A 56891-nucleotide genomic window follows, 5' to 3' on the forward strand; every position below is an offset into this window, starting at 1 on the left:
CCCACGTTGATTACGGCCACGACGCCGGCCTCCTGCAGACGGCCCAGGACACCGTTCAGGTCGGCGGCAAAGGCCGGATCGTTGAGGTGGGCGTGGGAATCAATGAGTTCCGGCATTTACCGCACCTGGGCGCCGTCCTGAACAGCCCGCTCCGGTGTGATGAGGCTTAAGGTATCGCCGGCGACAGCCGCCAGCACCATCCCCTGGGAGACAATGCCCTTAATTTTGGCCGGCTTCAGGTTGGCTACAATAACCACCTTTTTGCCCACCAGTTCTTCCGGCCGGTAGTAGCGGGCGATGCCCGCCACGATAGTCCGCCGTTCGTCACCAACTTTAACTTCCAGCTTCAGGAGCCTGTCGGCGTTGGCCACCTTTTCTGCGGCCAGCACCTCAGCTACCCGCAGCTTGAGCCGGGCGAATTCCTCGATGGTTATCTCTTCGGCCACGGGTTTAACAGCTGTGTCTTCTTTAACTGCGGGCGACGTCGCCGGCTTCTCCTGTAGTGTCACCTGGTCTTCTCCTTCCTGTTCGTCAAGTTCAATGCGAGGGAAGAGGGCCGGGCCTCGTTTCACCCGGGTGCCGGCGGGAATCCCTCCCCAGGTGGCCAGGCTTTCCCACGTATGGGCCGCAGGGACATGCGCAAGGCCCAGCTGCTCCCACACCCGGGCCGGTACGCCGGGCATAAAGGGCCCCACCATGATGGTAGCCTGGCGCATGGCCTCGGCCAGGTTGTAAAGGACCGTCTGCAGGCGCGGTTTCTTTAAGGGGTCTTTCGCCAGGGCCCAGGGAGCCGTCTCCTCAATGTATTTATTGGCCCGGTTAACCAGGCGCCAGATGGCGGTGAGGGCCCGCGCGAATTCAAAATTGTTCAGGGCCGCGTCCACCTCATCCGGCACAGCCCTGGCTATGGCCTTTAACTCCTCATCCAGGGGCTCCGGGCTGCAGGGCGCGGCAATCACCCCGCCGTTAAATTTTTCAATCATGGCCGTCGTGCGGCTCAACAGGTTGCCAAAGTCGTTGGCCAGATCGGTATTGATGCGGGCAATTAAGGCCTCTTCACTGTAGTAACCGTCGGCGCCGTAGGGCATTTCCCGCAAGAGGAAATAACGGATGGCGTCGGCGCCGTAGCGATCGATGAGCACCATGGGATCGACAACATTGCCCCTGGACTTGGACATCTTGCCGCCGTCCACCAGGAGCCAGCCGTGGCCAAAGACCTGGCGCGGCGGGTCAATACCGGCGGCCATGAGGATAATGGGCCAGATAATGGTATGGAAGCGGACGATATCCTTACCCACCAGGTGCACGGCAGCCGGCCAGTATTTACGGAAGAGGCGATCATCTTCCGTGCCGTAGCCCAGGGCGGAAATGTAGTTGGTGAGGGCATCAAACCAGACATAAATAACATGCCTGGGGTCCATGGGCACCGGTATACCCCAGTCAAAGGTGGTCCGGGATATACACAGGTCCTCAAGGCCGCCTTCAATAAAGCTGATCATCTCGTTGCGCCGGGAAACGGGCAGGATGAAGTCAGGATGTTCTTTTATATATTGCAACAGGCGATCGGCATATTTACTCATCCGGAAGAAATAGCTTTCTTCCTTTACCAGTTCCACCGGCCGGCCGCAGTCGGGGCAGTTGCCGTCCTTGAGCTGCCGTTCTGTCCAGAAGGTTTCACAGGGGGTACAGTACCAGCCCTCGTAGGTGGACTTATAGATATCCCCCTGGTCGTAAATTTTTTGCAGCAGCTGCTGGACCACCCGCGTATGGCGCGGTTCGGTGGTGCGAATAAAGTCGTTATAAGAAATATTAAGACGGCGCCAGAGTTCCTGGAAAGTGGCCACTATCCCGTCAACGTACGCTTTGGGCGGCAGGCCTGCTTCCCGGGCCTTGCGCTGGATCTTCTGGCCGTGCTCGTCGGAACCGGTGAGAAAATAAACATCATAACCACGCAGGCGCTTGTAGCGGGCCAGGGTATCGGCCATGGTGGTCGTCAGGGCATGACCAATATGCAGTTTATCGCTGGGATAATAAATAGGGGTGGTAACGTAGAAAACCTTGTCCCCCATCCTGGTCGTCCCCTTTCGGCAAATTCAGGAGTATTATATTAAAAAAAAGAGCAAGTTGTCAAGTTTTGGCTATAATGGCGCGAGAAGGCTAATTTTTTGTCCGAAATATGGTTGACTTTTACTGGAAACGCTGGTACCATATAGACAGGTTGTCGAAACATGTTGAAATGGGGAGGGGAGAGCCATGATTAAATCTACGGGTGTGGTACGTAAAGTGGACGAGCTCGGCCGGGTAGTCATTCCCATTGAGCTGCGGCGTACCCTGGGCATCGATGAAAAAGACGCCCTGGAGATTTACGTCGACCACGAGAAAATTATCCTGAAAAAGTATGAGCCCGGCTGTGTTTTCTGTGGTAATGCCGAGGACATCGTCAATTTCCACGGCAAAAACGTCTGCCGGTCATGCCTGGAAGCCATGAGCCAGCAGGCCAGGGCTGTCTAAATCAGGTAAAAGCAAGTATGGAAAAGGGGCGCCTTCAGGCGCCTTTTATTTTGTCAGGGGAGCCTGGCAGCCTTTTTTACGGGCCTGCAGGCAGGCGCGATAAATTTCCCGCCGGGGCTGGCCGTAGCGCCTGGCTACCCTGGCCATAGCCTCTTTACGGTCGCAACCGGCAGCTTCCAGCTCCGCCACCTCCGCTGCCGCCCGGGCCGGATCATAAGCCGGCAAGGGGGGCGGGTCGGCCCCGGCCACTACCAGGGTAATCTCTCCCCGGGGCGGGTTGGCCTGGAAATGCGCTACTGCTTCCGACAGCAACCCCCGCCAGATGGTCTCAAATTTTTTTGTCAGCTCCCGGCCAACGGCAACCCGGCGTTCTCCCAAGGTTGCCGTTAAATCCGCCAGGGTAGCCACCAGGCGATGCGGGGCCTCATAAAAAATCAAGGTCCGTTCCTCGGCCGCCAGGGCTGCCAGCCTTTCCCGGCGCTCCTTCCCGGCCCGGGGCAAAAAACCCTCAAAGACGAAACGGCCGGCCGGTAAACCGGAGGCCACCAGGGCCGTAAGGGCGGCGTTGGCGCCGGGAATGGGTACTACTGTGATGCCGGCGGCTATCGCTCGCCGCACCAGCTCTTCTCCCGGGTCGCTGATGCCCGGTAGGCCGGCATCGGAAACAACAGCAACCTCCTTGCCTTCCTGGAGCATCTTTAATAAATAAGGAGTTTTACTGGCCTGGTTGTGGCGGTGATAACTGGTCAGGGGCGTGTGCAGATCATAATGGGCCAGGAGTTCCCGGGTGCGGCGTGTATCCTCAGCAGCGATTAAATCGACCTCCTGCAGGACCTTTAGAGCCCGCAGGGTAATGTCTTCCAGATTGCCAATGGGGGTTGCTACCAGGTAAAGGCTAGCCATGGGGATGTAATCCCTTCTTCTCTAAGAAACTCAAGCAGAAAAGGCAGCCATCACTATCCCGCACCCGGGCAAAATGGGGCGGGCAAACGTGGAAACCCTCCTCATAAAAGCGTAATAGCTGCTGGTAACCTCCTTCCCCGGCCTGTTCTGCAAACATGATAGTCCTGAGGCGCTGGTTTTCTTCCTCCAGGGCCCGCGCTAAAGCCCGGAGGCGCCGGACTTCCTTTAAAACCTCACCCAGGTGCCCTTCCAGTTCCGCCAGGGCTACAGCCAGTGTGCCGCCTTGAGAATCCGCAAAATTACTGCTCATGCTCTTCTCTCCCGATATTTTTCAGGGGAAATTCCATAGTACCATGCTCGGGTATTTCGACCATGACGGTTTCCTTAAGGATATTGTGCCCTGTTACCCGGCCCGAACCTGCCGGTGTCTTGACCATGGTGCCACACGGAGGGAAGTGGCGTCGTGCCTCTTCATAAACGTTATTCTCGTAACGCAGGCAACACATAAGCCGGCCGCACAGGCCTGAAATCTTGGTGGGATTTAAAGACAGGTTTTGTTCTTTGGCCATACGGATGGAAACCGGGTCAAACTCACCCAGAAAAGTGGCACAGCAGATAGGCCGGCCGCAGCAACCCAGCCCACCCAGCGTCTTGGCTTCATCCCGGACACCAATCTGGCGTAATTCTATGCGGGTGCGAAAGATAGCCGCCAGGTTTTTGACCAGCTCGCGAAAGTCGACCCGCCCTTCGGCCGTAAAGTAGAAAATGATTTTGCTCACGTCAAAGGTAAATTCGACGTCAATTAATTTCATGGGCAAACCGTGCTCGGCAATTTTTTGCCGGCAGATGACGAAGGCTTCCTTCTCTTTCTGGCGGTTGATATTCACCTGTTCGGTATCGGCCGCCGTTGCCCGGCGGATAACCGGCCGCAACGGCTGCACTACCTGGTCTTCATCAACCTGGCGCGGCGGGATGACCACTTCACCATATTCCAGGCCCCGGGTAGTCTCCACGATTACATGGTCGCCCCTGTTAAGCTCCAGTTCGCCAGGGTCAAAGTAATATATTTTACCGGCCTTTTTAAACCGAACGCCAATAACAGTAACTATAATGTTTCACCTCCCTGCATTTGCGTCTATTTAATAATGGTGGAAGCTAAGCATCACGAAAGTTCCCGCTCTATACAGGGGTATCGGCCAGCTCCCGGTGCAGGTTAAACATCAATACTTCCAGGGCCAGGCGGCGGTTGCCGTTGCGTTCAATAGCCGCCTGCGCAGCCTGGATGAGCCGGAAACAACGCCATAGTTTCCGCGGTGACAGCGGTACCGGTAAAAAGCATCCTGGCTGCAGTAATAGTGTTGCCGCTCCTGTTAACTGCCAGACCAGCTGGTCCCGGCAGGCCAGGGCCATGGCCTGGAGAACGCCCTGGAGATCGTTTTCCTTTTCCAGCTCGGGCAGGATTTCTTGCAACATTGCCGCCAAACCGGCCCTCGTCAGGCGGTTCCAGTAAGTGACACCGGCAGGCGAAACCCCGCTTTCCCAGCCCAGGTGCAGTTCCTGGCAGCGGGAACGGATGGTGGGCAGCAATAAGTCCGGCTGGGCAGCCAGTAAAATAAGATAAGCTCCTTCCGGGGGCTCTTCCAGGGTCTTCAGCAAACAGTTGGCTGCTGCTTCGGTCATAGCATCGGCCCCGGCCAGGACGGCCACCCTGGCCCCTCCCTGGAAGGCCCGAAAAGCCAACTGCCTTTCCAGTTCCCGGATCTGGTCAATTTTTAGCGTGGTACCCTGGGGCTTGAAGAGATAAAAATCCGGGTGGTTACCGCCGGCCATTTGCCGGCAGGAACGACAGCGGCCGCAGGGTTCCCCCTCGCGGGGTTCCCGGCAGTTCAGGGCCGCAGCCAGGTACCTGGCCAGTTCTATCCGCGCAGCCTCACTACCGCCTGCCAGGAGATAGGCATGGGCGAGTTTACCCTTTTGCAGGGCCTGCTGCAGCTGCCGGCGGGCCGCCATTAAAGCTTTCGGCTTCACACCTGCCATCTGCTCTCCTGCTGCCATTCAGCCTCCCCTCGCTTCCAGCCAGGGCTCTACTACCTTTTCAATCTGCGACCACACAGCATCCGGGGAACCGGTACCATCAATGAGGCGAACGCGCTGCGGCTCCAGGCGCCTCAATTCCAGGTAACCCCGGCGTACCCGCCGGTGAAAGGCGAGGTCTTCCCCCTCCAGGCGGTCGGCAGTTCCTTTCCCCCGGAGCCGCGCCAAACCCAACTCTACCGGTACATCGATTAAAAGGGTAAGATCCGGTAAGAGGCCCCCGGTAGCCATTTTGTTTACCTGGCGCACCATCTCTATCCCCAGCTTGCGGCCGTAACCCTGGTAGGCGATGCTGGAATCTGTAAAGCGGTCGCAGAGGACTATTTTCCCTGCTGTCAGGGCCGGCCGGATGCGCTCGGCTACATGCTGGGCCCTGGCGGCAGCATAGAGCAGGATTTCGGCCCGGGCATCAACAGGACCGTAGCGCGGTTCCAGGAGCAGCTGCCTGATGGCTTCAGCCAGGAGCGTCCCGCCGGGTTCCCGGGTACATTCGACAGCATAGCCCCGCCGGCGTAAGAAACGCTCCAGGCGTTCCATCTGGGTAGTCTTGCCGGCACCGTCCGGACCCTCCAGGGTAATGAACAGGCCGCCAGGCACGTAACGTCACCTGCACTTTTTCCTAAAGAATAAACATTTCTCACTCATCTACTACCAGCACCTTACCCTCCGCCCCCCGCAAGCATACCAGCCTGGCAATTACTTCCCCGGTCAGGACCTCTCCCGGTACGACCAGGGCCAGGCCGGGGGGGCAGGGGGCGATCAGCTCGGCGCAAATCCGGCCTTCCGCCTCCTTTAAGGGTATTTCCCGCCGGGGGGCCAGCCAGGCTTCCCGGGGCGTCAGCACCTGCCGGGGCGGAACAGTCCAGGGGCCGGGACTTGCTCCCGCTTTACCATTTGCTTCCGGCGGCACCCGGCCGGCCACCCGCGGCAGGGCCAGCAGAGCTTTCAGGAGAGAATTGATTTTGGCCCCGCCATCGCCGGGGGTGATGATTAACAGGATATAGTCCGGCCCGGCCAGCTCTATTTCCTGACCGGCGCGTCGTAAAAAGGCAGCTATTTCCGGCCCGCTGACACCGAAAGGGGCCACCGGCAACAACAAGCGGGTGACATCCAGGCCGGAAGCCGCAGGTCCCGTCACATCTGCAGGGGCCAGGCAGGGTATGCCGGCCGCTGCCAGTTTTTCCCGCAGCCGCAACGCCCTGGCCACAGTCCGGCCCCAGTCCCGCCGGCCCCGCTCTTCCGCCCGGAGCCGGGCCACATCCAGGGAAGCCAGCAGTAAATAGGAAGGGCTGGTGGTCTGTAAAAGGTTTAAAGCCGCTGCTATTGCATCACCTGTCCCGGCTTCCCGCAGGTGCAACATGGCCGCCTGGGTAAGGGCCCCCATGGTCTTGTGGGTGCTCTGAACCACATAATCCCCCCCCAGGGCCAGGGGTGAGGGCGGCAGCATCGGGTCAAGGCCGAAGTGGGCTCCATGGGCGGCATCTACCAGGACGACCAGGCCATGGTCATGGGCCAGGGCTATCAGTTCCCGGCTATGGGGAACGATCCCCTCATAGGTTGGGTGAACCAGGAGCAGGAGCCTGGCCCGGGGATTGGCCTTAAGTGTTCTGGCTAAAACCGCCGGGGTCACCCCCAGAGGGATGCCGGGTGAGGCCAGCCATTCCGTTTCCATATAAACCGGCCTGGCCCCGCTCAAGATCAAACCGTTAAAAACGGAACGGTGGGCATAACGGGGTAGTATAACCTCATCCCCGGGCCGGCAGACAGCCAGGATGACGGCCATAAGGCCGCTGCTGGCCCCATTCACCAGAAAAAAGGTCCGCGCCGCCCCATAAAAGGCGGCGGCCTTCTCCTGGGCCGCCCGGATCGCCCCGCCGGGACAGGCCAGATTGTCCAAACCCGGCACCTCGGTAAGGTCCAGCCCCAGGGTTTCCTCCCCCAGGGCCTGCCGCCAGGAGGGCCAGGTATAGGCTCCGTCCTTATGACCGGGTGTATGCCAGGAATTAAGTCGCTGGCGCCGGTAATTTAAAAGCGCCTCCCAGAGAGGCGCTTGCCCTTGGGTCTTCACGATGTTATTGTAACACACATCCCGGGCCTACAAAATATTTTTTCGCCCCCTCATCGCCCGGGGTGCTGTACGCCGGCGTGGTCAATATAGTAATCCCCCTTGATGATCAGATCCCCTACCGGCACCACCTGGTAGCCATCGGCCTTGAGCTTTTCCAGGAGGGGGCTCAGAACATCGGCCGTATAGCGACCGTTATTGTGAAAAAGAACAATGGAGCCCGGTTTAATGTTTTTTAACACCCGGTTCAAAATGGCCCCGGCCGTCATGTGTTCCTGCCAGTCCAGGGAATCCACATCCCACTGGATGACCCGGTACCCCAGCCGCTCCGCGGTACGGATGACCGTGTCGTTATAATCGCCAAAGGGAGGCCGGAAGAGTTCTGCCTTATAGCCAGTTATTTCCCGCACCATCCGGCTATTTTCCTGCAGCTCTTTTTCCATTTCCGCCTCACTTAAGGCGGTAAAATGAGGATGGGTGGCCGAGTGCAGGCCGATTTCATGACCGGCAGCAGCGATCTGTTTGGCAACTTCGGGGTATTTCTTGAGCCAGATATTGGTTAAAAAAAAGGTCGTTTTAACATTATGCTGTTTTAAGGTGGTTAACAATTTGGGTGTGTACTCTGCACCCCAGGTGGCATCAAAGGAAAGGGCTACCTTTTTTTCTGTGGTGTAAACGCTGTATATAGGCAATAATTTCCTGGTCCGCCCAACCATAGATGCCAGGGGCTGGTAATCGGCCAGCCTGGCACCCAGGTATAAACCCAGGAAAAACAACAGCGCCGGGATCAGGATGTTGACCAACCGGCGCCGGCGCCATAACAGGATCATCTCCTCACCCCCTGAGATGATCCTATTCAGCCCTGCATTGCTATATGAAATGAAAAGGGGGATAAGATAAGCCCCCTGCCGATCAGACAGGGGACTCAAGCTGCCAGTTCCCTTAAACAGCCCTGGCACCGCTCTTTACAGACCGGTTCTGGTAGGCCTGGTCCAGAAGCTGCATGACGTGGATGGCCCGGGCAGGTAAATGGTGGACGTCCAGGCCGTGGGCCAGCTGCATCAGGCAGGCCGGGCAGGAAGTTGCCAGGTACTGGGCACCGGTTTTCTTAAAGTTCTCCATCTTACGGGCCAGGATTCGCTGCGATAAGTCATAATGGGTAACGTTATAGGAGCCGGCACCGCCGCAGCACCAGTCGGACTCATTCATCTCCACAAATTTGACTCCCGGGATGCTCTTTAAAATCTGGCGCGGCTCATTCTTGATTTTCAGCCCCCGGACGGCATGGCAGGGATCATGATAGGTTACGGTGGCGTTGACCGGTCCCATCTCTTTCTTAAAGCCCACTTCCGCCAGGTACTGGGAGGCTTCCTTTACCTTGGCGGCAAACTCCTGCGCCAGGGGGCCATACTCGGGGTCATCTTTAAGGAGTTCGGCATAATAGTGAAGACCGTGGGCGCAGCTGGCACAATCGGTAACTACCGCTTCCACATTAAAGCGTTTAAAGGAATCCAGGTTTTCTTTGGCCAGTTTGATATGCATTTCTGTCTCGCCGTAAGCTTCGTGGGGAATACCGCAGCAGTTGGAAACCGGTACCACAACCTCGATATCATTTTCCTGGAAAACACGCAGGGTAGATTCGGCGACCTGGGGAAAGAAGTTGTTCATCATGCAACCGGCAAAATAGGCCACTTTATGGCGGGGTTTCAGGGGCTTCTTTAAAACTTCCGGTAAGCGCTCCCTCAAAGTACGGGCCGGGATGTCGGGCAGCAGCCCTTCAGCCTTGCCCAGGGACCCCAGCAAACCAAGGAAGCCGGTATGGCGGGCGAGCCACCTGGCGCCGCTGCGCTGGTAAAAGCGCAGGGCTTTCGCCCCCAGGGTCAGGCGCCTCTGCCTGGCCAGAACGCCGCGCAGGGCCATGCGAATGGGGAAGGGATTGCCGTTGGCACGGGTAATTTCCGCCCGGGCAGCCTTAACCAGGGTATCGGTAATAACGGAGGAGGGGCAGGTGACAACGCAGGCGCCGCAGAGAAGGCAGGAGTAAATATGGTGGTTTATCTCCGGCTCTTTGGTTAAATCAAAGTGTCCTTCCATGGACTGGCGCATCAAACGGTTGCGCCCCCGGGCCAGGGAAAACTCCTCGCCGGTTACCTTATAGGTAGGGCATACCTCTTCGCAAAAGCCGCACCGGTTACAACGTACGATATCTTCTTCATACTGCCGAAAAGTCTTGACCATGACCTGTTCCTCCTCGTCTCAGGATACCGCCCTGCTGTTATCAATAACATACGCCAGGACCTTGCTGTTGGGGGCCATAATCCGCTGCGGGTCGAAGGCCGCCTTAAGCCGGGACAGTAACTCCATCACGGCCTTCCCCCGCGCCTCAACCCAGCGCCGCGTTAAAGTCAGGTCATCGATATTATCTACAACCAGCAGCCCGCCCAGGTCCCCGGCTAGTGTTGCCAGGCGATTAATAGTTTCCTGTACACCGGCATAGGCACCTGGAGCCTCGTCGAGGAAAATATGGACGTGACCGTTGCCGAAATGGGCTGCCAGGGCTGCTCCTTTGCGGCTCTGTTTCAGCTCGTCGCGGGCCCGGGTTAAAAATTCCTCCATGGCAGTAAAAGGTACGGCTACGCTGGCCAGGATGGCCCCGGACGCACCGGCAAAGACAGGGAATAGCTGCCGGCGGGCCTGCCAGGCGGCAGCAGCCGCCTCCCCTTCCAGGATGGTGGCAGCCGGAAATTGTTTTTTTACATAATCAACCTGGGTGTCTACTTGTTCTCTAAAGCCATTATAGGCCACCAGCACGCCGGGTCCCTTACCATCAGCCTTCCACCCGGCCCGGGCCAGTACCGCCATGGCGGCGCCGTCCAGTAATTCCAGAGCCACAGGTAAGGTATCATTCCTGATGATGCGGGCCGCTGCTATGGCTTCTTTCAGTTGTTTAAAGGGCAAGAAAACCGTCGTTTCCTTTTCCGGCACGGGCCTTAATTTCAACATGGCCTTGGTGATAATGCCCAGGGCTCCCCAGGAGCCGGCCAGAAAGCGGGTGTTATCATAATCCTGGACGTTTTTAACGGTTTTCCCGCCGGTGTGGATAATTTCTCCGGTAGGTAAAACAACTTCCAGGCCTAAAATATGAAATTTAACATCGCCATAACCGAGCTTGCTGGGGCCTGACGCACCGGCGGCTATGCACCCGCCAACGGTGCAGGTATCCGGTTCTACCGGCTCGACGGGCCAGTATAAGTTATGGGTCCGCAACGTTTTTTGCAGCTCGCCCAGGGGGATACCAGCTTCCACATAGGCGGTCATGTTCTCATAATCATATTCAATAATTTTATTCATCCGGGTAAGGTTGATTAACAACCCTCCCGCCAGCGGCAACAGGCCTCGGCAGGCCATGGTACCAGCTCCCCAGGGGACCACAGGTATGCCCTCTTCACCGGCGAGCTTCAAAACCTCAGCTACCTGCTGGCTGCTCTCCGGGTAAACAACAGCGTCCGGCAGGGCCGTCTTGCTGCAGCTGTGCTGGCGCCGGATGTCTGGGTCTATCTGACAATTCCCGGCACCAAGAATCTTCTCCAGCTTATTAATATTTTCTTGCCGCATTTTGCTGTCCTCCTCAGGCCGCCGTATCGGTATCGGGTACAGTCTTACCGGCGTTTAATATCTCGCTGGGATCAAAGGCCAGGCGCACCCGGCGTAAAAACCGGAGTTCCTCCGGGTTGAAGGCCCAGCGTACAAATTCCAGTTTGGCCAGGCCAATGCCATGCTCGCCAGACAGGGTGCCACCCAGATCCAGGGCCTTGCGGAAAAGGGCGGCCCTAACTTTTTCCACCCGCTCCATTTGTTCTTTATTCCGCTCATCGAAAAGAACCAGGGGATGCAGGTTGCCGTCGCCGGCGTGGGCCAGCATACCAATGGCCAGATTATATTCCTGACTTAAACGGTTCACTTCTTTCAGGATCTCCGGTAGTTTGGTGCGGGGTACGGTGGCATCTTCCATATCGTAATTGGGAGCCAGGCGGCCAATGGCACCAATAGCCATACGCCGTGCCGTCCACAGGTCGTCCCGTTCCTTGGCATTCTTGGCCAGCTTTACATCGGTAGCCCCATTCTCCCGGCAGATCTCCATTATCTGCTGCGCCTGGCGGTCCAGGCCGGCATCCCAGCCGTCCACCTCAATTAAGAGTATAGCACCTGCATCTACCGGCAAGCCGATATGCAGCCAGTCTTCAACGGCATTGATGATCTTGTTGTCCATCAGTTCCAGGGTACAGGGGATAATGCCGCGGGCAATGATGGCCGAGACTGAAGTGCCGGCATCTTCAAGGGTTTTATAGGTGGCCAGCATGGTGCGGTTGGCACGGGGTGCAGGCGTCAACTTACAAATGATCTTGGTAGCAATACCCAGGTTGCCCTCCGAACCAATCAGCAGGGCATTGAGGTTTAATTCCTGGGCAATCGGCTCCAGTTTGCCTCCGATTTGCACAATTTCACCGTTCGATAAAACAAGCTCCATGCCGATGATATGGTCCCTGGTGAGGCCATATTTAATCCCGCGCATACCACCCGAGTTCTCTCCCAGGTTGCCTCCCATGGTCGATACTTTCTGGCTGGCCGGGTCGGGCATATAAACCAAACCATAAGGAGCGACGGCCTTTTGCAGTTCCATATTGGTAACGCCCGGTTCCACCACCGCCACCCGGTTTTCGGGATCAATCTCCAGGATGCGGTTCATCCTGGTCATGACAATAACTATTCCGCCGCGCTGCGGTACAGCACCGCCGCTCAAACATGTACCACCCCCGCGAGGGGTTACCGGGATCTTTTTACTGCTGGCCAGTTTCATGATAGCAGCTATCTGCTGGGCATTTTGTACATAGACAACAACTTCGGGCTGGCCGTAAACGAGGGAAGCATCGTACATGTAGGTATTCAAAGATACTTTTGACGTTAAGACATTCTCTCTGCCGACAATTCTCACCAGCTCGTTAAGGGTTGATTGATCGACCATTATTAAACCCCTCTCCCTTCCCCATTAAAAATCATAGCCAGACTCATTATCTATATCCAAACACCGCTCGCCAGCGGTGCGACCAGGATAAAAAAGTATATTTCCGCCAGCACCAGCCTCCTGTCTATTTTGTTAGTAATATCACAAAGCTATAATATTCATTAATTTAACTCTAGCAATAACTTTGGACAGGTGTCAAGAATTGTCTGGTTTATAAAATCCTTTAGATAGACAAAATAAAACGCTGATAAAGCTTTTTTCTCCTTCTTTTATTAATTAGCTGCCTGTCTTATGGTCTAACCAGCAGACAGGGAATATATTATTAAATGCCCACCTGTTCACCCGGCCGGATAGCAGCAGAAGTTGCAAACTGCAGGGCAGAAACCTTATCGGAAGAGCTACCGTACTGCACCCGGCGGACCAGAATGGCCCCGTCTCCTGTAGCGATAACAAAGCCTTCCTCGCCCGGGATTGCTACTATGGTACCCGGGTTGCCGTATGCCCGGTATGGACTGGCTTCCCATATCTTTAGCTTTCCCCCCCGGAAGGTAGTCCAGGCCCCCGGGTTGGGGTTGGAACCGCGGATAAGGTTGTAAATCTTTTGGGTGCTTTGCCGCCAGTCGATTTGCACATCTGCTTCCTTTATTACCGGCTGGAAAGAAGCTTGCCTCTCATCCTGGGGCACCGGGCTCGCCTTCCCCTCCCGGATTAAACGGACAGCCTCGGCTACCATTTGCACGCCTAAGGGGTAGAGTTTCTCAAAGTATAATGATTTTACCGTATCATCAGGGTCAATGGCCACTTTCTGCTGCAGGATAATGGGACCCGTATCAATACCGGCATCAATCTGATGGATGGTAACGCCTGTTTCCGTTTCGCCGTTGATAATGGCCCAGTTCATGGCACTGCCGCCGCGGTATTTAGGTAGCAATGAAGGGTGATAATTAATGCCGCCGTAAGTGGCCAGGTCAATCATGGCCTGGGGGACAATATCGGTTACAAAGGCCAGCACCAGCAGGTCGGGCCTGAGGTTTTTAACCCACGTCAAGGCTTCCGGTTCCTTCAAACGCGCAGGCTGCAAGAGGGGCAGGCCGCGCTGCAGGGCCAGCTCTTTAACCGGATTGGGCCCCTTTTGCCCCGGCCGGTCCGGCACGGTGAGGACGCCGGCAATTTCTTCCCCCTGATCAAGAAGGGCCTGCAGGCAGTCTCTACCAAAGGGCGCCTGGCCAATAAATATAATACGCAAAAAAACATCTCCCCTCCCATATTTTTGCCTACCCCTGACAGGTAGATGGGGGTTATAAATTTTCCCTCAACTTTAATATATCCTTATTCCATCATCCCTGTCAATGCTTTTCCGGCGCAGCCGTCTGGCTGCCAGACCATATACTCTTGCCTCTATCGTGGCCAGGAGACATGAACCTTCTGTTTCTGTTTTGGGCAGATAGTATAGCGTTTTTAAGAATCTAGAGGCGTTTTAGACCTCCCTCAGGGTAATTTATCTATTTTATCACTAATTTTTTTAAGGACATTATAGATGTTTGATAGGATAATAATTATAAATCCAAGCATAAAAAAGGTTACGATCTCTTTAGTGAAGAAAGCTATTATCCCCATTACTATAAGAATAAATGTATTCCAGATGGTACTATTAAGAAATTTATCCAACCAATTTACTCCTTTCCCATGGTCATTTTTTCCACTGCCTAACACAATCTATGCTATAATCATTATGGAAAATCAACAGTAAAAGTACAATAGTTACTCATACCTGGTCCTGTTGCATTAGTTACAAAAGGTTTGGCAACAGCCCCATGATTCGTTTACAATAAATTGTATTTTATGTCATTATTCGCCATAAACCTAAATTTTCCTGTCGTGGGATGGCACTCCGCGGCTAGTTTTATATATTTTTATCCGTCTATATTTCCAAAGCTCAGGCTAGAGAAAAATTGATCGACTTCGCGCAGGTCCATGAGCCCTGTGTCCAGTAAATTGCTTTTCTCATCCTCTTTGTTAAATAATATATTTTCGCAAAACCATCCGTGCTAAAGTGCATTATTTATGTTTGATATTTCGCCAAAGGGAGATAAATTCCGAAGGATTAAGAATAGTTACTGGAGATTCAGGCACCGTAAAGTGTTTCTTGTTACCTGTAACAAGTATGGCTCCTTCAATGGCCATAGCAGCTTCTAGAAAAGGTTCGTCATCAGGATCTGGTAATGGCACCGGCAAGGGTTCAGTTGTCACTAGAATACCTTCTGCTTCGATCAGGGTTATAAGGGCATCAACTTCTGCTTTGGCAAAACCAAATTTGGGACGACAAAGCACTTCGCGGTACTCAGATAGGATACGGGCATCATAAACAACCTTGATTCGACCATTAGCAATGAGCCGGACAATGGTACCGGCATGGCTATGGGCTTTCAAAAGTCCCGAAACCAACACGTTTGTATCGAGGACAATTTTCATTGGCTGCGGCTCCGTCTAACGGCTTTAATTTCAGCTTCAATTTCTGCGTCCTTAATTTTATTCAATCCTTTTTCCCTGGCTCTTGCTTGCATATTTTTTACAGCCAGTACTGCCCGGACACGACGCAAGTTTTGCAAGTACTCTTCCAGATATTTTTCTTCTATATTGGAAAGTACCGCCACTGGCTTACCATTAGAGGTAATTACCAGCTCTCCCTCCTTTTGTAACTGGCGCCATATCTCGCCCGATTTTATCCTTAATTCACGCACGGTCACAAAACGCACCTTTAAGCCCCCCGGAAGTTATGATACACTAATTGTACACGATCAGGCTACATATATCAATAAAGACAATAAAATTAGCCTTGCGGCTTTTGCATAAAATAGGGTTCCGGACCCATCTATAGATCCTTATGATGGTGTTGGAGATATGGAGATATCATGGAGCTTCAGGTCGGCAAAGGCTTTACTGCCATTGGTGCTGGAGTTCCATTTTTCCCTACGGAGACCCCTAAGTTTCTAAAAGAGCGCGGCTGACGGCATCTCTACTGGGATATTTCTAACCTGTAGTTTTATTTACGCCGCTTTCTGGCCAACTTACAAGCCATCAAAATAGATCTACGCCAGCTTCCTGCCCCGCGTCCAATTACTGGACATGCTTTTCCGGAGCAGCTGTCAGGCTAGTATCCCGGCCCTTGCCGTCGCGCCTTTCGATCCAGATGGCGGCATCGGGGCAGACGAGCTGGCATTTTTTACAGGCAATGCAGGGTTTCCCGTGCCCCGGTTCCACCACCGGGGTACCGAAGGCCCCCAGTTGTTTAGCCCAGCCGATGGTGTCTACAGGACACTTCTCGATGCAGAGGCCGCAGCCCTTGCACAAGGCCGGGAACAGATGGAAGATCCCTTTGCCATTCTCGGTGGTAATGGCTTTGAAAGTGACGCTCATAAGTTCTCTCTCCCTATCTCGTACCCCCGGTCCAGGGCACGGTAGTTTAATTCCCTGAGGTCCGGGTCCTGAGCAAACTTGTGGCCAAACTGGCGTTCCAGGGCCTGTTCTACATCCCGGCGCTCTAAAAAGCCCGTTACGCCCACCAGCACTCCCAGGATGATGACGTTAAAGACCCTGGGGTGCATTTCCTCCTGGGCTATGGCCAGGGCCGGGACGGCCAGACGTCTCTGCCTTTCCCCGTAAACCTGCCGCACGTCGTCTTCCAGGCCGGCCTCATAAACCAGTAATGTCTTTTCGCCTACATACTGCCGTACCCGCTCTACGGCCCGGTGGCTTAAAGCTACCACAATATCACCGGTAGTAAACTTGGGCGCGCTCACTGGCTCCCTGCTTACCTGAACAAAGGCCACCGAAACGCCGCCCCGCTGTTCGACGCCAAAATTGGGGATATACAGGGCCTGGAAGCCGGCCTGATAGGCCGCCTCGGTGATAATCTCGGCCACCGACTGCACCCCCTGCCCTCCTTCCCCGGCCAGGGCGATTTTAAGATTGAAATCCACGGGGTGGCACCTCCTGGAGCCGGCCGGCTGCTTTCTCTTCCGGTGTCCTCAGCTCCCCGACAGGGAAATAGGCCGTCATTTCTTTTTCCACAAAGCCCCAGGTCGCGGCGGCATTGGTGTGCCAGTTGGTGGGGCAGGACGACAGGGCCTCGATAAAGGCGATACCCCGGCCTTCCAGCTGGTTCTGCAGGCCTTTCTGAATAAAGTTTTTCAGCTGGACGATATTGGCTATACTCCCGCGGGCGACGTAGGCTCCCGGCGGGGCAATGGCCGCCACCAGTTCCGGGCCCAGGATGGGCCGGCCGGTGAGCCTGGCGTCGCGGCCATAGGGGGTCGTTTCCGTCTTTTGTCCCGGCAGGGTGGTCGGGGCCATCTGGCCGCCGGTCATGGCGTAGACGGTATTGTTGACCACGATAATCGTCACCAGGTCGTTGCGGCTGGCGCTGCTGACCAGGTGCTGGGCGCCGATGGCGTAGGCGCCGCCGTCGCCCATGTAGGAAACGACCACCAGTTCCGGCCGCGCCCGCTTGATGCCCACCAGCACCGGCGTGGTGCGGCCGTGGTGGGTCTGGACGGTGTCCAGGTTGAAAAAGTCCCAGGAAAGCAAGGAGCAGCCGATGTCGCATCCAAAGATGGTCCGTTCCTGGATATTCAGGGCGTCGATAGCCTCCCCCAGGGCCTTGAGGACAATACCGTGGCCGCAGCCGGGGCAAAACTTGTGGGGCTTGGTCTCCGCCCGCCAGACCCGGGGCATTTGCGGTTGGGCGGCGATGGCCATTAGATCAGCTCCTTCGCATGGACAAACTCCACTATTTCTTCCGGCGTAATTCCCATTCCCGGGCGCAGGTAGCCGGTGACCGGCGTTTCCAGGCCGTAAAGGCCGGCCTGGACCTGCCTTTTTAGCTGGCCGTAGGATGATTCCACCACCAGGAGATTGCGGGCCCGGGCTGCCAGGGTCCTCAAGGTTTCCGCCGGGAAGGGCTTTAAGGTTACGGGCCGGAAATAGCCGGCCTTGAAACCTCTTTCCCGCAGGGAAACCGTGGCCGCCCGGGCGGCCCGGGAAACAACCCCGTGGGCAATAATAAGCAACTCGGCGTCATCGACGGCGTAGGTATCCCACTCCACCACCTGCGGCGCTATGGCTTCATACTCTTTTATGTCGGTCATCAGCACCTCATAAAGCTCATCTTCCAGGTTATAGGTATTGCGCAGGTGGGCCGGGTCGCGCTCTTCCCCCGGCAGGCCCGGCAGGCCCACCATGGGGTGGCACGGTTCCATGGTAATGCCCCGGGCTTCAGGGTCGAAGATGGTTACCGGTTCCCGCATTTTGGATTGATACCCGTCCCCCAGGACAAAGGTGGGAAAACGGTATTTCCAGGCGCTGTTAAAGGCTTTAATGGTATAAAGAAACAACTCATCATGGGAAGACGGGGAATAAACAATCCTCAAGCCCTCGCCATTGCCGCCGAAACAGGTCAGATTGAGCTCCTGCTGGGAATAGATGACCGTGGCCGTCGAAGGACCGCCCCGCTGGGTTACCACAACTACCGTGGGCAGGCGCATCATTTCGGCCATGGCCATGGCTTCCTGCATCAGGACGTTGCCCGGCCCGGCCGTAGCCGTAAAGGCCCGCTTCCCTGCCAGGACACCCCCGACAGTAGCAAAACCGGCCGAAATTTCGTCTTCCGTCTGGAGAAAGCCCCGTTCATATTTGGGCGCCATCCGGGTCCAGTAGTGCATGATTTCATTCTGCGGCGTAATGGGATAGCCATACATAATGTCGGCCCCGGCGGCCAGGGCCGCCCAGGCCACCACCTCGTTGCCGGTCATGAAGGCCCGCTGCTCGCCCGTAACTGGCCTGGTTGCCATAAATACACCCCGTTCCTGCGTAAAATAATTTTACCAGAATGCCATGGGCATATAGCGTTTAATTGCCCGGACAGGATTGCCACAAATATCGCGCTCGCCTATAAATGAGGCCAGTTCGAACATTACTGCCGTGGCCACTACCGGGAGGTTTAATTCCCGGGCCGCAGCAGTTACCTTCCTGGCCCCGGCCTGGATGAGGTCTACCGTTGTCTCTTCCCCCAGGTGGGTGTTATTGAGCAGGCCGTCCACCCGGCCTAAAGAGCGTACATGGACGATAATATCCTCAACCGTGGCCGTGGCCGGGCGGGCAGTATTGATCACAGCCAGGACCCGGAGATCGGATGCTGTTCCTGCTCCTTCCAGCAAGTGTAAAGTACCGGCACCGGCTGTGCCATAGCCGGCATCGATGATCACGTCCCCTTCCTGGTGCAGGGCCCAGCGGACAGCCGGGTGCAGGACCGTCCCGGCCTCACCCCAGCCGGTCACCTGCCGCGTCTCCCAGCCCAGTACCTTGATCCCCATGGCTTCCAGCTTGAGTTTCAGGGGGCGCAAAGTATAGCACGGTTCCACGGTATCCAGGTCGGCCAGGGTTACCTGCCGTCCCTGCTCCCGTAAAAAAACAGCCCGGTTAACGGCGTTTTCCGACTTGCCGCTGCCGTATTCCCCCAGGTAAGCCTCAACGATACGCGCTTTTCTTCACCCCGGTAGTTAGTATGCGCTCCTGCAGAAATAGCATACTTGCAGGCATGGCTCCCGCTTTGAAATACTGTCTAAAAAATAAAAAAGCCCGGCTTTAACCGGACTGCTGGTGCCGCGGGCCGCCCCGGGTGTATACCTGCCCTCACGTCCCCAGGACCAGGCGTAAAAAAATCAGCAGGATTAATCCGGGTAGTCCCAGAAAACCGGCGATTAAAACAGTAAGCCAGTTCAGGGGGATGAAAAAGTTAAAATTGGAACCAAAAAAGTTAAAAGCCCAGAGGAGGAGAAGTCCGAAGAAGGAGTTAACAATAATCTTAAAAATCCACTTCAAGGGCTTTAATAAAATGCTGCCCACGAGATAAAATAGAAACAGTAAAAAAATACCTGCCAGAATCAGCTGGACGGTCTCACCACCCATGGCTACCACTCCTTACTAACTTCCACAGGTACATATATTTCCTTTCTGCCGCTTCCAGCCGGTAGATGGCCTGATCCACCAGATCGGGTTCCGTTACCTCGGCAAAAAAGCGCTGGGCTGCCCACCATTCTTCCCTGGCTTCCCTAATAGCTTCGGCCAGCACTTCCAGTTCCGCTTTCAGGCCCCACTCCTGCATGCGGCCACCTCCCAACTGCCATTTGCTTATAAAATATGCAGCTGGGAATAATTTCTTGCCTGCTTTTTATTCCATTTTTATTCCATTTCATGGCGGCCGCTGAAGGCCCGGGCCAGGGTGATTTCATCGGCGTATTCAAGGTCGCTTCCCACCGGCAGGCCGTAGGCCAGGCGGGTTACCCTGACGGCCAGGGGCTTTAACAGCCTGGCGAGATAAAGGGCCGTGGCCTCTCCTTCCACATCGGCATTGGTGGCCAGCACTACTTCTTTGACCTTCCCTCCCTGGAGGCGCCGTAAAAGCTCTTTAACCTTTAGCTGGTCCGGGCCTATCCCGTCCACGGGTGAAATGGCACCCTGTAAAACATGATATAAGCCCCGGTACTGGCGGGTTTTTTCCAGGGCCACAATGTCCCGGGCCTCCTCCACCACGCAGATTATGGTATGATCCCTTTCCGGATCGGTGCACAGAAGGCAGGGATCGCGGTCGGTGAGGTTACCGCATATAGAGCAATAATGGATCTTACGGCGGGCCTCCAGGATGGCTGCGGCCAGGTTTTCCGCCTCTGCCGCCGGGGCGTTGAGAAGGTAGAAGGCCAGGCGCTGGGCTGTTTTGGGTCCCACTCCCGGCAGTTTGCCCAGGGCTGCAATCAGTTTGTTCAGGGGTTCCGGGTAATTCATTTTTTAAAACCCCGGCAGCCGCATGTTTCCCGTAATTTTTCCCATTTCCCTGGCCGCCATTTCCTGGGACTGGCGCAAGGCTTCGTTGACGGCGGCCAGGATCAGGTCCTGGAGCATTTCCACATCATCAGGATCCACGGCAGCCGGGTCAATTTTTATCCCGACAATTTCCTGGCGGCCGTTGGCCGTAGCCACAACGGCACCGCCGCCGGCGGCTGCTTCCACTGTCTTTTCCCCCAGCTCGTCCTGGAGTTTGGCGATCTGGGCCTGCATCTTTTGCATCTGCTTCATCATCTTGTTGATATTGTTCATACCCACTGGCTTAACAGTCCTCCTTTTTAATCCTTGATCTCCACTTTGTCGGGACCGAAATATTCTACCAGCTTATCTAATACTTCCTGGTTCACCCCGTCCACAGGCGGCCTCCCCGCCGTAATAACAAGCTTGAGGGGCCGGCCGAAAACCCTGGCCAGGACTGCTTCCACCTTCTGTCGGTTGGCGGGCTGTTCCAGCATGCCGCGGTGGAAATCCGTTTTGACTTCCAGGGTCAGGCTATCTCCCGTGACAGCCACCGGCTCCCCGGCCCGTAAATAAGCCTGGAGGTGGACGCTTTCCCGGCGGGCCGCTGCCAGGACTTCCGGCCAGCGTTCCTGAACGGTAGATAATTCTAATGGCGGAAAAACGGCAGGCGAAACTCCCTCCTGCTGCCGGGCTGCAGGCCGGGTCCGGGAAGCAGGGTTTTCCCCTTTACCAGGCAAAGTCACGCCTTCTGCTTTTCTCTGGCCGGTCGTCTCCGAAGCATGCCGGCCCCTGCCGGCAAGTCCGGGCTTGCCCGGCGTTTCCCCGGGTTTTATTTCAGGCAGTTGCCCTTTTGCATGCCCGCTGCTATCCAGGGCGGCCAGGCGTTTTTCCAGTTCCTCCAGCCGGTGGGCCAGGTCGTCCAGAGAAGGGCCGGTATCGAGCAGGAAACCGGCCAGGGTCATCTCCAGGAGGACCCGGGGCTGGCTGTTCCAGCGCAGGGCTGCTCCACCCTCCTGCAGCCGTTCCATAAGGTCCAGCAGGCGCCGGGGAGTAAATTTTTGCGCCTGGGCCGCCACCTGTTCCATTTCTTCCGGCAGGAGACCGGTAAACTCTCCGGCCCGGGGATCCATATGCAAAAGAAGGAGATTGCGAGTATGCTCCAGCAGGTCCTCCAGCAGCCGCTGTGGTTCTACTCCCGCTTGCAGGGCTGTGTCTACCAGGCGCAGCATATTTGCCCCATCGCCGGCTGCCAGGGCATCAGTTATGGCCAGGAGGGTATCCAGGCGCGCCGTACCCAGGGTTGCGGCCACCTGTTCGGCCGTAATAATCTCCTGGTCGCCGGTGGATATGATCTGGTCCAGAAGGCTTAAGGCGTCGCGTAACCCCCCGGCAGCCTTGCGGGCTAAAAGGCTTAAGGCCGCCGCCTCGATCTGGACATTATTGGCTGCCGCCACCTGCTGCAGGCGCCCGCTGATGGCTGCCGCCGCCAGGGGACGAAAGTCAAAACGCTGGCAGCGGGAAAGTATAGTCGGTAGCACTTTACGCGGCTCTGTAGTAGCCAGGATAAAAAGGGCATGGGCCGGAGGCTCTTCCAGGGTTTTCAACAGGGCATTAAAGGCCTCCTGCGTCAGCATGTGGACTTCATCGATAATATAAACCTTGTAGCGGCCCTCTACCGGCCCCAGGGGGATCTTTTCAATTAATTCACGAATCTCGTCAATACCCCGGTTGGAGGCAGCGTCGATTTCCAGGACATCCAGGGAGTTACCGGCATTGATGCGCCGGCAATTAGGGCACTCATTGCACGGTTCTCCTTCCAGGGGCGACTGGCAATTGACAGCTTTGGCCAGGATTTTGGCAGTACTGGTTTTCCCGGTGCCCCGGGGTCCGCAGAAAAGATAGGCGTGGACCAGGCGATGGTTGCGCAGGGCATTGAGCAGGGTACGGGTAATATGTTCCTGTCCCACTACCTCGGCAAAGGTTCGCGGGCGCCATTGCCGGTACAGGGCCTGGTACTGGGCCAAGCTCCTCACCTCGGGAGGCTAAAAATAAAATAAATATATAAAAAGGGATTATTCCCCGCTCGAATAATCCCTTCTTGTCTCATTAGGTGACCGTGCACCCACTGTTGAACATGGCCTCCGGGCGTTACCGGCGCAGGTAACTCCAACCAGGCACTCCCGCGGCACCCGAGGGGGTTCACTTACCGCTGCTTCCTCCCGGACCTGACGGGGTTCATGAGTCCTCGTCGCGCAGGACCCGGCTCTCTTCGCCCCTTGCACCGGCCGGACCCCACAGGTCAGGCCCGCCAGTGGGACTTCGACCCCGCTATAGCGGTTTGCGGGCTACAGGGCACCGCTACCTCCCCGTCTAGCACGGTCAAAGCTATAAAATTAAAATGGCGGAGAGAGTGGGATTCGAACCCACGAGACGGGTTTGTGACCCGTCTACTCGCTCTCCAGGCGAGCGCCTTCGACCAACTCAGCCATCTCTCCGCGCAAATTTAGTGCTTATATAAAATTATACAGCGAAGTGCAGCTAAATGCAAGTCGCTTCAGAAGAGCATGTCAAGGCGTTTAAGAAAAAGGGGAGGCCATTTATAACGGCAACACCCCTTAATTAACTTTTACTGGCGGAGAGAGTGGGATTCGAACCCACGAGGCGACCTCTTCAGCCGCCTACTCGATTTCGAGTCGAGCGCCTTCAACCAGCTCAGCCATCTCTCCGCACTTGCTGGAAAAAGCGTTTTAATAACTGCCGGCATTCCTCTTCACGGATGCCGGGGATAACCTCTACCTGGTGGTTAAAATGGGGATTTTCCACCAGATTGACTACAGAATCTACGGCCCCGGCGCGTAAATCCGGGGCACCATAAACCAGTCTCTTTACCCTGGCCTGTACCAGGGCACCAGCACACATGGGACAGGGTTCCACCGTTACGTACAGGGTAGTACCTGTCAAGCGCCAGTTGCCCCGCACCCGGGCCGCTTCCCGCAAGGCGATAATCTCGGCGTGGGCCGTGGGGTCGCCCCAGGTTTCCCGCCGGTTGCCGGCCCGGGCAAGAATTCGCTCCCCTTCTACTATTACGGCACCGATGGGGATTTCCCCCAGGGCAAAGGCCTTTTCTGCCTCGGCCAGGGCTTCCCCCATATAGAAACGGTGGTCCACGCATGACCCCCTCGCTGGTATTCTGGTGCGCCTGGAGGGACTCGAACCCCCGGCACGCGGTTTAGGAAACCGCTGCTCTATCCACCTGAGCTACAGACGCACGAATAAAAAATGGCGCGCCCGGAGGGACTCGAACCCCCAACCACCTGGTTCGTAGCCAGTTACTCTATCCCGTTGAGCTACGGGCGCACAAACTTTTTTACCGACAGAGTTAATTGTACCAGAGATGCAGGAGTAAGTCAAGGGTACACATACATATCTACGCCGGCTCCTGCCACAGGGCCGCGGACCTGGCGGGCCGCCCCAAAGGTAAAGTTAAACCGGCGCCTTCCGGCGCCGGCATCCTGTGGCGGAGAGAGTGGGATTCGAACCCACGGTACAGGTTTTATACCCGTACAATCGCTTAGCAGGCGATCGCCTTCGACCTACTCGGCCATCTCTCCACGCCTTCTTCCTTTTGTTACTGGCGGAGGGGGTGGGATTCGAACCCACGGTGCCCGTAAGAGCATCACTGGTTTTCAAGACCAGCTCCTTAAACCGCTCGGACACCCCTCCCCAGCTCGGCAAGTATAGTATAACATACCCTTGCCGTCGCTGTCAATTTAAAATGCAAATCGAACTTATGTTGGTAATAGTGCATGGAAGCTGAAGCCCCGGCATCCATATGGATGCCGGGGCTTTAGCTTCTTCTGTTCTTATTTATTTACTTACCGCTATTTACTTACCGCCAGTGACTCGCTTGTTGCTTTTTCCTTTCTACGCTGCAGGTAGGTTAATACCGGCCGGTCGACGCCGTAATAGTAGGACGCGCTTCCTGCCAGCAACAAGATGATGGCCACTGTGTAGAGCACCGGGTTGGTGCTCGCGGTACCAGCGAGCATAAAATTGAGGTTCATAAATGCACCGACACACAGGGCAAATACGGTTGCTGCTCCCAAAATCAGGGCAATACCCGTTAAAATCTCACCGGCTACTACCAGCTTGGCAAACCAGGTGTAGTGGCCTCCATCGTATAGGGAACGAATAAACGTTTCGTACCAGCCATACTTAATAGCCGGCGTGCTTCCCGGCAGGGCGCCGATAGCCTTGGCCCAGAAACCTTTCAATGCTTCACCGCTTTGTGTCCATTTGGGATTACTAAGTTTGTGCAGGCCAGCCTCCAGCCACTGCCAACCCAGCCATATACGCAAAAGGGTCCAAACAATGCTTAAACGCCGGTCGCGCAGTAAGGTGAGCATCTTTTCTCTCCCCTTTCGTGATAGTCTTCGCATATTTACTATAACTCTGGGAAGAGAAAGAACCCATAGGTTCGCGACCTTAATTTTCCCCTCGGTTCTAAGCCCTATAACCGCAACTAATCGTCTTCCAGTTTAAGAATGCCCTTTTTGATGGCATACTTAACCAGGTCTACCCGATCGTGGAGCCCCAGTTTTTGCATCAGGTTGGCCCGATGGGCCTGGACGGTTTTGACGCTGATAAACAGGCGCCTGGCAATCTCCGCATTAGTCATACCCTCGGCAGCCAGGCGCAGGACCTCCATCTCCCGGTCGGTCAATTCTGCCTTCCCGGCATCATCCTCCCTGGCTGCCGAAAATCCCTGCTGCAGGCCGTCGATAACCCGCCGGGCAATCTGGGGATCGAGGAAAGCTTCACCTTTGACCGCCAGACGAATGGCCTGGATAAGTTCCTCCACCCCGGCCCGCTTTAAAACATAACCCCTGGCCCCCGCTTCCAGGGCCCGGAAGATTAGCTCGCGATCGTCGTACATGCTTAAAATAACAATCTTGAGGTCCGGCCATTTTCGCAATAAAGCCCGGGTCGCCTCTACTCCGTTCTGGCCGTTGCCCAGCTGGAGGTCCATGACTACTACTTCCGGCCGGACCTTATCCACCAGGTTTAATAACTCAGCGGTACTACCGGTTTCCCCCACCACCTCAATATCCTTTTCCCTGGTCAGGAGGGCCCGCAACCCCTCCCGGACTACGGCATGATCATCTACCAGCACCAAGCGGATGGCCATGGACTCCACCCCCGCTATCGCCCTCGTAGGGCAGCCAGAAAGTCATGGTTGTTCCCCGCCCGGGCGAGCTTTCAATATCCAACCAGCCCCCGGCCAGGGCCGCCCGCTGCCGCAGGTTTTTGAGGCCCTGTCCACCGGTGGGGACCGTCGCATCAAAGCCGGTACCGTTGTCTTTAATCTTTACCCTGAAACCGCCGGCCCCCAGATCTATCCCGATCCAGACCTCGCTGGCCCGGGCATGACGGCGTATATTACTTAAAATCTCAATCATTATATGGTAAAGGTGATCCCGCTGGTCAGTATCAAGGTAAGACTGTCCGTTTCCATGGACATACCAGTTTACTTTTAAATCACTATTCCTGGCCAGGTCTGTCACCAATTTTTTCACCAGGGCCACCGGGTCAGCCGGCAGGTCCCGGCCCAGGTGCAGGCCGGTCAGATATCCCCGCAGATCAGATATTACCTTTTCCGCCTGTTGCGACAGGGTCGCGAGCCTATCCGCAGCTGCCGCCGGGTTGTCCGCCAGCAGGGTGCGGCTGTGTTCCAGACCAAGGGCCAGGCCGTAGATGGATTGGATAACTCCATCATGGAGGTCACGCCGTATTTTTTCCCTTTCTCGCCAGATCATCTCTCGCTCCCTGGCAACCTCCCGGTAGTGCTGTTCCTCGGCATCATAAACATCCAGAAGACGGAAGATAAAAAAGGCAACCAGGATACTGCTTAGGATGCGCAAAGCCGGTGCCGGCAGACCCAGGCGCAGCAATAGGTCTGTATTGAGGAAATTGGCGGGAAAAAAAGACGCCGGCGGCACGATCAACCCCCCGCCGAAGGCATAAAGAAATAAGGCCGTGGCAGCACCCGCCAGGAAAAATTTTAAGGAGTTGCGCCTTAAATGTTGCAGGTCATCCCCCTGGGCCAGAATCGCCAGGCCACTCATTACCGCACCCGGCGCCGCCAACAAATATCGTGCCGCTATTTCAATCAGGATCAACCAGGCATCAGTAGCCGCCCTTTCCCGGGGGAAAGTAAAGGCGGAAAATAGCAGCCACCCTCCGAAACCAGCAAGTGGGAAAAACCTCGTCCAGGCCGGCCACCCCCTGGTATCCCCCAGGAGGTTGATGCCAAAGACCAGCAGAAAGAGGTAGGATAAAGCCAGGAGCAGGGCATGCCCGCCGTTAAAGAGAACCCCCCTGAGAGTCTGCCAGCCTTCAGCAACTGCGGCAGCCGGAATAAAAATGTAGCCCCACTCCACTAGACCATGTAAAAGCCCAAAGACAGCCAGCCATGGTAAACGCCGTCCCAGGTGCAGGCTGCTCCCCCGCCGGGCCTGGAGGAGGATGCTAAAGCCCATGAGGAAGAAAGACAGGCCGTAGAAAAAAAAGAGTAAATTCCAGTACCAGTTTTCCCTGGTTAGGAAGTGGAGGGATGGGTTCATGCCCCTGATCCTTGCTCCGGCCGGATGGCTTCCAGGCCACCCATATAAGGTCTTAACGCTTTGGGGATAAGTACCGTGCCATCCTCCTGCTGGTAGTTTTCCAGGATGGCCGCCACCGTCCGCCCCACGGCCACCCCGGAGCCGTTCAAGGTATGGACAAAGCGGGGTTTTTCTTTGGGGCCGGGCCGGAAGCGGATGTCGGCCCGCCGGGCCTGGAAGTCCTCAAAGTTACTGCAGGAGGAAATCTCCCGGTAGGTGCTGGCGCTGGGGAACCATACCTCCAGGTCATAGGTCTTGGCCGCTGAAAAGCCCAGGTCGCCAGCACAGAGGACCACCACCCGGTAGGGAAGGCCCAGGAGCTGCAGGACCTCTTCCGCATCCCGCGTCAATTTCTCCAGCTCTTCATAAGAATCCTCCGGCCGGGTGAATTTAACCAGTTCTACCTTGTTAAACTGGTGCTGGCGGATGAGACCCCTGGTATCCCGCCCGGCTGCCCCGGCCTCGGCCCGGAAACAGGCGCTGTAGGCCACATGGTAGATGGGTAATAAATCGCCCTTTAGGATTTCCCCCTGATACAGATTGGTAACCGGCACCTCGGCCGTCGGTATCAGGTAGTAATCCGTTCCCTCGACGTGAAACATATCCTGGGCGAATTTGGGCAACTGGCCGGTACCGATCATGCTGGCGCTGTTGACGAGATAGGGCGGGAAAATTTCCGTATAACCATGCTTGATGGTATGGAGATCCAGCATAAAATTAATCAGGGCCCTCTCCAGACGCGCTCCGGCGCCGCGGTAAAAGACAAAACGCGCCCCGGCCACCTTGCTGCCGCGCTCAAAATCGAGGATGCCCAGCCGTTCCCCTATTTCCCAGTGGGGCCGCGGCTCAAAATCAAAGCGAGGCAGCTCGCCCCAGTGGCGTACCGGCTTGTTATCGGCGTCGCTCAAGCCGTCGGGTACGGAATCATGGGGTATATTGGGAATCCTTAATAACTCCTGCTGGAGCTCGTCTTCCACAGCGCGCAGGGCCGCATCCAGTTCTTTGATACGGTCGCCGACCTCGCGCATAGCGGTAATTAACTCCGTAGCATCCTGGCCGTTTTTCTTCAGGCGGGCTACTTCGGCCGATACCTGGTTGCGTTTATTCTTCAGTCCCTCGACCTCTACCAGGAGGTTCCGACGCCGGGCATCAAGGGCTAAAAAGTGCTCTAGCCCGGCCTTCAAGCCCCGGCGGGCCAGGGCTTCAGCCACCCTTTCCGGTTCCTGGCGTATTAGTTTAATATCCAGCAAAATACCGCTCCCCTTTCATCCAGTTAGTGTGGATAATCCTGCCACTATTATGCCACGATTAAAGGCTCGGGGCAAACCTGCCGTAAAAAACTTAAGGGGCGTTACCGCCCCCATAAGGAACTTAAAGGTAAATATAGCGCACATCAAGGACGCCGTCCACCTGGCGAATGGCCTGCAGTGCTTCCCGCGGCACTTCGGAATCAACGCTAATAAGCATGACGGCTTCGCCACCTATTTCCTGCCGCCCCACCTGCATGGCGGCGATATTCACTTTATGGTCCCCTATGGCCAGGCCTACCGGGCCGATTATACGCGGCCGGTCCAGGTGGGGCACCACCAGCATGTGCCCTGCCGGGCTGGCGTCGACGCTATAACCGTCCAGGTTTACCAGGCGGGGTTCCCCGGCCTGGTTGACGGTCCCGGCCAGGCGGTGGCTCTCCCGCCGCCCTTCGACCTTAACGCTGATGAGGTTTGCAAAGTACTCCATCTCCCGGCTCTTCTTTTCCCGGATGCGTATGCCTCGCTTTTTGGCCACCAGAGGCGCGTTAACGTAGTTGACGGCATCGGCCAGGAGGGGGCGCAGTAGCCCTTTCAAGAAGGAGCTGGTCAGGGGCGCCAGGTCATACTGGGCCAGCTCGCCATTGCAGCTGATTTCCGCCGCAATTATGGGGCTCTCCATGAGCTGGGCCAGGAAGCTGCCCAGTTTTTCGGCTAATTGCAGGTAAGGCCTCAAGACCTCGGCTACATGGCCCCGCACCACCGGGATATTGACGGCGTTCAAAACCGGTTCTCCCTTAAGGCAGCGCACTACATCGTGAGCAACCTCAACTGCTACGGCTACCTGCGCTTCCTCCGTCGAGGCTCCCAGGTGGGGGGTAACAATGACGTTGTCCAGTTCCAGCAGGGGGCTGGCCTTTAACGGCTCTTCCTCAAAGACATCCAGGGCCGCCCCGGCCAGCTGCCCGCTTTTTAAGGCTTCATAAAGGGCTGCCTCGTCAATAATGCCTCCCCGGGCTACATTCAACACCCGCGCTCCGGGTTTCAAGAGTTTCATTTCCTCCCGGCCCAGAAGGTGCCGGGTCTCCTTGGTCAGGGGCAGGTGGACGGTTACAAAGTCGGCGGCTTGCAGTACTGTTTCCAGGGGGGCCAGTTCGACCTCAAGGCGCGTGGCCTGTTCCGGATCAACGTAGGGATCATAAGCCATAACCTTCATTTCCATACCCCGGGCGCGGCGGGCCACCTCGCGGCCGATTTTGCCCAGGCCGATGACCCCTAAGGTTTTACCCCGCAGCTCAACGCCTACATATTTTTTCTTCTCCCAAATACCCTGCTTTAAGGTGGCATTAGCCTGGGGTATGTTGCGGGCCAGGGCCAGCATCATGGCCATAGTATGCTCGGCAGCCGCAACGGTGTTGCCCTCAGGGGCATTAACAACCACGATACCCCTTTCAGTTGCGGCGGTGACGTCGATATTATCGGTGCCCACCCCGGCCCGGCCGATAATTTTTAACTTTTTGGCAGCGTTGATGGCCGCCGCCGTTACCTTAGTTGCGCTGCGGACGATTAAGGCTTCACTGTCACGGATAGCGTCTTTGAGTTCTTCTTCATTCATTTTACCGGCGGCCGTAACTTCCAGGCCCGCCTCCCGGAGGATAGCCAGGCCGCGTTTATCTATACCGTCCAGGGCTAAAACGTGCATTTTGGTTATCCCCTCCCTCGGAAATGGGACTCTGCCAAAAATGGTTACAAGCGGCTCCTCTACTCTAGCTGGCCAGGGTTTCCACGCCAGCAGGCATTCCTTCGCTTAATATGGCCCCGGCTGCTGCCACTGCCGCGCCCCGGGTCACCGGTACACCGGCATCAATGAGGACATTTTCCAGGGCAGCCAGGCCGGCCAGGATATCGCTGAAACTTACATAGCCCAGATGACCGATGCGGAATACCCTGTCCTTGACGTCACCCTGCCCTCCGGCCACCACCACGCCAAATTTTTCCCGCAATGGAGTGATGATATCTGCCGGTTTCATACCCTCCGGTACACAGATGGCCGTCACTGCCGGCGAGGCTACTGTATCGTCAGCCAGGAGCTTCAGTCCAAGGGCACGGACCCCGGCCCTTACCATATCCCGCATCAGGGCGTGGCGGGCAAAGCTGCCGGCCAGGGTTTCCGTCTTCAGGAGACGCAAGGATTCCTGTAGACCGTAGAGCTGGGGGACAGCCGGTGTAAAGGGCGTCTGCCCCTTTAGCCCCGAATTTCTCGCCTTTTTGATATCCAGGTAAAAACGATGGTTGGTGCATTTTTCCGCCGCCTGCCAGGCGCGATCGCTAACAGCCAGCATGGTTAATCCCGGGGGTAACATGAAGGCTTTCTGGGAACCAGCGATGACCACATCAATATGCCAGGCGTCCATAGGTAAATCGGCTGCCACCAGGCCGCTGATGCTGTCCACAATGAGCAGGGCCGGGTGACTTCCCCGGGCACGGCTGATGGCTTGAATGTCATTTAAAACCCCGGTCGAAGTCTCATTATGCTGGACTAGAATGGCCTTGATCTTATGTTCCGTATCCGCTTCCAGGCGTCTGGCTATGGCCCGGGGGTCAGCTGCCTGACCGTACGGGAAGGCCATAACCTCCGTTTCAACACCGAAGGCACGGCAAATCTGAATAAAACGCTCGCCAAAGGCGCCAATGGTTACGGCCAGCACCTTTTCCCCGGGGGAAATGAGGTTGGCTACGGCCGCTTCCATGCCGCCGGTACCCGAAGCAGTTAAAATGACTACCTCGGAACGGGTCTGGAAGACATCCTTTAACCCTTCCGTTACTTCTTCCCACAGGGCTTTGAACTCCGGGCCGCGGTGGTTTATAGCCGGCCGCGCCATGGCCAGGGCCACCTGCGGAGGCACCGGCGTCGGCCCGGGGAGAAGTAAGATTTGCTTGTCAGTCATGGAGAACACCCTTTCCTGTTATTTTGTCGGTAAAAGCAGTTATCATAAAGCCTTACTATATTAAGCTAAAGGGTTAAGAACGCCAGCAAAAGGCTTTGAAAATTGCTATAACCCCCAGGTCACCTGCCTTTTTTAACCAGTTCAAAATAAAAACTCTCGTCCCTTCTGCAAGGGACGAGAGTTTCACCCGCGGTGCCACCCTAATTGACCAGGTTAGAAACGCCATAACCTGGCCCCCTCTGCATGCGTAACGGACATGACCGCCCCGACTTCTTCCTTATCCAGGATTTCTCGCCGGGTACTCAGGGGTGCCTCTCGACAGCCTCCGGGCTGGTTCCCACCGGCCACCAGCTCTCTCGCCTACCGGAGTGGGCCGCCGACACTCCCCATCATCGCTTTGGCATTAACTAATTTGTAAGATATATTAGCATACCATGGCCAGGAACGCAAGGGTGAAAGAAATATTTTAACAAAGTCTTAAAGAAAACTGCCGGCACAACTTTAAATTTCCCGGGGATGCCCGACAATTAATTTAACGATCTTTCCCGCCAGATCCTCCTCCCGGTCAATCTCGATACCGGCCATCCTCACATTGGCCACAGTACGGCGGTTAATGTTGGACCCGATTAGATACAGGACCAGCGGGTTCAGGGCATCCATCACGGGGCCGAGGAACCAGTGCTCACTGCGCACATGCTCCAGGAGGACAATCCTGCCATCGGGGCGGCAGACCCGGCGTACTTCCTTCAGCCCCTGCACCGGATCGGGTACTGTGCAAAAAACGCAGGTAGCTACCACCGTGTCAAAAGTGGCGTCTCCAAATTCAAGGTGCTGGACATCCATTTCCTTTAAATCCACCGGTGCCCCGGCCAGGTGGAGCTTTTGTCTGGCCCGGGCCAGCATCCCGGGGCTGAAATCAATGGCCGTCATCCGGCATCCGGGTGGGTAAAATGGGAAATTGGCTCCTGTGCCTACCCCGACTTCCAGCACCCGGCCCCGGGCTTCCTGCCACACCCGCCGGCGCCATTCATCGGGGATCATCCGGTCCATCCAATCATAAAAGAGCGCCGTGCGGTTATAGCGTTTTTTGATTATTTCCGTTAGTTCTCTGGCCACTTTTCATCACCAAAATTATTATATCATCATGAATTCGCCAGTATCTAGAGAGAGCTAAATAGATAGACGCGTATATGGTAACACCTGCTCTACCCCTTGTCAAAGTGGTGACATCATGATAGCATTATTATGCTTACTTTTAATCATTATTGAAGGGATGATATAACAAATGATCCGTACGCAAATCCAGCTCACGGAAGAACAATATCATGCCCTGAAAAAAATGGCTGCTGTTAAAAAAATATCCATGGCGGAATTAATCCGGCTCGGCGTGGACCAGGTCTTGGCCGGTAGCAATCCTGGCCAAAACGAACGAATTCAGAGGGCTATAAAGGCAGCAGGGCGTTTCCGCTCCGGTGTTAAGGACCTCTCTCGCAATCATGATGCCTACTTAACGGAGGCTTTTGCGGAATGAATGTTTATCTTGATACTTCAGCTTTTTTAGCCATCCTCGATGCTGACGACGAGAATCATGCCGCTGCCAAAAAAATATGGGAAAATCTTTTAAACAGCGGTGTTCCGATGATTTGCAGCAGTTACGTTCTCGTAGAAACATATGCCCTGGTACAGCGGCGACTGGGGATGGAAGCTTTGCGGGTATTTCATGAAGATATACTTCCCCTGCTGCAAGTAGAATGGATTGACGCCGATTTGCACCAGTGGGGTGCCAATGCCGTTTTGACCGCCAACAGGAGAAATTTGAGCCTGGTAGATGCCGTTAGCTTTGCTGTGATGCGTAAACTGGGTATTAAAAAGGCATTTGCTTTTGACAGGCATTTTTTTGAGCAGGGATTTGAAAATATTAGCGAAAGATAAGTTAGCGGGCAGGATTTCTGCTTTCCCGTGGCGAAAAAACGTTAGACAACGCATTATTATTATTATTATAAAGAAGCAGGGAAGTATATGCCTGACAGGAGAAAAGATATTGCCGCCAGGGCCCGGGAAATACCGCCCTTTATCGTCATGGACATCCTGGAAAAGGCCAAAGAAATGGAAACCCGGGGGGAGAACATCATCCACCTGGAAATCGGCGAACCTGATTTTGACACCCCGGAACCCATCAAAGAAGCCGCCCGGCGTGCTCTCCGGGATGGTGACACCCACTACACCCACAGCCTGGGCAAGCCGGAACTCCGGGAAGAAATCGCCCACTACTACCAGCGGAAATACGGGGTCAATATTTCGCCTGACCAGATCGTCGTCACTTCCGGCACCTCGCCGGCCATGCTCCTGACCTTTAGCGTCCTCCTGGAGCAGGGGGATGAGGTCATCCTCCCCGATCCCTACTACGCCTGCTACCCCAATTTTATCCGTTACGTCGGCGGGCAGCCTGTCTTTATACCGGTAAAAGAAGAAGACGGCTTCAAGTACCGCCTTCCAGCTATCCAGGAGAGCCTCGGCCCCCGGACCAAGGCTATTATGGTCAATTCTCCCGCCAATCCCACCGGCGCCGTCTTTACAGCGGCCGAATTAGCAGCCCTGGCCGGCCTGGGACCCTGCATCATTGCCGACGAAATCTACCACGGCCTGGTTTACGAAGGCCGGGAGCATACCATCCTGGAGTTTACCGACCGGGCCTTTGTCATCAACGGGTTTTCCAAGCTCTACGCCATGACCGGCTGGCGCCTGGGTTACGTTATCGCGCCGCCGGAGTTTGTCCGGCCTTTACAAAAGCTGCAGCAGAACCTCTTTATCTGCGCTGGTTCCTTCGTCCAGGCCGCCGGCATCGCCGCCCTGCGGGAATGCGACGAACACGTGGCGCAAATGGTCGCCACTTACGACGAGCGCCGCCGTTATCTGTTGAGCCGCCTTAAAGCCATGGGCCTGGCCACCCGGGTCGAGCCTACCGGCGCCTTCTACGCCCTGGCCAACGTCAAGAAATATACCAGCGATTCCTATTCCTTCGCCTTTGAGATTTTAGAGAAAGCCCGGGTAGCCGTCACCCCGGGCATCGACTTCGGCCGCAACTGCGAAGGATATTTACGTATTTCCTACGCCAATTCCCTGGAAAACATCAAAGAAGGCCTGGACCGGTTGGAAGAGTTTCTGGCCGGGAGAAAGGCAGAAAAAGGCTAACCACAACGTAAAGACCCGCCCACAGGCGGGTCTTAAATTCACTTAACAAGCTCCTCTCTTACTTCTTTAGCGTCTGGTAGTTCCAGCAGTCGCTGCACCAATTCCCGTCCCTTCTCATAAGAAAGGCCCATGATTTTTTCCTTCATCTCGGGAATAAATACAGGACTCATACTTATCTCATCCAGCCCCAGACCTACCAGGAGAGGTGCGGCCAGGCTATCTCCGCCCAGCTCCCCACAAAGACCTACCCATTTGCCCTGACGATGAGCTGCCTCTATCACTTGATAAATAAGTTTTAAAACCGCTGGATGGTATGGTTCGTAAAGAGTTGCTACTTTTTCATTGTCACGGTCTACGGCCAATGTGTATTGGGTCAGATCGTTGGTACCAATGCTGAAAAAGTCCACTTCTCTGGCTAAAATATCGGCCATGAGGGCAGCTGCCGGCACCTCAATCATAATACCGATGGGAATATTTTTACTTGCTTCTATACCCGCAGCCCGTAGCTCATCTCGCGCTTCCTCCAGGAGAGTTTTAGCCTGGCGGATTTCCTCCAGGGTCGTTACCATGGGAAACATGAGCTTGAGGTTTCCGTAAGAAGAAGCACGCAGCAAAGCTTTCAGTTGCGTCTTAAAAAGCTCTTTATATTTTAAACACAGCCTTATTCCCCTTAATCCTAAGAATGGGTTATCTTCCTTATCCTGGTTAAGATAGGGAAGAAGTTTATCGCCCCCAATGTCCAGGGTGCGCACAATTACGGGTTTATCTTTTAAAGCAAGCAAAACGTCCCGGTAAATCAAAAATTGTTCTTCTTCTCCCGGAGGCTCCTGGCGGTTCATATAAAGAAATTCTGTGCGGAAGAGCCCTACGCCTTCAGCGCCATATTCCAGCGCTAACTCCGCCTCTTCAAAGTTGCGGAGATTGGCTGCTATCTCTATTTCATGCCCATCCACGGTTACGGCTTTAGCTAAAACCTTCCTTATACGCCTTTTTTCTTCCTTAGTGGTTTCTTCTCTTGTTTCCACATTCTTGATTAGTTCTACATCGGGGTTTAAATGTATTACCCCTTCATCTCCGTCTATTAAAACGAGATCACCATCTTTAACCAGGTCTAATAAATTGGTTACCCCGGAGACCGCAGGTACTCCTAAAGCCCTGGCTACTACTGCCGTATGGCTAGTAGGCCCTCCTTTTTCCGTAATAATCCCGGCTACTGTCCGGCGAGAAAAACTTGCTGTTTGGGAAGGTGTTAATTCTTTAGCTACAATAATGGTGTTGGCTGCCACTTCGCTTACTTCCTCTGAGCGATTTCCTAGACATTCTATTAGACGCCGGCCTATATCGCGAATGTCCACAGCCCTTTCGCGGAAGTATTCGTCCTCCAGGGAAGCAAACTCCTGAGCTATCTCTTCGGTAGCTTCACTAACCGCCCAGACAGCATTTTTCCTTTCCAATTTGATTTTTGTTCTTATTTTTTCCCCCAATGCCGGGTCGGAAAGAAGCAAAAGATGGGCTTCAAAAATTTTAGCTTCCTGGAGGCCGATCTCGCGTTTAGTTTTATCAATAAGGCTTGTCAGTTGTTCCTTAGCCTGGTTGAAAGCCTCTTCTAACCTGGCAAGCTCTTTTTCCTTCTCTTCTTCACTGTTTAAATAGCTCCTGGAGTAATTGCTGGCAAGCTCCATTAGCCGGCGTACCCGACCTACCACCTTACCTGGGGAAATACCTATTCCTTTAAGAAGCATCTTCAATACCTTCCCGGAAATTGCTTTTAACTAATCGTTCTAAGGCCTCTATAGCTTCCTTCTCATCTTCCCCTTCCGCCCATAACGTAATAGAAGTTCCTTTAGTGATTCCCAGGCTCATTACTGCCAGAATACTTTTGGCATCGGCTTGCTTCTGTCCCTTTGTTATCCCTATTTTACTTTTAAAAGCCTGGGCAGTTTGGACAAAAAGAGTAGCCGGCCGGGCATGAAGGCCTGTTTCGTTGGTGATGATTAGCTCTTTTTTAATCATTTCTCTAATCTCCTTCTACAACCGTATTCAATATTTCTAATATCTCTTGGATAGTTTTAGACTCTCGCAGGCGCTGGCGAAATTCTTCATAGATCAATTTGCGGGAAAGCAAAGATAATACCTTTAAATGCTCATTCTCTTTTTGCTCTGCTGGCGTTGCAATTAGAAAAACCATATCCACCGGTTGTCCATCCAGGCTTTCCCATTCAATTCCATGTTTGGAACGACCAAAGACTACTGCTGATTTTTTAACTGCTTTAGATTTGGCATGGGGTATGGCAATACCATACCCTATGCCCGTAGTGGTAATGCTCTCCCTTTTTAAGACGTCTTGAAGAAATTCTTCTTCATTAGTAATTAACCCGCATTTCTCTAAAAGACCAGCCAGTTCTCGTATGGCTGCTTGTTTATCTCTAGCTTTTAAATCAAGTGTAATTAAATCTTCCCTGATCAAATTTCTTATATCCATTTTTAGAGGTCCTCCAATTTTATTTGTTGGGTTTCAAAAGTAACACCATTAAAGCCGTCACGAGAGTACCGATAGCAATAGATAGGATATATAATCCTAAATGACCCACTGCATTAGGGATAGCAAGGACGAATATGCCTCCATGTGGCGCCCTCAGGGTTGCATTAAAAGCCATAGAGAGGGCACCAGCTACGGCTGAACCTACCATAATAGATGGAATTACCCTAAAGGGATCAGCTGCAGCAAAAGGAATAGCTCCTTCGGTAATAAAAGAAATCCCTAAAACTGCTGCCGCCTTACCAGCTTCTCTTTCTTCGCTAGTAAACTTTTTAGGGAACAGTAAAGTAGCTAGCGCCAAACCTAATGGAGGCGTCATGCCCGCAGCCATAACCGCAGCTTGGGGCTCATAAATATTGCTACCCAGTAAGCCTACTGCAAAGGTATAAGCCGCTTTATTTACCGGTCCTCCCATATCGAAGGCCATCATGGCACCTAAAATAAAGCCTAAAATCACAGCATTGCCTTTGCTCATAGTAGTCAACCAGTTTTTAAGACCGTCCATTACAATTTTTGTTGGTGTGCCTATAACATATATTAACAACAAACCTACCACTAAAGTAGATATTAATGGAATTATCAATACGGGTTTTAATCCTTCCAGGCCTGCAGGAAGCTGGATATAGTCTCGTAAGAATTTGGCTACATAACCTGCCAAGAACCCAGCAATAATTCCTCCCAAAAACCCTGCCCCCATTTGAGCAGCAAGCATTCCTCCTATAATTCCTGGAGCCAGGCCCGGCCGATCAGCGATGGAAAACGCTATAAAGCCTGCTAGTATTGGAACCATTAAGGCGAAAGCTGTGCCGCCACCAATGCGCATAAGGTTGGCGGCTAAAGTGCCTTCTTGCTTAAAGGCCTCGATACCAAATACAAAGGAAAGAGCAATGATTAGCCCTCCTGCTACTACAAAGGGTATCATATAAGATACGCCTGTCATTAAGTGCTTATACAGACCAGTAGCCTGGGAGCTCCGCTCACTTTTGCGCTGCTGGACTTCACGAATAAAATCAGTGCTTTGCCTTGAGGGCTCTCTACCCTCCAAGGTTAAAGCTTTTTCTATTAAACCTTTAGCATTTTTAATAGCTTCTCCCACTGAAGCCCTAACTACAGGTTTACCTTGAAATTTTTCCTCGTCTACTTTAGCGTCTGCAGCTATAATGACTGCCACAGCCTCTTTGATGTCTGCTGGTGTCAATTCATTTTCTATCCCGATTGATCCACGGGTTTCTACTTTTATAGCCAACCCTTGTTCTTTGGCTGCCTTCTGCAAAGCTTCAGCCGCCATATAGGTATGGGCTATGCCTGTTGGGCAAGAAGTAACAGCAACTAATTTTTTCATTAATTACCCTTCCTTTCCTCCTTGTTTTTAGGATACCATTTTTTCTAGATTTCTTGTATTTTTACCTCGGGTAGCATATTTTTAGCTAGCTCTATATCTCCCACCTCGCTTCCATGGGCAGCAGCTGCGGCCGCGCTTACGGCAGTGGCCAGCCGCAAAGTATCAGTTAAAGATAAGCCTCTTTCTAAGCCATAAGCAAAAACTGCTACCATCGCGTCACCTGCGCCTACTGTACTGTTTGCCTCTACCACCGGTGGATAGGCCCGCATTTTTTGCTGTCTTGATGCCAAAAGAGCACCCCTAGCACCAAGAGAAATGACCACTATCTCCGGACCTGAAGCTAACAGTCGTTCAGCAATATTTACTAGCTTATCTTCACTCACCTTCACCTGGAGAACTTCTTCTACTTCGTACTTGTTAGGCTTAATTAACGTAGGACATGCAGCAAGCCCCTGCCATAAAGCTATCCCTCCTGTGTCTAAAATTGTCTGTGTTCCCTTCTCTTTTGCCAGGAGGATTAATTCTTTATAAGCATAGTCCGGCAAACCGGGGGGCAGGCTTCCGGAAAAAACTATCACTTGACATTGGGAGGCCAATTCCTTAACCTTATCCATCAACTGTTTTAAATAACACTCGTCTACCTCAGCCCCCGGCTCATTAATTTCGGTTATGGTCTTTTTAATTGGATCAATGATTTTTAGATTTTGCCTTGTTTCGCCGGGGATGACGATAAAATCATTCATTATTCCTTGTTCTGTTAAGAAAGAAGAAATATAGCGTCCATTGTTGCCTGCCAGAAAACCGGAAGTAATTACCTGGCACCCCAGCTGTTTTAAAACTTTTGCTACATTGATACCTTTACCTCCTGGATCAATCCTGTCTACGTGGGCTCTATTCGTCTTCCCAATGGTAAAATTTTGAATAAATATCGACTTATCAATGGCTGGATTTAAAGTAATTGTCGCTATCATTTGCTTTCCCTTATTTCCCTCCAAGATAATTTAGTTTATGTTAAAACTTGGCAATATTGATTCCTTTGTAATTTATTTACTGCTATTTTTTACTTCCTACCCTGCCACGATTAGTCTGGGCGGTATCAAAGTGATGCTTCTATTACGGCCACCTTGTCCAGGGAAGGGTTCAGGGTAACGGTGACAACTAGTGCAGGCAACAATCTTCCCTCCTGGCAGTTCAGTTTCCGCCGGCTACGATTACTTCCACGCCGCGCTCCTTCAGGCGCTCCAAGTCCTCTACAGGAGCACCGGGATCGGTAATGACGCGATTAACAGCGGTAACAGGGCAGATGAGTCCCAGGGAGATACGGCCGAACTTGCTGTGGTCGGCCAGGACAATAACCTCACGGCCAGCCTTGACCATCTTCTGTTTGGTCTGCGCCTCGTAGATATTGGGCGTAGTCAGGCCCCGCTCGACATCCAGGCCATTTGTAGCCAGAAAAACTTTATCGACGTATAAACCCTGCAGGGTGTTGTCAGCAATGGGACCGACGGATGATAGCGTGGAGTGGCGCAGGTGACCACCCGTAAGGATTAAATCAATGGTTTCGATAAAGGCCAGTTCCCAGGCTACATTGAGAGCATTGGTCACCACTGTCAGGGGGTGTTTTTTATTCGCCTTCAGCAAGCGGGCCAGCTGCAGAGTGGTAGAACCGGCATCCAGTAAAATAGTATCGCCATCGGCAATCAAATTTATGGCGGCCTGCGCAATGGCCTTTTTCTCTGCCAGGTGTTCTTCTTCTTTCTCTGTCAGGGTTGGTTCAAAGGAAGCAGTGGCAATGCTCACGGCCCCGCCGTGGGTACGTTTCAGGAGGCCGGCCGCTTCTAATTCCTGGAGATCACGGCGGATGGTTACCTCGGAAACTTGAAAGAGATCGCTTAATTCCGCTACTCTAACCGCCGGTGTTTGTTCCAAGATTTCTATTATCTTTTGTTTGCGTTCGCTTGCGAACATATATTACCTATATGCCTTTCATATATTTTCATTTTCTTTATTTAGAGTTTACGATCATTTATTTTTAATGTCAAGATCATTTTAACGAAAAAAACCGTAACTTAATAGTTAAAAAGACAGCCACAAGCGGCCGTCTTAATCAATTGTCATACCCTTTATAGCAATGATATACATGGCGTGGGACCACAGGAGGGGTTTGGCGATGGGCCCCCAGCGCTCCAGCCAGTAATGATAGTGCTCCTCGGAGGTAAGGTTTTCCGGCACCTGCTCCGGCAGGTAGCCGTTGGTATCGGCCCGGGCTTCCACCCAGTCCAGGAGTTCCCGCGCAGGAACTTCTTCTCCCTTCAGGCGGTAGTACCAGGCCAGCCAGGCAGTGAGGAGCAGCCACTGGCCGCCGCCGTAGTAGGTATCGGCAGAATAGCGTTTCACCCCGCCTGTACAGAGATCGGCTTCAATCCTGGCCACCGTCGCCGCGAAAACGGGATCATTCAGGCTGCAGAGGCCGAAGGGCACTCCCAGCCAGAGGAGGTTGGCATCAACGGCATCCTGCCCGGCAAACTTGACCCAGTGGCCGTCCCGGACAAATTCTTCCCGGGCCCGGTCGGGCAGCTGTTCCAGTACTGCTATGACTTCATTTCGATCTCCCAGCCAGGGTAAAATGGCCTTCAAACCGCCATATATGGCCGCCAGGGTGGAGGGGTGGCGGTAGTCACCGTATTCCTCCCAGCAGTCCAGGCAGGGGTGCTGCCAGAGGCCGGTGAGGTAGCGCACCACCAGGTCAACGGCCCGGCGGTAAATATCTTCCCAGGGGCCGCCGGCCTGCAGGTGGGCGGCCAGGCCCCAGAGGAAGGTGCCGTAGCCGTCCAGCTGGAAATTTCCCCAGGGCTCCCGGCCCTCTTCCCCGGTGAGGGTATAGCGGGTATGGAGGCAGCTGGCATCTCCTATGGGCTGACCCCGGGTTACAGCCGCCAGGGCCCGCTCTACCTTGTAGCTGTGGGCGATGATAGTGCGGGCGCCAAAGCGGTAAAACCCCTTGGCGGCTTCCCTTTCCCCCACCAGGTCTAGGGCGCGGGCGATAAAGGTCCCGTCCCGCAGCCAGACGTAATTATAGGGCGGGTAATCAGGGGCCGCCGGGAAGGCACCCGTCGAGGCCTGGTAGGCTTTCAAGATATCTATGCTGCGGGCAAAAAGTTGACCTGCTTTCATAATATTAAAAGAAGGGCTGTCGCCAGCCCTTTTATTTTATCATCTCCAGGAAATAGCGGTGTATTCGCAAATCATTAGTTAATTCCGGGTGAAAGGCCGTCGCCAGGAGGTTCCCCTGACGGGCCATGACGGTCTTACCCATAAAGGTGGCCAGGGATTCCGCCGGGGGTTCTACCCTCTCCAGGTAGGGAGCGCGGATAAAGACGGCATGGAAGGGTTCCTCTCCCAGGACGGGGATCTCCAGGTCGACCTCAAAGCTGTCCACCTGGCGGCCAAAGGCATTGCGCTGGACACTCACGTGCATCAGTCCCAGCCGGGGCTGGTCGCTGCCGATTATATCCCTGGCCAGGAGCACCATCCCGGCGCAGGTGCCAAAGAGCGGCATCCCTTCCGCCGCCAGTTCGCGGATGGGCTCCAGAAGGTTGAAGTCTACCATTAGCTTGCCGATGGTCGTACTCTCGCCGCCCGGTATGATCAGCCCGTCAATATCTTCCAGCTGCCTTTCCCGCCGGATCTCTACACCCTCAACACCCAGGGCCGCCAGGGAGGCAATATGCTCCCGGAAGGCACCCTGCATGGCCAGTACGCCAATTTTCATTTTTAACTCGCCTCGCTATTACCAGCCGCGTTCTTGCATGCGTTCTTCCTGCCTGATGGTGGCAATGTCCAACCCGGGCATGGCTTCGCCCAGGTCTTTAGATACCTCGGCCAGGACTTCCGGTTCCCGGAAGTGGGTGGTGGCGGCTACAATGGCCCGTGCCCGCTTCATGGGGTCGCTTGATTTAAAGATACCGGAGCCGACAAAGATGCCGTCGGCGCCCAGCTGCATCATTAGCGCGGCATCCGCCGGGGTGGCGATACCGCCGGCGGCGAAGTTGACCACCGGCAAGCGCCCCAGTTCCTTCACCTGCTTGACCAGTTCATAAGGAGCCTGAATTTCTTTGGCAAAGGTCATCAATTCCTCATCGGGCAGGTTCTGCACCCGCCGGATCTCGCTCATGACCCGGCGCATATGACGAACGGCTTCCACGACATTGCCGGTACCGGGCTCCCCCTTGGTGCGGATCATGGCCGCCCCTTCGCCGATGCGCCTTAAAGCCTCGCCGAGATTGCGGGCGCCGCAGACAAAGGGCACTTTGAATTCATGTTTATTGATATGGAACTCTTCATCGGCCGGGGTGAGAACTTCGCTTTCATCGATATAGTCAACGCCCAGGGCTTCTAAAATCTGCGCCTCCACGAAATGGCCGATCCTGGCCTTGGCCATCACCGGGATGGTTACGGCGTCCATAATCCGTAAGATAACCGTAGGGTCGGCCATGCGGGCCACCCCGCCGGCAGCGCGGATGTCGGCCGGCACCCGTTCCAGGGCCATCACGGCGCAGGCCCCGGCCTCTTCGGCAATTTTAGCCTGTTCTGGGGTGGTGACGTCCATGATGACGCCGCCTTTCAACATCTCCGCCAGGCCCTTCTTTACCGTCCAGGTTCCCTTTTCTGCTGCCATCTTTCTTCCCCCCATTGCTACACTCTTCGACCTTTCTGGCTGCACAGCTTCATTCTACTACAGGGTACCTTCTGAAGCAATAACCTTTTAATACAACCTTATCTTTCCTGCGAAATTTAAATTTTATTGAACACGAGCCATAGCTACCACGCGGTCATTATGTTCCAGGCGCATCAGGGTAACTCCCTGGGTATTGCGGCCCTGGCGGGAGATGTCTTCCACCCCCAGGCGGATGAGAATCCCGTCGGCTGAGATCAGCATCAGTTCGTCATCCCGGGTAACAACGGCTACAGCTGCCACCGGACCGGTTCGTCTGGTAACGTTCATGGTAATAATACCCTTGCCGCCCCGGCTCTGGGTACGGTACTCCTCCAGGGGCGTCCTTTTGCCAAAACCATTGGCGGAAACAACAACCAGCTCAGCCCCCTCTTTAACCCGGACCAGGCCGACAACCTCATCACCGTCCTCCAGAGTGATGCCTTTCACGCCGTGGGCGGCCCGGCCCATGGGCCGTACTTCATCTTCGGCAAAACGAATGGCTTTGCCCTGGCGTGTCACCAGGATAACTTCGTGATTGCCTTCCGTACGCAGGACGCCGATGAGCTCATCACCTGCATCCAAACCTATGGCAATCAAGCCGTCCCGGCGGGAAGTGTGGTATTCAGCCAAGGAGGTTTTCTTGACCGTACCCTGCCTGGTAGCCATAAAGAGGTAAGCGTCTTCATTCAGGTCGCGGATGGGAATGACGGCGGTGATGGTTTCTCCCTTGTTTAGATAAATTAAATTAACCAGCGGCGTCCCCCGGGCCTGGCGACTGGCTTCAGGGATTTCATGTCCCCTCAGGCGGAAGACACGACCCTGGTTGGTAAAGAAAAGGAGGTAATGATGGGTGGTAGTTACAAAGATATCTTCGACAAAATCTTCTTCCCTGGTACCCATGGCCTGGATGCCGCGGCCGCCCCGTTTCTGACTGCGGTAGGTGTCTACCGGCTGGCGCTTGATATAACCGCGATGGGACAGGGTGACGACGATATCTTCCCGGGCAATGAGGTCTTCTACCTCCAGGTTTTCTTCATCCAGCATAATCTGCGTGCGACGTGGATCGGCAAATTTATTTTTAAACTCCAGGAGTTCCTCTCGAATTATGCCGTAGACCATGGCTTCGCTATCCAGGACTTCTTTCAGGTAAGCAATGCGCTTTTGCAGTTCCTGCCATTCTTCCTCCAGTTTTTCTCTTTCCAGAGCCGTAAGGCGACCCAGACGCATGTCGACAATGGCTTTAGCCTGCCTGTCGCTCAAATTAAAACGCTCCATCAAGCCCCGGCAGGCTTCTGGTTCATTGGGAGACTGGCGGATAATCTTGATTACTTCATCGAGAAACTGAATGGCAATGCGTAAGCCCGCAACGATATGGGCCCGGGCTTCGGCCTGGGCCAGAAGGTAGCGGGTACGGCGGGTGACTACCTCCTTCTGGTGATCCAGATAGAGAGTCAGCATTTCCCGCAAATTGAGAACCCGCGGCCGGCCGTCCACCAGGGCCAGCATAATGACCCCGAAATTCTCCTGCAGCTGGGTATGCTTATAGAGCTGGTTAAGAATAACCCTGGGCTGGACGTCCCGGCGCAGCTCGATGACGATCCGCATCCCCGTCCGGTCGGACTCGTCCCGTAGATCAGTAATGCCGTCGATCTTTTTCTCCCGCACCAGCTCGCCAATGGTTTCCACCAGGCGGGCCTTGTTGACCTGGTAGGGGATTTCCGTCACCACAATCTGGCTCTTGCCGCTTTTTAAGGTCTCCACCTGGGCCTTGGCCCGGATTTTGATACTGCCCCGTCCGGTCCGGTAGGCGTTTCTAATTCCTTCCCGGCCGATAATCAGGCCCCCGGTAGGAAAGTCCGGTCCTTTGATAATCCGGGTCAGGTCTTTGAGATCGGCCTCCGGATTGTCAATAAGGTATACCAGGGCATCGATGACTTCTCCCAGGTTATGGGGCGGGATGTTGGTTGCCATGCCCACGGCAATCCCCGCCGACCCGTTGACCAAAAGCTGGGGAATCCGCGCCGGGAGCACCACCGGTTCCTTGAGGCTGCCGTCATAGTTATCGATAAAGTCGACGGTCTCTTTATCAATATCGGCCAGCATGGCCAGGGCAATCTTCGCCAGCCGGGCTTCGGTATAGCGCATGGCCGCCGCTGAGTCGCCGTCGACGGAACCGAAGTTGCCGTGGCCGTCCACCAGGGGATAGCGGCAGGCAAAATCCTGGGCCAGGCGGACCATGGTTTCATAGACGGCGGCATCGCCGTGGGGGTGGTAACGAGCCAGCACCGTACCTACGACGACAGCCGACTTTTTATGGGGCCTATCCGGCGTTAATCCCTCTTCGTACATGGCATAAAGGATACGCCGGTGAACGGGTTTCAAGCCATCGCGGACATCGGGCAAAGCGCGGCCCACAATTACGCTCATGGCGTAGTCAATGTAGGACCGCTTCATTTCCTCTTCCAGGTTGACTTCTAGAATTTTACCGCCCTCTTGCAAGGCCAAAGTATTTTCCACCTTCTTTCAAAAGTGACCCTTTACCTAAAATATAACCTGCTGGAAGCTAACGCCAAACAGTTCTAAAGAAAAACGGGGGTCAGACCCCCTCCACCCTATATATCGAGGTTTCTGACTTCGTGGGCGTGTTGCTGGATAAATTCCCGCCGCGGCTCCACCCGGTCACCCATAAGGATGTTAAAGATGGCATCAGCTTCCGCAGCATCCTCCAGGTTGACCCGGAGCAGGGTGCGGGTTTCCGGGTTCATGGTCGTTTCCCAGAGCTGGTCGGCGTTCATTTCGCCAAGGCCTTTATAGCGCTGGACTTCCCATTTTTCACCGGCATGGTTCTGTAAAAATCTTTCCAGTTCGGCGTCATTATAGAGGTAGTGCTCTGTTTTACCCCGGGAAACTTTATACAGGGGCGGCTGCGCGATATAGATATAACCTTCGGTGATTAAAGGCCGCATGTAACGGTAAAAAAAGGTAAGCAACAGCGTCCGGATATGGGAACCGTCCACATCGGCATCGGCCATAAGGATAGTCTTATGATAGCGGACCTTGTTGATGTTAAAATCATCGCCAATACCTGTACCCAGGGCGGTGATGATGGTCCGGATCTCTTCGTTATTTAAAATCTTGTCCAGCCGCGCCTTCTCGACATTTAAGATTTTACCCCGCAAAGGCAGGATGGCCTGGAAACGCCGGTCGCGGCCCTGCTTGGCCGAACCGCCGGCAGAATCACCCTCCACCAGGAAAAGCTCGGCCACGGCCGGGTCCTTGTGGGTGCAGTCGGCCAGTTTCCCTGGCAAAGAAGTTATCTCCAGGGCATTCTTGCGCCGTGTCAACTCCCGCGCCTTGCGGGCCGCCTCCCGGGCCCGGAAGGCATTTAAAGCTTTATCGACAATCCGCCGGGCAATGGTGGGGTTTTCTTCCAGGTAGGCGCTTAAATGCTCCGCCACCAGGGCGTCGACGATGCCCCGCACTTCCGTGTTGCCCAGCCTGGTCTTGGTCTGGCCTTCAAACTGCGGTTCCATCACCTTGACGCTGATGACAGCCGTCAGGCCTTCCCTGATGTCTTCGCCGGCCAGGTTGCTGTCGTTTTCTTTTAAGATATTAAATTTACGGGCATAATCGTTGATCGCCCTTGTCAGGGCCGTTTTAAAACCGATTTCGTGGGTGCCGCCTTCGGTGGTATTGATATTATTGGCATAAGAAAGGATGAGCTCGTTATAACCGTCGTTATATTGCAGGGCTATTTCAACCTGCACGTTATCCTTTTCCCCGCTAAAGTAGAGGGGTTTGTTGAAGAGGACTGCCTTGTTTTTATTTAACTGACGAACAAAGTCAATCAATCCGCCGGTGTGGTAATAGGTGGTTTCAGTGTCGTTTCTCTCATCCCGGAAAATTATTTTAACGCCCCGGTTTAAGAAGGATAACTCCTGCAAACGCCGGGCAATTATTTCATCCTGGAAAACTATATCCTCAAAAATCCCTCTGTCCGGGAAAAAGGTGACGCTGGTGCCCGTACCCTTGGCTTTTCCGACGACCTTTAAATCCGATACTTTGTTGCCCCGGCGGTACTTTTGCTGGTATACCTTGCCATCCCGTTTTACCTTTACCTCCAGCCACTCGGAAAGGGCGTTGACAACTGAAAGGCCTACGCCGTGGAGGCCGCCGGCTACCTTGTAGCCGTTGCCGCCGAATTTACCCCCCGCATGGAGCATGGTTAGGGCTACTTCTACGGCTGGTAACCCCGTTTTTTCATGGATGTCCACCGGGATACCGCGGCCGTTGTCGGTAACCGTCAGGCTGCCGTCCTGATGAATAATTACTTCAATGCGATCGCAAAAGCCGGCCAGGGCCTCGTCAATACTGTTGTCCACTAGTTCAAAAACCAGCTGGTGCAGGCCCCGGACCCCGGTGTTGCCAATATACATCCCGGGTCGCCGGCGCACGGCTTCCAGGCCCTCCAGAACCTGGATTTGACTGGCATCATATTCCGTGTGAATCTGTTCCATCTTTTCCTCCCAGGTAAAACTTACCCTGACAAATATAGCACAAAAGACAGGCTTCCTTCAAGCAGGCGTAAAGCAGGTCCTGAGGCGCGGCCGGAGTTTTTATTCCTGTTCCAGGTTGCTAAAGATTGAGCTGGCTCTCTTCATCAGAGTGCCGGAAGAAATGCTGGAAAAATATATGTCTTTATCAGTAACAATGCAGGATTTATAACCCCCGGAAGCGGGATCTTTATCTTGAAGTTTGGCCGCCTTTAAAAATTCCCTGTTAACCGTGGACCGGCCGGTTGTGCTCAAGTTAAGAATGACGATAATGTCCTTACATGGAACATCCATCTCATTACCTATGTGCAGGTACATACAAAACCTCCTTCCCTTTTAGAAATTATTGTCTTATTTATCCTGCCACTAACTTTCTTTCTCCTGATAATTGCCAGATGGTGGCTTGCTCCAGGAGACTGGCCGGCAGTCTGGTCAACTCTGTTGTCGTTAAAAAGATTTGGCCGGCGGTGGCCAAGAGTTCCAGCAGGGCCTGCTGGCGTTTGCTGTCCAGCTCGGAAAAAACGTCATCCAGAAGCAAAATGGGCCTCTTACCTATGACCTGCATAAAAATCCTGGCTTCAGCAATTTTAAGGGCCAGTACCGCCGACCTCTGCTGTCCCTGGGAAGCAAAGAAACGCGCTTCATGATCACCAACAAAAAAAGAGAAATCGTCCCGGTGGGGTCCCCAGAGGCTTAAGCCCGCCTGAATCTCCCTCTCCTGTCCGGCAGTTATTTTTGCCAGCCAGTCATCATAATCGCCGACGCTGGGCCGGTAGATAAGGGTTAGCTGTTCCCTGGCACCCATACTCCGGTAAATGGCTGCTGCCAGTGGTTCCAGGGACTGGATAAAGGCCCGTCTTCTCTGGATAATGGCCGCTCCGGTAGATACTAGCTGGATATTCCAGGGTTCAAGATCCTGGTCTTTTCCCCGGCCGGCCTTGATCTCCCGCAGTAAACGGTTGCGCTGTAAAAGGAGGCGGCGATAAGACTGGAGGTTATGGCAATAAAGCCGGTCAAGGATGCTTATCTCCCGGTCCAGGAACTGGCGCCGGTAGACAGGTGCACCTTTTAAAAGGAGCAGGTCCTCGGGTCCAAAATATATAACCGGCAAAATTCCTAGCAGATCAACTAAGCGGTGGTTCTGACCGTTAATTGTTAACTCTTTGTGATTGTGCTGGTAAATAATAGCAAGCTCCACGTTTTCCTGGCTGGAATTACAGCAACCTTTTATCTGAAAAGAGCTTTCTCCCCAGGTTACCAGGTGCTGGTCCTGCTGCTGGCGTAAAGAGCGGGCAAAGCTTAAATAACCAATAGCTTCCAAAAGATTGGTCTTACCGACCCCATTTGGACCCTGGATAATATTCAGGCCCGGCTGGCAGTGCCAGGTCAACTCGCGGTAACAGCGAAAATTAGTCAACTGGAGCTGCCGTAAGCTTAAAGCTGGCACCCTTGACCTCCACCTCATCGCCAGGCTCTAAAGTATGGCTGCGGCGTTTCTCAACCTGCCCGTTAACCCGTACCAGGCCGCCGGCGATCATCGCTTTAGCCTGGCCGCCGGTTGCTGCTATACCAGCCCATTTTAAAAACTGGTCCAGCCGGATAGTTGGAGTAGTAATAGGTACGTTTTTACTGGGCATAATTACCCCCTTTAGACACCCGGCGAATTGTTTTCCGGTGTGGTATTGATCCTTACCGGCAGAATAAGGCAGAAATAATTATCTTCACCATCCGGTTTCACAACTACCGGTTTTAAAGGTGCCGATAGCTCCAGGATAACCTCTTCCGTGTCTATTATACGCAGCGTTTCCAGTAAATAACGGCCGTTCAAGGCCAGGGTTAAAGGCTCACCTTCAATCTGGGCCGCCAGTTCCTCCTCCAGGTGGCCAACTTCAGCAGCCTCGCTGGTAATCTTTAAAGTTTCATCAACCTGCAAAAAGATGATATAGGAACGGGATTTTATTTCATCCCTGGCCAGCAGGGTAGCGCGTTCTGTTGTTTCCAGTAGATCCCTGGTAGCCACCTTTACTTTAGTAACGTAAGATTGAGGTATAACCTGGCGATAATGGGGAAATTTGCCATCAAGCAGGCGCGCATACATCTTTAAGTTTTCATAGCGGGCAAAAATCTGGCTGGAGCCAACAGTTATCTGCACCTGACCTTCTTCACCTGGGAGCAGACGGGCCAGCTCATTTAAGGAGCGGCTACCAATAAGAGCGTTTACCGGTTCGTTGCTGGTAACTCCGGCCAAAGGGCCTCGGTAGACGGCCAGGCGGTGGGTATCGGTAGCTACCAGGTTAAATTGTGTCCCATCCGGTTTTATTTCCAGTAATATACCACTAAAGATACTACGCAAATCATCACTGCTGGTAGCTATACTTACCTTGCGGACAGCATCTTTGATAATGTTTAAATCAACTTCCAAGGAAATATTGCCCTCAATGTCTGGCAGGGAAGGAAACTGGCTGGGATCAAAGCTGTTTAAGTGGACCCTGGACTGCATATAAGTTATCTCTACAGTATTATCCGGCAGGGCCTGTAATGAAAGGTTAGTAGGTGGTAAACGCCGCACCATTTCTGTAAAAATGCGGGCCGGCAGCAGAAGTTCGCCGGGGGTTAAAACTTCTACCGGGAAACTGTAAATAATGCCTAAATCGAGATCAGTTCCCTGTAACGTTAGCATATTTTCTTCAGCCTGGAATAAAATACCTGTAAGGGCTGGTAAAGTAGTAGTCGTGGCTACAGCACGGTGAACTTTTTGAACGGCTTGTAGAAGCTGGGGTTGGGAACAGGAAATATGCATGAGAGGCTTCCTCCATCATCATCATCATCTAACTAAAGATGATAGTAGCCGTAGTAATAGGGCCTGTGGAAATGTTGATAGCAATCGCTAATGCAGGCAGGATCGGAGTTTTGCTTTGTGGATTACTGGTTTCTAATTTCCTGCATAAGCTGGGATATTATCTGAGACAGGGATGGATCGCTTTTTAAATCATCGCGTATCTTGGTATAGGCGTGGAGGACTGTTGTATGGTCCCTGCCGCCGAAGGCTTCACCGATTTGGGGCAATGAAGCATCGATCATTTCCCTGGCAAGGTACATGGCTATTTGCCGGGGAAAGGCTACCGCACGGTTCCGCTTTTTGGCCTTTAAATCTTCCGGCTTCAGGTTGAAATAGCGGGCCACCACTTCCTGGATAAGGTTAATGGTAATAGGCTTCGGACGGGCCAGATTTAAAGCATCCTTAAGAAGCTTTTCGGCCATCTCAATGGTAACTTCTTCTTTAGTAAAGGCAGCATAGGCTGCCACCCGGAGTAAAGCTCCTTCAAGTTCCCGGATGTTAGAATCTATTTTTTGGGCCATAAAAAACATGACGTCATCCGGAATACTAATATTTTCAGCAGCTGCTTTCTTTCTTAAGATGGCCATCCTGGTTTCCAGATCGGGCGGCTGGATATCGGTAATAAGCCCCCATTCAAAACGCGACCGCAAGCGATCTTCCAAGGTAGGTATTTCTTTAGGAGGCCGGTCGCTGGAAATTACTATCTGTTTGTTGGCTTCATACAGGTGATTGAAGGTATGGAAAAATTCAACCTGGGTACTTTCCTTTTTTGCTAGAAACTGGATATCATCAATAAGGAGAACATCGATGTTACGGTATTTAGCTCGGAATTCTTCCGTCTGCTCATCGCGAATGGCGTTAATCAGGTCGTTGGTAAACCTTTCCGAAGAGATGTACAGGACCCGAAAATTGGGCAAGTGCTGGCGTACGTGATGGCCGATAGCTTGCATGAGGTGGGTTTTCCCTAAGCCAACGCCGCCGTAAATGAATAAAGGATTATAAGAATGAGCCGGGGTTTCGGCTACTGCCAGGCAGGCCGCATGGGCGAAGCGATTGCTGTTGCCAACAACGAAGGTATCGAAAGTGTACTTAGGGTTAAGCCGAGGCAGGTCGTCATCTCCTGACTCGGAGGTAACCGTGGCCCGGTCTCCAGCCGGTGAAAAGCAAATGACCTGGATATTAATTGGTTCCCGGCCCAGTACTTTCTGCAGAGCATCCTGTACCAAAGGATAAAAACGGCTCTGGATATAATCGCGGGCAAATTCGTTGGCTGCAGCCAGAACCAATGTGTTACCCTGCATAGTTACCGGCCGGGCATCAAAAAACCAGGCTTCTAGGGCGGAGAAACTAATTTTTTTTTCCAAGATGGACAATACCTGTTGCCAGGCTAGATCGAGTTGATTGGGTGGCAAAAAAGAGACCTCCCTGGGGAAGATGTTAATAAATACTGTTGTATATAACATGAAAAGTGGGGATAAGTGATGGGAATAAAAGCAATCATGCAATCTTATCTTAACAGCTTTGGGTATAACTATCAACAGGCAACAAAAATTCCTTTTCCTTGACAGATGGAAAAAGACTCAGCTATAATTTGAATGATACGGCTGGAAAAAGATAAAAGATAAATTTGGTAGGAGGGAAAAACAAGTTTGAAACGGACTTATCAACCCAAAAGGAGACGCCATAAAAGGGTTCATGGCTTTTTAAAGAGAATGCGCACTAAGGCCGGGCGGGAAATTATCAAACGGCGGCGCCGGAAAGGTCGTAAACGCCTGTCTGCTTAAGGCAGGCTTATCCCTTTATCCTGGGGGCAGGATGTTGTTAACTGCAGGGCGGCGTATTGTCAAGGCAAGGGATTTTCACCGAGTTTACCGTCAAGGACGCAAAATAAGCGGTAAAATATTAAAAATGTATTACGCGCCCAATATCTGTGGTCAGACCCGTTTTGGTTTTTCCATTTCCAAAAAAGTAGGCAAAGCTGTAAAGCGTAATTTATTAAAACGCCGCCTGCGAGAAATTTGTCGCAAACATTTAACTTCTTTCCAGCCGGGTTTGGATGTAGTGCTGGTAGCCAGGGAAAATGCAGTGCAAAGTAGCTATAATGAATTGGAGCAAGAAGTATTAAATTTGGGACGCTGGGGGAAAATTTTAGTTAAAAAGGAAAGCAGTGGCCTGGGTGATTAAAAAAAGTATTGTGTTCTTGATACGTTTATACCAGATATTTATATCTCCTTTCCTGGGAAAAAATTGCCGTTTTTATCCCAGTTGTTCCCAGTATACTTTGGAAGCAATTACCAGATATGGAGTGCTGCGGGGAAGTTTCCTGGCCTTCAAAAGGGTGGCACGCTGTCACCCGTGGCACCCTGGAGGTTATGACCCGCTTCGTTAAAGCCAATGTGGAGGTGAAGGCTGCCTTTTCCTAAAAAAAAAGAGGGAAGGCAGTGGGGCTACTTGAGTATATTAATTGATTTCCTGTCACAATCAATACAATTTTTATATAATATTACCCGGACGTTAGGTATACCCAATTACGGTCTGGCTATAATTTTATTTACCATTCTCGTTAAGGTAATCCTTTTCCCTTTGACCTACAGGCAACTGCGTTCTATGAGACGGTTGCAGGAACTTCAACCCAAGATCCAGGAATTGCAAAAAAAGTATAAAGGTAACCCGCAGAAGGCCCAGCAGGCAATGATGGAATTATACCAGAAGGAGGGCGTTAATCCCCTGGGGGGATGTCTGCCTTTGCTGGTGCAAATGCCCATTCTTTTTGCTTTATTCAGTGCCCTGCGTACCTTCTTTGATCCTGTTCATCATCCGGCCTATGTAGAACTGGCTCACGCCAACTTTTTATGGATAAGCAATCTGGGACAACCGGATCCCTATATTTTACCTATTTTAGTCGCCTTGGGCACCTTTTTCCAGCAAAAGGTAAGTATGGTAAGCAGCAATCAGGACCAGACCCAGAGAACAATGCTTATTGTCATGCCACTACTAATAGGCTGGATGAGCCGGAATTTTCCAGCCGGCCTCTCTCTCTACTGGGTAACTTTTAGTTTAATGGGCATTTTAGAACAATGGTTAATACGCCGGCAACCGCAGCTGGTGAAGGAGGAAATCAGCGCCAAATGAAGGAGATTGAAACCAGCGGCAAGACTGTTGAGGAAGCCATTGAGGCAGCGCTGAGAAGTTTAGGGGCCAAAAGGGAAGAAGTTGAAATTTATATTTTAGAAGAAGGCAGTAAAGGTTTTTTAGGTTTGCTGGGTTCACGCCAGGCCCGGGTAAAAGTTGTTCTGCCTGATAGCCCGGAAAAGGTGATTAATGACTTTTTAACGCGGGTCTTGAAAGCCATGAACATTGAAGCAGACATCGAAATCCGGCAGCGGGAAGGATACTTTTTTGTCAGTTTTCATGGTAAAGAGCTGGGTATCTTAATCGGCCGACGGGGCGATAACCTGGATGCCCTGCAGTATCTATGCAACCTGGCTGTAAATCGGGTATTAAAAAATAAAGTTAAGATTATCCTGGATGTAGAAGGTTATCGCAAACGACGGGAGCAAACATTAATCAATCTTGCCCGCCGCTTGTCGGCGCGGGTAAAAGCAACCGGGAAAAGGATTGTCCTTGAACCCATGAATCCCCAGGAGCGGCGCGTCATCCATACCGCACTGCAAAACGATAATGAGATCTTGACCTTTAGCGAAGGGCAGGAACCGAACCGCAAAATTGTTATTGCCTTGCGCCAATAAGTTTTTTGCGTTAAAATAGAATCACTTAGGTATTTATCTGTGGCCCAGTGATACCATAAGTATTACTGGGTCTTATTATGTGGGGAGGAAAGGAATGCTGGCCGACACCATAGCCGCAGTAGCAACCCCGCCGGGTGAAGGCGGCATCGGTATTGTACGCCTGAGCGGCAGTGATGCTGTTGCCATCGCCAGTAAAATATTTAAAACCCGCCAGGGACCGCATTTTTCTGCCAGTCGCAGCCATACCCTGCGGCTGGGAGTGATTATCGATCCCGAAACAGGGGAAACCATTGATGAGGTACTGGCATGCATAATGCGAGCCCCCCACAGTTATACAGCCGAAGATGTAGTGGAAATTAACTGCCATGGTGGTGCCCTGGCAGTAGCCAGAGTTTTACAACTTGCTTTACGCCATGGAGCCAGGCTGGCCGAGCCGGGAGAGTTTACGCGGCGTGCCTTTTTAAACGGCCGTCTCGACCTGGCCCAGGCTGAGGCTGTGCTAGATGTAATTCGCGCCAGGAGCAGCCAGGGACTCTCTGCTGCCATAGGCCAGCTAGAGGGCAAACTGTCACAAAAAATAACGGTGATAAACGATTCCCTTACCGGTGTACTGGCAGCAATTGAAGCCAGCCTGGATTTTCCCGAAGAGGTCGGCGAGGTAAGTGCCAGCGAGCTGGAGAAATTGAAACATGCCCGGGAAGAGGTATTAAAACTCTTGGCCACCTGGGAAGAAGGTCGTCTCCTTAATGAGGGCCTGAAAATAGCCATTGTTGGCCGGCCCAATGTTGGCAAGTCCAGCCTTTTAAATGCTTTATTGCGGCAGGAAAGGGCTATTGTCAGTCAGATCCCGGGTACCACCAGAGATACCATAGAAGAAACTTTACTCCTGGGCGGCTTTGCCTGCCGGCTTATCGATACGGCGGGCTTGCGGGAAACTGCCGACACGCTGGAGAGTATCGGTGTAGCGCGGACAAGGCAGGCTGTCAAGGAGGCCGACCTGGTCCTGATGGTCGTCGATCTAAGTACCGGTATCTTGGCTGAAGATAAGCGCATTCTGGAGGAAGTTACAGGTAAAAATGTAATTATTGTCGGTAATAAAGTTGACCTGATAGGTGAAAAAGAGAACGGGCTGAAAACTTTTGCCGCCAGTTACCCCTGGGTGACTATTTCTGCCAGGGAAGGTAAAGGATTGGATGAACTGGCCAGAAAGATAAGGGAGGTCGTTCTCAGCGGTAAGGTGGCAAGGACGGGGGAAGAGCCCATCCTTACCCGGGCCCGCCACCGCGACGCCCTGGAAAAATGCCTGGAGCACCTCAACGCTGCCATAGCCGCCTGGGAGAATGGTATACCCGGCGATTTAATCGCCGTTGACCTCTGGGCGGCCCGCGATTTCCTGGGTGAAATCACAGGAGCCACAGCTCGGGAGGATCTCCTGGACCGGATTTTTAGCGACTTCTGTATTGGTAAATAGATGGCAAGAACCTTATACCGCAAACGCAGTACTATCAAAAGGGTGAAAATAAATATACTGGCATTTGTTTGGCGCGAGCTAAAACAATGCCAGCAAGGAGCGAAGTTATTTTCATAGTAGAAATTAAGAAGAAAGAAGGTGAAAAGGATGTACAACGCCGGAGATTACGATGTCATTGTCATTGGCGCCGGTCATGCCGGCTGTGAAGCCGCCCTGGCAACGGCAAAGCTTGGCTGCCGTACCCTGGTGCTGACCATCAGCCTGGATAATATTGCCATGATGCCCTGCAACCCTTCGGTAGGGGGGCCAGCCAAGGGTCACCTGGTACGGGAGATTGACGCCCTGGGCGGCGTCATGGGCTTAAATACCGACCGCAGTCGCATCCAGATCCGCCGTCTCAACGGCGGTAAGGGACCGGCAGTCAGGGCCCTGCGGGCCCAGGCAGATAAAAAGCTTTACCAGCAACTGATGACCCTTAACCTGGAAAGGCAAGAGAATCTCGAAGTTAAGCAGGCTGAAGTCACCCGTCTTGTGGTGGAAAATGGCCGTGTCAAAGGTGTCTTGACCAGGACAGGAGCTTTCTTTACCTGTTCTGCTGTTGTTTTAACTACCGGCACTTATCTAAGGGGACGGATAATCATTGGCGATGTGGCCTATTCCGGCGGTCCTAACGGCCAGTTCCCGGCCATTGAACTGGCAGCGAGTTTAAAAGACCTGGGTCTCACCATGGGCCGCTTTAAGACCGGTACACCACCCAGGATCAGCAGCCGTTCCATTAACTGGGACAAGTTGATTGAGCAACCCGGTGACAGGGAGCCCTTAAATTTCTCTTTCTGGGAGGACAACAGCCACCGGCCCAATGTCTCCTGCTGGTTAACCCATACCAATGAGACAACCCATCGGATTATACGGGATAACCTGGACCGAGCGCCGCTGTTTAGCGGAATGATAGAAGGTAAAGGACCGCGCTATTGCCCGTCAATAGAAGACAAAGTGGTACGTTTTGCCGACAAACCGGCGCACCAGATCTTCCTGGAGCCAGAAGGGCTAGGAACGGAGGAGTGGTACGTCCAGGGTCTGTCCACCAGCCTGCCGGAAGACGTCCAGCTGGCCGCCCTGCACAGTATACCGGGGCTTGAAAAAGCAGAATTGATGCGGCCGGGTTATGCCATTGAG

Annotated in this window: 60 protein-coding genes, 6 tRNA genes, 1 other RNA gene and 1 other annotated feature (2 of these 68 cut by a window edge); of the genes, 11 read left to right on the top strand and 56 right to left on the bottom strand. The window is 53.6% G+C overall.

Translation table 11 applies throughout. The features are described from left to right. A protein-coding gene (locus FLZ89_RS06235; RefSeq protein ID WP_141263629.1) for a TatD family hydrolase crosses the window boundary here: on the bottom strand, positions 1-116 show its 5' end (the start). 655 nt of this gene lie to the left of the window's left edge; 116 of the gene's 771 nt are visible here — the first part of the coding sequence; it begins with the start codon at positions 114-116; its stop codon lies off the left edge, out of view. Continuing rightward, entirely contained in the window at positions 117-2069 is a 1953-nt protein-coding gene (metG, locus tag FLZ89_RS06240) for a methionine--tRNA ligase (RefSeq protein WP_141263628.1), read from the bottom strand. It lies immediately after the preceding gene. A gap of 184 nt (positions 2070-2253) precedes the next feature. Between metG and FLZ89_RS16435 the strand changes: the two genes are divergently transcribed. After that, complete coding sequence (locus FLZ89_RS16435; RefSeq protein WP_141263627.1) at positions 2254-2511, top strand: AbrB/MazE/SpoVT family DNA-binding domain-containing protein; 258 nt, start codon at positions 2254-2256, stop codon at positions 2509-2511. A 45-nt stretch (positions 2512-2556) separates the two neighbouring features. On the opposite strand, the gene rsmI is transcribed toward FLZ89_RS16435, so the two are convergent. From rsmI to FLZ89_RS06440, 38 genes are all read right to left on the bottom strand, one after another. After that, positions 2557-3414, bottom strand: a complete 858-nt coding sequence (rsmI, locus tag FLZ89_RS06250; RefSeq protein ID WP_141263626.1) for a 16S rRNA (cytidine(1402)-2'-O)-methyltransferase — start codon at positions 3412-3414, stop codon at positions 2557-2559. Beyond that, positions 3407-3724 carry an initiation control protein YabA gene (locus FLZ89_RS06255; RefSeq protein ID WP_141263625.1) on the bottom strand — a complete coding sequence of 106 codons (318 nt, stop codon included), beginning with the start codon at positions 3722-3724 and terminating at the stop codon, positions 3407-3409. Before FLZ89_RS06255 ends, rsmI begins: the two co-directional genes overlap by 8 nt. Continuing rightward, positions 3714-4526: a PSP1 domain-containing protein gene (locus FLZ89_RS06260; protein ID WP_141263624.1), complete on the bottom strand. Its 813-nt coding sequence runs from the start codon at positions 4524-4526 to the stop codon at positions 3714-3716. Before FLZ89_RS06260 ends, FLZ89_RS06255 begins: the two co-directional genes overlap by 11 nt. Positions 4527-4593: 67 nt before the next feature. Beyond that, on the bottom strand, positions 4594-5451 hold the full coding sequence (holB, locus tag FLZ89_RS06265; RefSeq protein WP_172613476.1) for a DNA polymerase III subunit delta': 858 nt from the start codon (positions 5449-5451) through the stop codon (positions 4594-4596). Between the two features lie 18 nt (positions 5452-5469). Further along, positions 5470-6105, bottom strand: a complete 636-nt coding sequence (tmk, locus tag FLZ89_RS06270) for a dTMP kinase (protein WP_141263623.1) — start codon at positions 6103-6105, stop codon at positions 5470-5472. A 40-nt stretch (positions 6106-6145) separates the two neighbouring features. Beyond that, positions 6146-7576 carry an aminotransferase class I/II-fold pyridoxal phosphate-dependent enzyme gene (locus FLZ89_RS06275; RefSeq protein ID WP_141304647.1) on the bottom strand — a complete coding sequence of 477 codons (1431 nt, stop codon included), beginning with the start codon at positions 7574-7576 and terminating at the stop codon, positions 6146-6148. Positions 7577-7626: 50 nt separating this feature from the next. Then, positions 7627-8403: a polysaccharide deacetylase family protein gene (locus FLZ89_RS06280; protein WP_141263622.1), complete on the bottom strand. Its 777-nt coding sequence runs from the start codon at positions 8401-8403 to the stop codon at positions 7627-7629. 112 nt (positions 8404-8515) lie between these two features. Beyond that, positions 8516-9811, bottom strand: coding sequence for a (Fe-S)-binding protein (locus FLZ89_RS06285; protein WP_141263621.1), 1296 nt, complete (start codon positions 9809-9811; stop codon positions 8516-8518). A gap of 18 nt (positions 9812-9829) precedes the next feature. Then, complete coding sequence (locus tag FLZ89_RS06290; RefSeq protein WP_141304648.1) at positions 9830-11188, bottom strand: FAD-binding oxidoreductase; 1359 nt, start codon at positions 11186-11188, stop codon at positions 9830-9832. 13 nt (positions 11189-11201) lie between these two features. Further along, positions 11202-12596: an FAD-binding oxidoreductase gene (locus FLZ89_RS06295; protein WP_141263619.1), complete on the bottom strand. Its 1395-nt coding sequence runs from the start codon at positions 12594-12596 to the stop codon at positions 11202-11204. A 322-nt stretch (positions 12597-12918) separates the two neighbouring features. Continuing rightward, complete coding sequence (gene fmt / locus FLZ89_RS06300) at positions 12919-13842, bottom strand: methionyl-tRNA formyltransferase (RefSeq protein WP_172613477.1); 924 nt, start codon at positions 13840-13842, stop codon at positions 12919-12921. 812 nt (positions 13843-14654) lie between these two features. Further along, the gene (locus FLZ89_RS06310; protein WP_141263617.1) at positions 14655-15068 is read right to left on the bottom strand and encodes a putative toxin-antitoxin system toxin component, PIN family; all 414 of its coding nucleotides are present in this window, start codon (positions 15066-15068) and stop codon (positions 14655-14657) included. Next, positions 15065-15352 carry a type II toxin-antitoxin system Phd/YefM family antitoxin gene (locus FLZ89_RS06315; protein WP_141263616.1) on the bottom strand — a complete coding sequence of 96 codons (288 nt, stop codon included), beginning with the start codon at positions 15350-15352 and terminating at the stop codon, positions 15065-15067. Before FLZ89_RS06315 ends, FLZ89_RS06310 begins: the two co-directional genes overlap by 4 nt. 361 nt (positions 15353-15713) lie before the next feature. Further along, positions 15714-16013, bottom strand: coding sequence for a 4Fe-4S dicluster domain-containing protein (locus tag FLZ89_RS06320; RefSeq protein ID WP_141263615.1), 300 nt, complete (start codon positions 16011-16013; stop codon positions 15714-15716). Next, entirely contained in the window at positions 16010-16576 is a 567-nt protein-coding gene (locus tag FLZ89_RS06325; RefSeq protein ID WP_141263614.1) for a 2-oxoacid:acceptor oxidoreductase family protein, read from the bottom strand. The genes FLZ89_RS06320 and FLZ89_RS06325 overlap by 4 nt, the downstream gene beginning before the upstream one ends. Next, entirely contained in the window at positions 16560-17354 is a 795-nt protein-coding gene (locus tag FLZ89_RS06330) for a thiamine pyrophosphate-dependent enzyme (protein ID WP_141304650.1), read from the bottom strand. Before FLZ89_RS06330 ends, FLZ89_RS06325 begins: the two co-directional genes overlap by 17 nt. Beyond that, complete coding sequence (locus FLZ89_RS06335; RefSeq protein ID WP_141304651.1) at positions 17354-18445, bottom strand: ferredoxin oxidoreductase; 1092 nt, start codon at positions 18443-18445, stop codon at positions 17354-17356. The genes FLZ89_RS06330 and FLZ89_RS06335 overlap by 1 nt, the downstream gene beginning before the upstream one ends. A gap of 30 nt (positions 18446-18475) precedes the next feature. Further along, the gene (locus FLZ89_RS06340; protein WP_253256422.1) at positions 18476-19015 is read right to left on the bottom strand and encodes a hypothetical protein; all 540 of its coding nucleotides are present in this window, start codon (positions 19013-19015) and stop codon (positions 18476-18478) included. 271 nt (positions 19016-19286) lie between these two features. Beyond that, positions 19287-19562, bottom strand: coding sequence for a pro-sigmaK processing inhibitor BofA family protein (locus FLZ89_RS06345; RefSeq protein WP_141263610.1), 276 nt, complete (start codon positions 19560-19562; stop codon positions 19287-19289). Next, positions 19552-19758: a DUF2508 family protein gene (locus tag FLZ89_RS06350; protein ID WP_141263609.1), complete on the bottom strand. Its 207-nt coding sequence runs from the start codon at positions 19756-19758 to the stop codon at positions 19552-19554. Before FLZ89_RS06350 ends, FLZ89_RS06345 begins: the two co-directional genes overlap by 11 nt. Positions 19759-19835: 77 nt before the next feature. Next, on the bottom strand, positions 19836-20435 hold the full coding sequence (gene recR, locus FLZ89_RS06355; RefSeq protein WP_141263608.1) for a recombination mediator RecR: 600 nt from the start codon (positions 20433-20435) through the stop codon (positions 19836-19838). A gap of 3 nt (positions 20436-20438) precedes the next feature. Next, positions 20439-20747 (bottom strand): YbaB/EbfC family nucleoid-associated protein, encoded by a 309-nt coding sequence (locus FLZ89_RS06360; RefSeq protein ID WP_216363931.1) that lies wholly within the window; start codon positions 20745-20747, stop codon positions 20439-20441. Between the two features lie 26 nt (positions 20748-20773). After that, positions 20774-22480 carry a DNA polymerase III subunit gamma/tau gene (dnaX, locus tag FLZ89_RS06365; RefSeq protein WP_141304653.1) on the bottom strand — a complete coding sequence of 569 codons (1707 nt, stop codon included), beginning with the start codon at positions 22478-22480 and terminating at the stop codon, positions 20774-20776. Between the two features lie 90 nt (positions 22481-22570). Then, an RNA gene (ffs, locus tag FLZ89_RS06370) (signal recognition particle sRNA large type) lies at positions 22571-22835 on the bottom strand. Positions 22836-22855: 20 nt separating this feature from the next. Then, positions 22856-22951 (bottom strand) — tRNA-Ser (locus tag FLZ89_RS06375). Positions 22952-23086: 135 nt separating this feature from the next. Then, positions 23087-23182 (bottom strand) — tRNA-Ser (locus FLZ89_RS06380). After that, complete coding sequence (tadA, locus tag FLZ89_RS06385) at positions 23169-23624, bottom strand: tRNA adenosine(34) deaminase TadA (protein WP_141263605.1); 456 nt, start codon at positions 23622-23624, stop codon at positions 23169-23171. The genes FLZ89_RS06380 and tadA overlap by 14 nt, the downstream gene beginning before the upstream one ends. 23 nt (positions 23625-23647) lie before the next feature. Next, positions 23648-23724, bottom strand: a tRNA-Arg gene (locus FLZ89_RS06390). Between the two features lie 12 nt (positions 23725-23736). Further along, positions 23737-23813, bottom strand: a tRNA-Arg gene (locus FLZ89_RS06395). A gap of 158 nt (positions 23814-23971) precedes the next feature. After that, positions 23972-24067, bottom strand: a tRNA-Ser gene (locus FLZ89_RS06400). Between the two features lie 21 nt (positions 24068-24088). After that, positions 24089-24179, bottom strand: a tRNA-Ser gene (locus tag FLZ89_RS06405). Positions 24180-24337: 158 nt separating this feature from the next. Beyond that, positions 24338-24862: a DoxX family membrane protein gene (locus tag FLZ89_RS06410; protein WP_141304654.1), complete on the bottom strand. Its 525-nt coding sequence runs from the start codon at positions 24860-24862 to the stop codon at positions 24338-24340. 116 nt (positions 24863-24978) lie between these two features. Further along, the gene (locus tag FLZ89_RS06415; RefSeq protein WP_141263603.1) at positions 24979-25644 is read right to left on the bottom strand and encodes a response regulator; all 666 of its coding nucleotides are present in this window, start codon (positions 25642-25644) and stop codon (positions 24979-24981) included. Further along, positions 25616-27079 (bottom strand): sensor histidine kinase, encoded by a 1464-nt coding sequence (locus tag FLZ89_RS06420; protein WP_141304655.1) that lies wholly within the window; start codon positions 27077-27079, stop codon positions 25616-25618. The genes FLZ89_RS06415 and FLZ89_RS06420 overlap by 29 nt, the downstream gene beginning before the upstream one ends. Further along, positions 27076-28368, bottom strand: coding sequence for a serine--tRNA ligase (gene serS / locus FLZ89_RS06425; protein WP_141263601.1), 1293 nt, complete (start codon positions 28366-28368; stop codon positions 27076-27078). The genes FLZ89_RS06420 and serS overlap by 4 nt, the downstream gene beginning before the upstream one ends. A gap of 121 nt (positions 28369-28489) precedes the next feature. Then, a complete protein-coding gene (serA, locus tag FLZ89_RS06430; protein WP_141263600.1) occupies positions 28490-30067 on the bottom strand; it encodes a phosphoglycerate dehydrogenase in 1578 nt (525 codons plus the stop codon). Between the two features lie 64 nt (positions 30068-30131). Further along, complete coding sequence (locus FLZ89_RS06435; RefSeq protein ID WP_141263599.1) at positions 30132-31313, bottom strand: pyridoxal-phosphate-dependent aminotransferase family protein; 1182 nt, start codon at positions 31311-31313, stop codon at positions 30132-30134. A 167-nt stretch (positions 31314-31480) separates the two neighbouring features. Then, positions 31481-31715: a binding site (T-box leader), on the bottom strand. A 99-nt stretch (positions 31716-31814) separates the two neighbouring features. Further along, the gene (locus FLZ89_RS06440) at positions 31815-32429 is read right to left on the bottom strand and encodes a class I SAM-dependent methyltransferase (protein WP_141263598.1); all 615 of its coding nucleotides are present in this window, start codon (positions 32427-32429) and stop codon (positions 31815-31817) included. 169 nt (positions 32430-32598) lie between these two features. Here FLZ89_RS06440 and FLZ89_RS06445 point away from each other — a divergent pair, with 169 nt between their 5' ends. The 3 genes from FLZ89_RS06445 to FLZ89_RS06455 all read left to right on the top strand — a co-directional run bounded on the left by FLZ89_RS06445 (position 32599) and on the right by FLZ89_RS06455 (position 34505). Next, a complete protein-coding gene (locus FLZ89_RS06445; protein WP_141263597.1) occupies positions 32599-32844 on the top strand; it encodes a ribbon-helix-helix protein, CopG family in 246 nt (81 codons plus the stop codon). Then, entirely contained in the window at positions 32841-33245 is a 405-nt protein-coding gene (locus FLZ89_RS06450) for a type II toxin-antitoxin system VapC family toxin (protein ID WP_141304656.1), read from the top strand. Before FLZ89_RS06445 ends, FLZ89_RS06450 begins: the two co-directional genes overlap by 4 nt. Before the next feature lie 87 nt (positions 33246-33332). Continuing rightward, entirely contained in the window at positions 33333-34505 is a 1173-nt protein-coding gene (locus FLZ89_RS06455; RefSeq protein WP_141263595.1) for a pyridoxal phosphate-dependent aminotransferase, read from the top strand. 38 nt (positions 34506-34543) lie between these two features. On the opposite strand, the gene ptsP is transcribed toward FLZ89_RS06455, so the two are convergent. From ptsP to dnaA, 16 genes are all read right to left on the bottom strand, one after another. Then, positions 34544-36247, bottom strand: coding sequence for a phosphoenolpyruvate--protein phosphotransferase (gene ptsP, locus FLZ89_RS06460; protein WP_141304657.1), 1704 nt, complete (start codon positions 36245-36247; stop codon positions 34544-34546). After that, positions 36237-36518 carry an HPr family phosphocarrier protein gene (locus FLZ89_RS06465; protein WP_141263593.1) on the bottom strand — a complete coding sequence of 94 codons (282 nt, stop codon included), beginning with the start codon at positions 36516-36518 and terminating at the stop codon, positions 36237-36239. The genes ptsP and FLZ89_RS06465 overlap by 11 nt, the downstream gene beginning before the upstream one ends. A gap of 4 nt (positions 36519-36522) precedes the next feature. Next, the gene (locus FLZ89_RS06470) at positions 36523-36987 is read right to left on the bottom strand and encodes a PTS sugar transporter subunit IIA (protein ID WP_141304658.1); all 465 of its coding nucleotides are present in this window, start codon (positions 36985-36987) and stop codon (positions 36523-36525) included. Positions 36988-37006: 19 nt separating this feature from the next. After that, on the bottom strand, positions 37007-38386 hold the full coding sequence (locus FLZ89_RS06475) for a PTS fructose transporter subunit IIC (protein ID WP_141263591.1): 1380 nt from the start codon (positions 38384-38386) through the stop codon (positions 37007-37009). A 44-nt stretch (positions 38387-38430) separates the two neighbouring features. Next, positions 38431-39357, bottom strand: a complete 927-nt coding sequence (pfkB, locus tag FLZ89_RS06480; protein ID WP_141263590.1) for a 1-phosphofructokinase — start codon at positions 39355-39357, stop codon at positions 38431-38433. Between the two features lie 220 nt (positions 39358-39577). Beyond that, positions 39578-40354, bottom strand: a complete 777-nt coding sequence (locus tag FLZ89_RS06485; RefSeq protein ID WP_141263589.1) for a DeoR/GlpR family DNA-binding transcription regulator — start codon at positions 40352-40354, stop codon at positions 39578-39580. Positions 40355-40489: 135 nt separating this feature from the next. Further along, positions 40490-41560 (bottom strand): glycoside hydrolase family 15 protein, encoded by a 1071-nt coding sequence (locus FLZ89_RS06490; RefSeq protein WP_141263588.1) that lies wholly within the window; start codon positions 41558-41560, stop codon positions 40490-40492. 31 nt (positions 41561-41591) lie between these two features. After that, on the bottom strand, positions 41592-42158 hold the full coding sequence (pdxT, locus tag FLZ89_RS06495) for a pyridoxal 5'-phosphate synthase glutaminase subunit PdxT (protein WP_141304659.1): 567 nt from the start codon (positions 42156-42158) through the stop codon (positions 41592-41594). Between the two features lie 18 nt (positions 42159-42176). Continuing rightward, a complete protein-coding gene (pdxS, locus tag FLZ89_RS06500; protein WP_141263586.1) occupies positions 42177-43064 on the bottom strand; it encodes a pyridoxal 5'-phosphate synthase lyase subunit PdxS in 888 nt (295 codons plus the stop codon). A gap of 123 nt (positions 43065-43187) precedes the next feature. Continuing rightward, complete coding sequence (gene gyrA / locus FLZ89_RS06505; protein WP_253256542.1) at positions 43188-45557, bottom strand: DNA gyrase subunit A; 2370 nt, start codon at positions 45555-45557, stop codon at positions 43188-43190. Between the two features lie 158 nt (positions 45558-45715). Continuing rightward, positions 45716-47620, bottom strand: coding sequence for a DNA topoisomerase (ATP-hydrolyzing) subunit B (gene gyrB / locus FLZ89_RS06510; RefSeq protein WP_141304660.1), 1905 nt, complete (start codon positions 47618-47620; stop codon positions 45716-45718). A gap of 99 nt (positions 47621-47719) precedes the next feature. Then, positions 47720-47974 carry an extracellular matrix regulator RemB gene (gene remB, locus FLZ89_RS06515; RefSeq protein WP_141263584.1) on the bottom strand — a complete coding sequence of 85 codons (255 nt, stop codon included), beginning with the start codon at positions 47972-47974 and terminating at the stop codon, positions 47720-47722. 37 nt (positions 47975-48011) lie between these two features. Then, a complete protein-coding gene (gene recF, locus FLZ89_RS06520) occupies positions 48012-49103 on the bottom strand; it encodes a DNA replication/repair protein RecF (RefSeq protein ID WP_141304661.1) in 1092 nt (363 codons plus the stop codon). Next, complete coding sequence (locus tag FLZ89_RS06525) at positions 49066-49293, bottom strand: RNA-binding S4 domain-containing protein (RefSeq protein ID WP_141263582.1); 228 nt, start codon at positions 49291-49293, stop codon at positions 49066-49068. Before FLZ89_RS06525 ends, recF begins: the two co-directional genes overlap by 38 nt. 11 nt (positions 49294-49304) lie before the next feature. After that, positions 49305-50456 (bottom strand): DNA polymerase III subunit beta, encoded by a 1152-nt coding sequence (gene dnaN, locus FLZ89_RS06530; protein ID WP_141304662.1) that lies wholly within the window; start codon positions 50454-50456, stop codon positions 49305-49307. A 122-nt stretch (positions 50457-50578) separates the two neighbouring features. After that, positions 50579-51907: a chromosomal replication initiator protein DnaA gene (dnaA, locus tag FLZ89_RS06535; protein WP_141263580.1), complete on the bottom strand. Its 1329-nt coding sequence runs from the start codon at positions 51905-51907 to the stop codon at positions 50579-50581. Positions 51908-52144: 237 nt separating this feature from the next. Between dnaA and rpmH the strand changes: the two genes are divergently transcribed. The 7 genes from rpmH to mnmG form a co-directional block, all read left to right on the top strand. Further along, positions 52145-52279: a 50S ribosomal protein L34 gene (gene rpmH / locus FLZ89_RS06540; RefSeq protein ID WP_141263579.1), complete on the top strand. Its 135-nt coding sequence runs from the start codon at positions 52145-52147 to the stop codon at positions 52277-52279. A 31-nt stretch (positions 52280-52310) separates the two neighbouring features. Next, positions 52311-52679: a ribonuclease P protein component gene (gene rnpA, locus FLZ89_RS06545; RefSeq protein ID WP_141263578.1), complete on the top strand. Its 369-nt coding sequence runs from the start codon at positions 52311-52313 to the stop codon at positions 52677-52679. After that, positions 52675-52884 (top strand): membrane protein insertion efficiency factor YidD, encoded by a 210-nt coding sequence (yidD, locus tag FLZ89_RS06550; RefSeq protein ID WP_141305300.1) that lies wholly within the window; start codon positions 52675-52677, stop codon positions 52882-52884. Before rnpA ends, yidD begins: the two co-directional genes overlap by 5 nt. Before the next feature lie 62 nt (positions 52885-52946). Continuing rightward, a complete protein-coding gene (locus tag FLZ89_RS06555) occupies positions 52947-53627 on the top strand; it encodes a YidC/Oxa1 family membrane protein insertase (protein ID WP_141263577.1) in 681 nt (226 codons plus the stop codon). Continuing rightward, positions 53624-54244 carry an RNA-binding cell elongation regulator Jag/EloR gene (gene jag, locus FLZ89_RS06560; RefSeq protein ID WP_141263576.1) on the top strand — a complete coding sequence of 207 codons (621 nt, stop codon included), beginning with the start codon at positions 53624-53626 and terminating at the stop codon, positions 54242-54244. Before FLZ89_RS06555 ends, jag begins: the two co-directional genes overlap by 4 nt. Positions 54245-54338: 94 nt before the next feature. After that, a complete protein-coding gene (gene mnmE, locus FLZ89_RS06565) occupies positions 54339-55715 on the top strand; it encodes a tRNA uridine-5-carboxymethylaminomethyl(34) synthesis GTPase MnmE (RefSeq protein WP_141304663.1) in 1377 nt (458 codons plus the stop codon). Positions 55716-55862: 147 nt separating this feature from the next. After that, on the top strand, positions 55863-56891 hold the 5' portion of the coding sequence (gene mnmG / locus FLZ89_RS06570; RefSeq protein WP_141304664.1) for a tRNA uridine-5-carboxymethylaminomethyl(34) synthesis enzyme MnmG. Its footprint extends 864 nt past the window's final position; the window shows 1029 of its 1893 coding nt (coding positions 1-1029); it begins with the start codon at positions 55863-55865; its stop codon lies beyond the right edge, outside the window.

It is taken from the genome of Moorella sp. E306M (genome assembly GCF_006538385.1).
Lineage (GTDB): Bacteria > Bacillota > DSM-521 > Neomoorellales > Neomoorellaceae > Neomoorella.

Bases quoted from the DNA above. Each gene is read 5' to 3' on its own strand.
- metG (WP_141263628.1), bottom strand. From the start codon at position 2,069: ATGGGGGACAAGGTTTTCTACGTTACCACCCCTATTTATTATCCCAGC.
- FLZ89_RS16435 (WP_141263627.1), top strand. From the start codon at position 2,254: ATGATTAAATCTACGGGTGTGGTACGTAAAGTGGACGAGCTCGGCCGG.
- rsmI (WP_141263626.1), bottom strand. From the start codon at position 3,414: ATGGCTAGCCTTTACCTGGTAGCAACCCCCATTGGCAATCTGGAAGAC.
- FLZ89_RS06255 (WP_141263625.1), bottom strand. From the start codon at position 3,724: ATGAGCAGTAATTTTGCGGATTCTCAAGGCGGCACACTGGCTGTAGCC.
- holB (WP_172613476.1), bottom strand. From the start codon at position 5,451: ATGGCAGGTGTGAAGCCGAAAGCTTTAATGGCGGCCCGCCGGCAGCTG.
- FLZ89_RS06280 (WP_141263622.1), bottom strand. From the start codon at position 8,403: ATGATCCTGTTATGGCGCCGGCGCCGGTTGGTCAACATCCTGATCCCG.
- FLZ89_RS06285 (WP_141263621.1), bottom strand. From the start codon at position 9,811: ATGGTCAAGACTTTTCGGCAGTATGAAGAAGATATCGTACGTTGTAAC.
- FLZ89_RS06290 (WP_141304648.1), bottom strand. From the start codon at position 11,188: ATGCGGCAAGAAAATATTAATAAGCTGGAGAAGATTCTTGGTGCCGGG.
- FLZ89_RS06295 (WP_141263619.1), bottom strand. From the start codon at position 12,596: ATGGTCGATCAATCAACCCTTAACGAGCTGGTGAGAATTGTCGGCAGA.
- FLZ89_RS06310 (WP_141263617.1), bottom strand. From the start codon at position 15,068: ATGAAAATTGTCCTCGATACAAACGTGTTGGTTTCGGGACTTTTGAAA.
- FLZ89_RS06320 (WP_141263615.1), bottom strand. From the start codon at position 16,013: ATGAGCGTCACTTTCAAAGCCATTACCACCGAGAATGGCAAAGGGATC.
- FLZ89_RS06330 (WP_141304650.1), bottom strand. From the start codon at position 17,354: ATGGCCATCGCCGCCCAACCGCAAATGCCCCGGGTCTGGCGGGCGGAG.
- FLZ89_RS06335 (WP_141304651.1), bottom strand. From the start codon at position 18,445: ATGGCAACCAGGCCAGTTACGGGCGAGCAGCGGGCCTTCATGACCGGC.
- FLZ89_RS06345 (WP_141263610.1), bottom strand. From the start codon at position 19,562: ATGGGTGGTGAGACCGTCCAGCTGATTCTGGCAGGTATTTTTTTACTG.
- FLZ89_RS06350 (WP_141263609.1), bottom strand. From the start codon at position 19,758: ATGCAGGAGTGGGGCCTGAAAGCGGAACTGGAAGTGCTGGCCGAAGCT.
- recR (WP_141263608.1), bottom strand. From the start codon at position 20,435: ATGAATTACCCGGAACCCCTGAACAAACTGATTGCAGCCCTGGGCAAA.
- FLZ89_RS06360 (WP_216363931.1), bottom strand. From the start codon at position 20,747: ATGAACAATATCAACAAGATGATGAAGCAGATGCAAAAGATGCAGGCC.
- FLZ89_RS06410 (WP_141304654.1), bottom strand. From the start codon at position 24,862: ATGCTCACCTTACTGCGCGACCGGCGTTTAAGCATTGTTTGGACCCTT.
- FLZ89_RS06415 (WP_141263603.1), bottom strand. From the start codon at position 25,644: ATGGCCATCCGCTTGGTGCTGGTAGATGATCATGCCGTAGTCCGGGAG.
- FLZ89_RS06420 (WP_141304655.1), bottom strand. From the start codon at position 27,079: ATGAACCCATCCCTCCACTTCCTAACCAGGGAAAACTGGTACTGGAAT.
- serA (WP_141263600.1), bottom strand. From the start codon at position 30,067: ATGCACGTTTTAGCCCTGGACGGTATAGATAAACGCGGCCTGGCTATC.
- FLZ89_RS06435 (WP_141263599.1), bottom strand. From the start codon at position 31,313: ATGACTGACAAGCAAATCTTACTTCTCCCCGGGCCGACGCCGGTGCCT.
- FLZ89_RS06445 (WP_141263597.1), top strand. From the start codon at position 32,599: ATGATCCGTACGCAAATCCAGCTCACGGAAGAACAATATCATGCCCTG.
- FLZ89_RS06450 (WP_141304656.1), top strand. From the start codon at position 32,841: ATGAATGTTTATCTTGATACTTCAGCTTTTTTAGCCATCCTCGATGCT.
- FLZ89_RS06455 (WP_141263595.1), top strand. From the start codon at position 33,333: ATGCCTGACAGGAGAAAAGATATTGCCGCCAGGGCCCGGGAAATACCG.
- ptsP (WP_141304657.1), bottom strand. From the start codon at position 36,247: ATGCTTCTTAAAGGAATAGGTATTTCCCCAGGTAAGGTGGTAGGTCGG.
- FLZ89_RS06465 (WP_141263593.1), bottom strand. From the start codon at position 36,518: ATGATTAAAAAAGAGCTAATCATCACCAACGAAACAGGCCTTCATGCC.
- FLZ89_RS06470 (WP_141304658.1), bottom strand. From the start codon at position 36,987: ATGGATATAAGAAATTTGATCAGGGAAGATTTAATTACACTTGATTTA.
- FLZ89_RS06475 (WP_141263591.1), bottom strand. From the start codon at position 38,386: ATGAAAAAATTAGTTGCTGTTACTTCTTGCCCAACAGGCATAGCCCAT.
- pfkB (WP_141263590.1), bottom strand. From the start codon at position 39,357: ATGATAGCGACAATTACTTTAAATCCAGCCATTGATAAGTCGATATTT.
- FLZ89_RS06485 (WP_141263589.1), bottom strand. From the start codon at position 40,354: ATGTTCGCAAGCGAACGCAAACAAAAGATAATAGAAATCTTGGAACAA.
- FLZ89_RS06490 (WP_141263588.1), bottom strand. From the start codon at position 41,560: ATGAAAGCAGGTCAACTTTTTGCCCGCAGCATAGATATCTTGAAAGCC.
- pdxT (WP_141304659.1), bottom strand. From the start codon at position 42,158: ATGAAAATTGGCGTACTGGCCATGCAGGGTGCCTTCCGGGAGCATATT.
- pdxS (WP_141263586.1), bottom strand. From the start codon at position 43,064: ATGGCAGCAGAAAAGGGAACCTGGACGGTAAAGAAGGGCCTGGCGGAG.
- gyrA (WP_253256542.1), bottom strand. From the start codon at position 45,557: ATGAAGCGGTCCTACATTGACTACGCCATGAGCGTAATTGTGGGCCGC.
- gyrB (WP_141304660.1), bottom strand. From the start codon at position 47,620: ATGGAACAGATTCACACGGAATATGATGCCAGTCAAATCCAGGTTCTG.
- remB (WP_141263584.1), bottom strand. From the start codon at position 47,974: ATGTACCTGCACATAGGTAATGAGATGGATGTTCCATGTAAGGACATT.
- FLZ89_RS06525 (WP_141263582.1), bottom strand. From the start codon at position 49,293: ATGCCCAGTAAAAACGTACCTATTACTACTCCAACTATCCGGCTGGAC.
- dnaN (WP_141304662.1), bottom strand. From the start codon at position 50,456: ATGCATATTTCCTGTTCCCAACCCCAGCTTCTACAAGCCGTTCAAAAA.
- rnpA (WP_141263578.1), top strand. From the start codon at position 52,311: ATGTTGTTAACTGCAGGGCGGCGTATTGTCAAGGCAAGGGATTTTCAC.
- jag (WP_141263576.1), top strand. From the start codon at position 53,624: ATGAAGGAGATTGAAACCAGCGGCAAGACTGTTGAGGAAGCCATTGAG.
- mnmE (WP_141304663.1), top strand. From the start codon at position 54,339: ATGCTGGCCGACACCATAGCCGCAGTAGCAACCCCGCCGGGTGAAGGC.